General features: G+C 56.1%; 54 protein-coding genes and 1 tRNA gene (1 of these 55 only partly in view). 23 read left to right on the top strand and 32 right to left on the bottom strand.

The annotated features are described in order from the left end of the window. Positions 1 to 265: hypothetical protein (locus ABWO67_RS01405; protein ID WP_353146543.1), on the top strand; the 265-nt coding region annotated here is incomplete at its 5' end. A 60-nt stretch (positions 266 to 325) separates the two neighbouring features. Here ABWO67_RS01405 and ABWO67_RS01410 read toward each other — a convergent pair. The 5 genes from ABWO67_RS01410 to ABWO67_RS01430 all read right to left on the bottom strand — a co-directional run bounded on the left by ABWO67_RS01410 (position 326) and on the right by ABWO67_RS01430 (position 5,316). Beyond that, complete coding sequence (locus ABWO67_RS01410; RefSeq protein WP_353146545.1) at positions 326 to 1,081, bottom strand: IclR family transcriptional regulator; 756 nt, start codon at positions 1,079 to 1,081, stop codon at positions 326 to 328. A gap of 110 nt (positions 1,082 to 1,191) precedes the next feature. Further along, positions 1,192 to 2,172: a Bug family tripartite tricarboxylate transporter substrate binding protein gene (locus ABWO67_RS01415; protein ID WP_353146547.1), complete on the bottom strand. Its 981-nt coding sequence runs from the start codon at positions 2,170 to 2,172 to the stop codon at positions 1,192 to 1,194. A gap of 99 nt (positions 2,173 to 2,271) precedes the next feature. Beyond that, on the bottom strand, positions 2,272 to 3,063 hold the full coding sequence (locus tag ABWO67_RS01420) for an enoyl-CoA hydratase/isomerase family protein (RefSeq protein WP_353146549.1): 792 nt from the start codon (positions 3,061 to 3,063) through the stop codon (positions 2,272 to 2,274). A gap of 16 nt (positions 3,064 to 3,079) precedes the next feature. Then, positions 3,080 to 4,162: an acyl-CoA dehydrogenase family protein gene (locus ABWO67_RS01425; RefSeq protein ID WP_353146551.1), complete on the bottom strand. Its 1,083-nt coding sequence runs from the start codon at positions 4,160 to 4,162 to the stop codon at positions 3,080 to 3,082. Beyond that, the gene (locus ABWO67_RS01430; protein ID WP_353146553.1) at positions 4,159 to 5,316 is read right to left on the bottom strand and encodes an acyl-CoA dehydrogenase family protein; all 1,158 of its coding nucleotides are present in this window, start codon (positions 5,314 to 5,316) and stop codon (positions 4,159 to 4,161) included. The genes ABWO67_RS01425 and ABWO67_RS01430 overlap by 4 nt, the downstream gene beginning before the upstream one ends. Positions 5,317 to 5,610: 294 nt before the next feature. On the opposite strand from ABWO67_RS01430, the gene ABWO67_RS01435 reads away from it, so the two are divergent. Together ABWO67_RS01435 and ABWO67_RS01440 are read left to right on the top strand one after the other, a co-directional pair. Beyond that, positions 5,611 to 6,786 carry a CaiB/BaiF CoA transferase family protein gene (locus tag ABWO67_RS01435; protein ID WP_353146648.1) on the top strand — a complete coding sequence of 392 codons (1,176 nt, stop codon included), beginning with the start codon at positions 5,611 to 5,613 and terminating at the stop codon, positions 6,784 to 6,786. Continuing rightward, positions 6,783 to 7,550, top strand: a complete 768-nt coding sequence (locus ABWO67_RS01440) for an IclR family transcriptional regulator (RefSeq protein WP_353146555.1) — start codon at positions 6,783 to 6,785, stop codon at positions 7,548 to 7,550. The genes ABWO67_RS01435 and ABWO67_RS01440 overlap by 4 nt, the downstream gene beginning before the upstream one ends. A 22-nt stretch (positions 7,551 to 7,572) precedes the next feature. Here ABWO67_RS01440 and ABWO67_RS01445 read toward each other — a convergent pair whose 3' ends face one another. The 9 genes from ABWO67_RS01445 to ABWO67_RS01485 form a co-directional block, all read right to left on the bottom strand. Further along, entirely contained in the window at positions 7,573 to 9,123 is a 1,551-nt protein-coding gene (locus ABWO67_RS01445) for an AMP-binding protein (protein ID WP_353146557.1), read from the bottom strand. After that, the gene (sauS, locus tag ABWO67_RS01450) at positions 9,120 to 10,577 is read right to left on the bottom strand and encodes an acylating sulfoacetaldehyde dehydrogenase (protein WP_353146559.1); all 1,458 of its coding nucleotides are present in this window, start codon (positions 10,575 to 10,577) and stop codon (positions 9,120 to 9,122) included. Before sauS ends, ABWO67_RS01445 begins: the two co-directional genes overlap by 4 nt. 36 nt (positions 10,578 to 10,613) lie before the next feature. Then, the gene (locus ABWO67_RS01455; protein ID WP_353146561.1) at positions 10,614 to 11,651 is read right to left on the bottom strand and encodes a tripartite tricarboxylate transporter substrate binding protein; all 1,038 of its coding nucleotides are present in this window, start codon (positions 11,649 to 11,651) and stop codon (positions 10,614 to 10,616) included. A gap of 58 nt (positions 11,652 to 11,709) precedes the next feature. Continuing rightward, the gene (locus ABWO67_RS01460) at positions 11,710 to 12,525 is read right to left on the bottom strand and encodes an IclR family transcriptional regulator (RefSeq protein ID WP_353146563.1); all 816 of its coding nucleotides are present in this window, start codon (positions 12,523 to 12,525) and stop codon (positions 11,710 to 11,712) included. A gap of 141 nt (positions 12,526 to 12,666) precedes the next feature. Next, positions 12,667 to 13,248: a toxin-antitoxin system YwqK family antitoxin gene (locus tag ABWO67_RS01465; protein WP_353146565.1), complete on the bottom strand. Its 582-nt coding sequence runs from the start codon at positions 13,246 to 13,248 to the stop codon at positions 12,667 to 12,669. An 84-nt stretch (positions 13,249 to 13,332) separates the two neighbouring features. Next, positions 13,333 to 14,211, bottom strand: a complete 879-nt coding sequence (locus tag ABWO67_RS01470; RefSeq protein ID WP_353146567.1) for an ABC transporter permease — start codon at positions 14,209 to 14,211, stop codon at positions 13,333 to 13,335. A 22-nt stretch (positions 14,212 to 14,233) separates the two neighbouring features. After that, positions 14,234 to 15,184 carry an ABC transporter permease gene (locus tag ABWO67_RS01475; RefSeq protein WP_353146569.1) on the bottom strand — a complete coding sequence of 317 codons (951 nt, stop codon included), beginning with the start codon at positions 15,182 to 15,184 and terminating at the stop codon, positions 14,234 to 14,236. Positions 15,185 to 15,253: 69 nt separating this feature from the next. Next, positions 15,254 to 16,918 (bottom strand): peptide ABC transporter substrate-binding protein, encoded by a 1,665-nt coding sequence (locus tag ABWO67_RS01480; RefSeq protein ID WP_353146570.1) that lies wholly within the window; start codon positions 16,916 to 16,918, stop codon positions 15,254 to 15,256. A gap of 46 nt (positions 16,919 to 16,964) precedes the next feature. Continuing rightward, on the bottom strand, positions 16,965 to 18,590 hold the full coding sequence (locus tag ABWO67_RS01485; RefSeq protein WP_353146572.1) for an ABC transporter ATP-binding protein: 1,626 nt from the start codon (positions 18,588 to 18,590) through the stop codon (positions 16,965 to 16,967). A gap of 226 nt (positions 18,591 to 18,816) precedes the next feature. Here ABWO67_RS01485 and ABWO67_RS01490 point away from each other — a divergent pair, with 226 nt between their 5' ends. Genes ABWO67_RS01490 through ABWO67_RS01500 form a run of 3 tightly spaced genes read left to right on the top strand, consistent with a single transcriptional unit; the run spans position 18,817 to position 21,818 of the window. After that, positions 18,817 to 19,524, top strand: a complete 708-nt coding sequence (locus ABWO67_RS01490; RefSeq protein ID WP_353146574.1) for a cupin domain-containing protein — start codon at positions 18,817 to 18,819, stop codon at positions 19,522 to 19,524. Between the two features lie 29 nt (positions 19,525 to 19,553). Further along, complete coding sequence (locus ABWO67_RS01495) at positions 19,554 to 20,861, top strand: NAD(P)/FAD-dependent oxidoreductase (protein ID WP_353146575.1); 1,308 nt, start codon at positions 19,554 to 19,556, stop codon at positions 20,859 to 20,861. Between the two features lie 30 nt (positions 20,862 to 20,891). After that, entirely contained in the window at positions 20,892 to 21,818 is a 927-nt protein-coding gene (locus ABWO67_RS01500) for a 2-hydroxyacid dehydrogenase (protein ID WP_353146577.1), read from the top strand. 152 nt (positions 21,819 to 21,970) lie between these two features. Here ABWO67_RS01500 and ABWO67_RS01505 read toward each other — a convergent pair. From ABWO67_RS01505 to cysS, 6 genes are all read right to left on the bottom strand, one after another. Beyond that, positions 21,971 to 22,063, bottom strand: a tRNA-Ser gene (locus tag ABWO67_RS01505). A 158-nt stretch (positions 22,064 to 22,221) separates the two neighbouring features. Continuing rightward, entirely contained in the window at positions 22,222 to 23,493 is a 1,272-nt protein-coding gene (locus tag ABWO67_RS01510; RefSeq protein WP_353146579.1) for an aspartate kinase, read from the bottom strand. A 130-nt stretch (positions 23,494 to 23,623) separates the two neighbouring features. After that, positions 23,624 to 24,658 (bottom strand): tRNA lysidine(34) synthetase TilS, encoded by a 1,035-nt coding sequence (gene tilS, locus ABWO67_RS01515; protein WP_353146581.1) that lies wholly within the window; start codon positions 24,656 to 24,658, stop codon positions 23,624 to 23,626. Between the two features lie 8 nt (positions 24,659 to 24,666). Beyond that, positions 24,667 to 25,632, bottom strand: a complete 966-nt coding sequence (locus tag ABWO67_RS01520) for an acetyl-CoA carboxylase carboxyltransferase subunit alpha (protein WP_353146583.1) — start codon at positions 25,630 to 25,632, stop codon at positions 24,667 to 24,669. 36 nt (positions 25,633 to 25,668) lie between these two features. After that, positions 25,669 to 26,316, bottom strand: a complete 648-nt coding sequence (locus ABWO67_RS01525; protein ID WP_353146585.1) for a DNA-3-methyladenine glycosylase family protein — start codon at positions 26,314 to 26,316, stop codon at positions 25,669 to 25,671. A gap of 10 nt (positions 26,317 to 26,326) precedes the next feature. After that, a complete protein-coding gene (gene cysS / locus ABWO67_RS01530) occupies positions 26,327 to 27,775 on the bottom strand; it encodes a cysteine--tRNA ligase (RefSeq protein WP_353146587.1) in 1,449 nt (482 codons plus the stop codon). Between the two features lie 212 nt (positions 27,776 to 27,987). Between cysS and ABWO67_RS01535 the strand changes: the two genes are divergently transcribed. From ABWO67_RS01535 to ABWO67_RS01545, 3 genes are all read left to right on the top strand, one after another. Continuing rightward, positions 27,988 to 28,758, top strand: a complete 771-nt coding sequence (locus ABWO67_RS01535) for a tetratricopeptide repeat protein (protein WP_353146589.1) — start codon at positions 27,988 to 27,990, stop codon at positions 28,756 to 28,758. Between the two features lie 162 nt (positions 28,759 to 28,920). Then, positions 28,921 to 29,430, top strand: a complete 510-nt coding sequence (locus ABWO67_RS01540) for a peptidylprolyl isomerase (RefSeq protein ID WP_353146591.1) — start codon at positions 28,921 to 28,923, stop codon at positions 29,428 to 29,430. Next, positions 29,423 to 30,190: a UDP-2,3-diacylglucosamine diphosphatase gene (locus ABWO67_RS01545; RefSeq protein ID WP_353146593.1), complete on the top strand. Its 768-nt coding sequence runs from the start codon at positions 29,423 to 29,425 to the stop codon at positions 30,188 to 30,190. The genes ABWO67_RS01540 and ABWO67_RS01545 overlap by 8 nt, the downstream gene beginning before the upstream one ends. A gap of 3 nt (positions 30,191 to 30,193) precedes the next feature. Here ABWO67_RS01545 and ABWO67_RS01550 read toward each other — a convergent pair whose 3' ends face one another. From ABWO67_RS01550 to ABWO67_RS01570, 5 genes are all read right to left on the bottom strand, one after another. Continuing rightward, positions 30,194 to 31,915 (bottom strand): solute carrier family 23 protein, encoded by a 1,722-nt coding sequence (locus ABWO67_RS01550; protein ID WP_353146594.1) that lies wholly within the window; start codon positions 31,913 to 31,915, stop codon positions 30,194 to 30,196. A 16-nt stretch (positions 31,916 to 31,931) separates the two neighbouring features. After that, positions 31,932 to 32,621 carry a carbonic anhydrase gene (locus tag ABWO67_RS01555; protein WP_353146596.1) on the bottom strand — a complete coding sequence of 230 codons (690 nt, stop codon included), beginning with the start codon at positions 32,619 to 32,621 and terminating at the stop codon, positions 31,932 to 31,934. Between the two features lie 78 nt (positions 32,622 to 32,699). Next, positions 32,700 to 33,575 (bottom strand): undecaprenyl-diphosphate phosphatase, encoded by an 876-nt coding sequence (locus ABWO67_RS01560; RefSeq protein ID WP_353146598.1) that lies wholly within the window; start codon positions 33,573 to 33,575, stop codon positions 32,700 to 32,702. Continuing rightward, a complete protein-coding gene (locus ABWO67_RS01565) occupies positions 33,568 to 35,148 on the bottom strand; it encodes a TerC family protein (protein ID WP_353146600.1) in 1,581 nt (526 codons plus the stop codon). Before ABWO67_RS01565 ends, ABWO67_RS01560 begins: the two co-directional genes overlap by 8 nt. A 77-nt stretch (positions 35,149 to 35,225) precedes the next feature. Further along, positions 35,226 to 36,017, bottom strand: coding sequence for an inositol monophosphatase family protein (locus tag ABWO67_RS01570; RefSeq protein ID WP_353146602.1), 792 nt, complete (start codon positions 36,015 to 36,017; stop codon positions 35,226 to 35,228). 131 nt (positions 36,018 to 36,148) lie between these two features. Here ABWO67_RS01570 and ABWO67_RS01575 point away from each other — a divergent pair, with 131 nt between their 5' ends. Next, the gene (locus ABWO67_RS01575) at positions 36,149 to 36,919 is read left to right on the top strand and encodes an RNA methyltransferase (RefSeq protein ID WP_353146650.1); all 771 of its coding nucleotides are present in this window, start codon (positions 36,149 to 36,151) and stop codon (positions 36,917 to 36,919) included. A gap of 55 nt (positions 36,920 to 36,974) precedes the next feature. Here ABWO67_RS01575 and ABWO67_RS01580 read toward each other — a convergent pair whose 3' ends face one another. The 3 genes from ABWO67_RS01580 to ABWO67_RS01590 all read right to left on the bottom strand — a co-directional run bounded on the left by ABWO67_RS01580 (position 36,975) and on the right by ABWO67_RS01590 (position 39,395). Continuing rightward, entirely contained in the window at positions 36,975 to 37,613 is a 639-nt protein-coding gene (locus tag ABWO67_RS01580) for a 3-oxoacid CoA-transferase subunit B (protein WP_353146604.1), read from the bottom strand. Beyond that, entirely contained in the window at positions 37,610 to 38,281 is a 672-nt protein-coding gene (locus tag ABWO67_RS01585) for a 3-oxoacid CoA-transferase subunit A (RefSeq protein ID WP_353146606.1), read from the bottom strand. Before ABWO67_RS01585 ends, ABWO67_RS01580 begins: the two co-directional genes overlap by 4 nt. Before the next feature lie 121 nt (positions 38,282 to 38,402). Beyond that, positions 38,403 to 39,395 carry a Bug family tripartite tricarboxylate transporter substrate binding protein gene (locus ABWO67_RS01590; RefSeq protein WP_502929944.1) on the bottom strand — a complete coding sequence of 331 codons (993 nt, stop codon included), beginning with the start codon at positions 39,393 to 39,395 and terminating at the stop codon, positions 38,403 to 38,405. Positions 39,396 to 39,497: 102 nt separating this feature from the next. Here ABWO67_RS01590 and ABWO67_RS01595 point away from each other — a divergent pair, with 102 nt between their 5' ends. Next, entirely contained in the window at positions 39,498 to 40,265 is a 768-nt protein-coding gene (locus ABWO67_RS01595; RefSeq protein ID WP_353146608.1) for an IclR family transcriptional regulator, read from the top strand. On the opposite strand, the gene ABWO67_RS01600 is transcribed toward ABWO67_RS01595, so the two are convergent. Then, positions 40,262 to 41,779 carry a M81 family metallopeptidase gene (locus tag ABWO67_RS01600; RefSeq protein WP_353146610.1) on the bottom strand — a complete coding sequence of 506 codons (1,518 nt, stop codon included), beginning with the start codon at positions 41,777 to 41,779 and terminating at the stop codon, positions 40,262 to 40,264. The two genes, ABWO67_RS01595 and ABWO67_RS01600, sit on opposite strands and share 4 nt — an antisense overlap. 23 nt (positions 41,780 to 41,802) lie before the next feature. Next, the gene (locus ABWO67_RS01605) at positions 41,803 to 42,783 is read right to left on the bottom strand and encodes a Bug family tripartite tricarboxylate transporter substrate binding protein (RefSeq protein WP_353146612.1); all 981 of its coding nucleotides are present in this window, start codon (positions 42,781 to 42,783) and stop codon (positions 41,803 to 41,805) included. A 212-nt stretch (positions 42,784 to 42,995) separates the two neighbouring features. Here ABWO67_RS01605 and ABWO67_RS01610 point away from each other — a divergent pair, with 212 nt between their 5' ends. Continuing rightward, positions 42,996 to 43,889 (top strand): LysR family transcriptional regulator, encoded by an 894-nt coding sequence (locus ABWO67_RS01610; RefSeq protein WP_353146613.1) that lies wholly within the window; start codon positions 42,996 to 42,998, stop codon positions 43,887 to 43,889. Here the strand turns inward: ABWO67_RS01610 and ABWO67_RS01615 are convergent. Both ABWO67_RS01615 and ABWO67_RS01620 read right to left on the bottom strand, forming a co-directional pair. Continuing rightward, entirely contained in the window at positions 43,876 to 44,700 is an 825-nt protein-coding gene (locus ABWO67_RS01615; RefSeq protein ID WP_353146615.1) for a mechanosensitive ion channel family protein, read from the bottom strand. The two genes, ABWO67_RS01610 and ABWO67_RS01615, sit on opposite strands and share 14 nt — an antisense overlap. Before the next feature lie 385 nt (positions 44,701 to 45,085). Then, complete coding sequence (locus ABWO67_RS01620) at positions 45,086 to 45,232, bottom strand: lmo0937 family membrane protein (RefSeq protein ID WP_353146617.1); 147 nt, start codon at positions 45,230 to 45,232, stop codon at positions 45,086 to 45,088. A gap of 173 nt (positions 45,233 to 45,405) precedes the next feature. Here ABWO67_RS01620 and ABWO67_RS01625 point away from each other — a divergent pair, with 173 nt between their 5' ends. The 11 genes from ABWO67_RS01625 to ABWO67_RS01675 form a co-directional block, all read left to right on the top strand. Continuing rightward, on the top strand, positions 45,406 to 45,879 hold the full coding sequence (locus ABWO67_RS01625; RefSeq protein WP_353146619.1) for a PRC-barrel domain-containing protein: 474 nt from the start codon (positions 45,406 to 45,408) through the stop codon (positions 45,877 to 45,879). Positions 45,880 to 45,889: 10 nt separating this feature from the next. After that, complete coding sequence (locus tag ABWO67_RS01630) at positions 45,890 to 47,017, top strand: DUF3182 family protein (protein ID WP_353146621.1); 1,128 nt, start codon at positions 45,890 to 45,892, stop codon at positions 47,015 to 47,017. Continuing rightward, positions 47,007 to 47,765 (top strand): alpha/beta hydrolase family protein, encoded by a 759-nt coding sequence (locus ABWO67_RS01635; RefSeq protein WP_353146622.1) that lies wholly within the window; start codon positions 47,007 to 47,009, stop codon positions 47,763 to 47,765. Before ABWO67_RS01630 ends, ABWO67_RS01635 begins: the two co-directional genes overlap by 11 nt. Positions 47,766 to 47,829: 64 nt before the next feature. After that, entirely contained in the window at positions 47,830 to 48,825 is a 996-nt protein-coding gene (locus ABWO67_RS01640; protein ID WP_353146624.1) for an LLM class flavin-dependent oxidoreductase, read from the top strand. Between the two features lie 94 nt (positions 48,826 to 48,919). Next, on the top strand, positions 48,920 to 49,675 hold the full coding sequence (locus tag ABWO67_RS01645) for a YggS family pyridoxal phosphate-dependent enzyme (RefSeq protein WP_353146653.1): 756 nt from the start codon (positions 48,920 to 48,922) through the stop codon (positions 49,673 to 49,675). A 59-nt stretch (positions 49,676 to 49,734) separates the two neighbouring features. Then, the gene (locus tag ABWO67_RS01650) at positions 49,735 to 50,685 is read left to right on the top strand and encodes a helix-turn-helix domain-containing protein (protein ID WP_353146625.1); all 951 of its coding nucleotides are present in this window, start codon (positions 49,735 to 49,737) and stop codon (positions 50,683 to 50,685) included. A gap of 133 nt (positions 50,686 to 50,818) precedes the next feature. Further along, positions 50,819 to 51,541: a fumarylacetoacetate hydrolase family protein gene (locus tag ABWO67_RS01655; RefSeq protein ID WP_353146627.1), complete on the top strand. Its 723-nt coding sequence runs from the start codon at positions 50,819 to 50,821 to the stop codon at positions 51,539 to 51,541. A gap of 31 nt (positions 51,542 to 51,572) precedes the next feature. Beyond that, the gene (locus ABWO67_RS01660; RefSeq protein ID WP_353146629.1) at positions 51,573 to 52,553 is read left to right on the top strand and encodes a Bug family tripartite tricarboxylate transporter substrate binding protein; all 981 of its coding nucleotides are present in this window, start codon (positions 51,573 to 51,575) and stop codon (positions 52,551 to 52,553) included. Between the two features lie 149 nt (positions 52,554 to 52,702). Next, a complete protein-coding gene (mutS, locus tag ABWO67_RS01665) occupies positions 52,703 to 55,345 on the top strand; it encodes a DNA mismatch repair protein MutS (RefSeq protein WP_353146630.1) in 2,643 nt (880 codons plus the stop codon). Beyond that, the gene (locus ABWO67_RS01670) at positions 55,342 to 56,526 is read left to right on the top strand and encodes a JmjC domain-containing protein (protein ID WP_353146632.1); all 1,185 of its coding nucleotides are present in this window, start codon (positions 55,342 to 55,344) and stop codon (positions 56,524 to 56,526) included. Before mutS ends, ABWO67_RS01670 begins: the two co-directional genes overlap by 4 nt. Positions 56,527 to 56,715: 189 nt before the next feature. After that, positions 56,716 to 57,399 carry the 5' portion of an assimilatory sulfite reductase (NADPH) flavoprotein subunit gene (locus tag ABWO67_RS01675; RefSeq protein ID WP_353146634.1) on the top strand. 1,110 nt of this gene lie beyond the right edge of the window, so only the first 684 of its 1,794 coding nucleotides appear in the window; its start codon is at positions 56,716 to 56,718; the stop codon falls past the right edge of the window.

Below are 57,399 nucleotides of genomic sequence, written 5' to 3' on the forward strand. Positions count from 1 at the left end.
ATCGAACGGACGGTGGGAAACCTGGAAAAGGCGCTGGATGGCATGGCATAGACAGTGCCATCCAATCTCACGACTACCGCGCTCGAAGGTGCTGGAGCGAACTGGGAATTTGATCGACGATGACATCGATCTGCTAACCGAGCAGATCATTCAGCGCAGGCGCGGAACCGGTGTAAGGAACGACGGTGAAGTTGATACCCAGCGCTTTCTGCAAAAGAAAAGTATGGCAATGTGGTTGGTAATGCCGTTGCCCGGCGTCGCTTGACCACTTCCTATTGCGCAGTCAGCCACAACATAAAGTCATGCCTAATCGGACTCGATACCTTTACTTAAGACAAATTCCGGATAGTTGCCGGATAATGTTGACCACTTTCTCTTTTTTGCGCTTGAGTCGAAAAATAGGACCTGCGACTCCGATGGCGCATGGAATGTGGCCACCAAGCGCAAGGGGCATGCCAATAGCGCAGATTCCTTCGGTTAACTGATCGGTAAACGCATAACCTAGCTCGCGAGCTATGCGGATATCGGCGAGCAGATCATCGAGATTGACCAAGTTCCGTTCAAGCGTGCTACACCGATTCACTTGTTGAACGAATTGCGCAATATCTTGATCGTGGTATTGCATGAGCAGCGCTTTGCCGATGGCGCTCTTGGTCATTGGCCGCAGCAAACCCGGCTTAAGATAAAAGCGCAGTAGTCTCTGGGACTGAACCGTATGTATATATTGGGCATGCAGCCCGTTAGGTGCGCCCAGAATGACGGTTTCACCGGTGTCTTTCTGGATTTGGTCCATCAATGCAATGACGGTGCCATTGCTGAAAAGTTCACCCATGATCCAGCTTCCCAACATGGCAACACGTAAGGAAGGTGAGTACGTCTTGCTTTCTGGGTCGAACGTAATGTAATTGCTGGCGCTCAAGCTTCTGAGTAGCGCAAGTACGCTGGACATCGGGTAGCCGAGCTCTGATGCTATCTCGGTCAGATTCAACGGTTTTTGACGTAGCGCGAAGAGCTCGAGTATGGCAACAACTCTGTCTGCCGATTTTACGGTTGCTACTTTTGTCGGACTGGGCGAAGGCATTGAGGCTGGTTTCCGCGTGACAATTCAAGGCTGCAGGCATCATACACGCCTCCTGGCTCTCGCGAGAAAGCCAGGATTTCATCATGACAGGGCCAGCGATGGCTGAAATACTACATCTTTTGCAGGTTAGAGCTTTTGGCAACCCGCTTCCACATATCCATTTCTTTCACAGCCCTGTTTTTGGTTTCCGGACCGCTGCGCCAATCCACGATATCGCCTTGGTGCTCGACCTTGGAAATCATGGAGGGATCGGACATAACAGCCTTAACGGCTGCCTGTATCTTTTTCTCGATATCTAACGGCAAACCGGCGGGTGCGACCAACGCGGTCCAAACCATAGCGTTCTCGGAAAATTCCTTCAGGGCCGGATTTAGCTCAGACACAAGAGGCAAGTCGGGAAGCTGTTTAATTCGCGTCACACCAGTGGCCGCAAGGGGTTTGAACTTTCCCGCTTCGATGAGCGGCACCGAGAACGAAGGCGCGAATGTGCCTAGATTCAACCGGCCGGCGAATAAGTCGCTGACCGTATCCGAATTGCCTTTGTAGCGTACCGGCAGCATATCTATTTTCAATGAGTCGGTAAACAATGCGCCAGCCACGAGCGAAACGTTACCTACGACGGCATAAGACACGCTCCCCGCTTCCTTGCGACTATCCTTAATAAAATCGTCCAGGGTCTCGCGTTTTTCATTTTTTCCTGTGACGAAAACATACGGATACGCGCTCATGGAGGCGATATAAGAGAACTCCTTTAGCGTGTCAATCGGATACTGCGCGTCAATTGCCGGTGCAATGCTCAATAGCCCATTGGTGGTAAAGAACAATGTATAGCCGTCTGGCTTGCTTGCAACCACTTCGCGCGCAGCGATGAGGTTATCGCCACCCGCCTTGTTCAGAACAGTCACGACCTGTCCAAGCGTGCTTCCCAGCCGCTCAGCCAGCAATCGTGCCATCGCGTCTGTCGGTCCGCCTGCCGAAAACGGCACAATCATTTTGATTGGCCTGTCAGGGTAATTGCTGGCCAAAGCAGGATGAATGAATGCCACTAGCGTAGCAGTGGAAAAGAATGCGTTTCTAATCAAACGTTTCATGCGTGTCTCCTCGCTTTTCTTTCTGATAGATGTAAATACGTTAACGAAACCAAGTCCGCCACCTGTGTGCCAGAGCACTATGAGGCGGCCTATGGGATATCAGATGCCCTTGAAAACCGGCTGGCGTTTCTCCTTGAATGCGCTCATCGCTTCTTGATGATCTTCGGTCGAGAACAGCACTGCCATGTGAGACGAAACCTGCTCCAGGTGGGTGGCAATGTCCATATTCAAACCCTGGAGCACCGCCTTTTTCATCATCCTGATAGCCAACGGCGGCCCCGCCGCAATTTGCCTGGCCATTCGATAGGTTTCATCCATTAGTTGATCATCTGGCACCACCTTGTTGACAAGCCCGATACGTTCGGCTTCGTTTGCGTCGACAAACCGCGCTGTCCATAGCAGCTCAAGCGCCCGGGGCAGGCCAATAAGGCGCGGAAGATACCAGGCTCCGCCATCACCGGCCATGATGCCGATACGCACGTAGGTTTCCGCAAACCGTGCGCTTTGGGCGGCAATCCTGATATCGCCCATCAACGCCATATCCATCCCTGCACCAGTAGCCACGCCATTCACAGCTATTAATACTGGCTTATCCAGCGTCGACATAATCAGCGGTATCCGATGCACGCGGTCGGCAAGTGAATGCTTACGCATGATCGGCGTTTCAGCCTTTTTACGTTCGCTCATGCCGTTCACATCACCTCCGGAGCAGAAGGCGCGACCCGCGCCTGTCACAACAATGACCTTGACGTCACTATTTCGTTGAGACTCCATAAGGGCATCGGCCCAATCCTCCAGCATTTCCGTCGTAAATGCGTTGAGCTTATCCGGACGATTCAGGGTGATGGTGGCAATGCCCTCATCAATAGAAAAAAGTAATTCTTCACTCATTGATTTGTTCCTTGACTTAAGAGAACGTATGCGCGGAAGGCGCCGTGACAAAGCTCCATAGTTCATTTTCCGACAGCGCCTCAAGCTGGGCGCCGAGCCAGGCGGCCCAATAACTCTCGGATCCGAACTCTTCTCGCCAGGACAACAACCGGCGGGTAGTCAGGTGCAGACTATGTTCGTGTGTAAAGCCCATCGCCCCATGCACTTGATGCGCGATAGCGCACGCCAAGGATGCGGCCTCGCTGCACCTGATCTTGGCCATGGCGACCTCTGCAAATGCAACGTTGGAAGCACTTGCGTGAGAAGCCGCATCGGCGGCGGCGGTGGCGCTAGCCACCTGGGCAGCCATTTCTGCAATCTGATGCTGAATCACCTGAAACTTGGCAATGGGCCGCCCGAACTGTTCTCGTTCTTTTGCATAGCCAATCGTCATTTCGAGCGCCCTTTGTAAAGCGCCGGTCATTTGCATGCATCTGAAGAGAGCGCCCTCGAAAAGAAGGCGGCCCTGTTCCTGAATGGCGGGACGCACACATTCCTCAGCAATATGGACTTTTTCATACTCCAAGGTGTCACGGGGTTCCCCGGCAAGATTGGATTGTTGACGGTTTACTTTGCCCTTAGGAAGCAGCACGAGAACAGGTCCGTCTTGAGTGCTGGCTGATACGACAACCCCCTCACAATGCCTGCCCCAGGCCACTCGGGCGACCGAACCATTCACGATGTAGCCGCCGGCAGCCGAGCGGTCCAATTTAATTGCAGGGTCTGTCGCAAGAATGCTTACGCCCAGCGGCACGTTCTCATCGAACGGTATGCCGTGACGCATAAGCGCACGTTGTGCCAAATAGGTTTCGACCAGTGGCAGCGGTACATTGAAGCGGCCCGCCTGGCGTGCCAGCATGCTTAAAGAGGACAACGGCAGGCCTTGCTCTCCGGGTTCGGTTTCCATGACAGCAGCCGAAACCAGGCCGATATCCCCCATACTTGCCCAAGCTTCAGACAGCCAATGCCCCTCTTCCACACAATCAAGCGTTTCCCTCGTGCACAGGTCAAGAAAATACCGCTCCGCGCTATCGTTTAGCATTTGATCTATGTCGTTCATCGCAACTCCAGCCCTTTTGCAATAATCCCCCGCAGGATTTCCTTGGTGCCGCCTCGTATCGAATACGCCGGGGCATATAAGGTCGAGTATCTGAGCGCCTCATTGAAAGGATCATTCTCGGGAAATGTTGAGCGCAACTCTTCGGGGAATAATGTGCGGGCTGCCTCGGGTATGTCTTGCTCAAAACAAGTACCCAGATCCTTGACCAGTGCCGCTTCGGTGTGTGGCGTAATTCCGTTTTCCAACATTCCTGCGATCGAGCAGGACATCTGATGCATCGTCCACAGACGCGCTACTAGGCGGGCAACGGTATCCCGCCTCGTTTCAGAGGGAAATTTTTTGAGTTTTCCAGTCATGCCGGACAGCACATGGTATGTGCTCATCCATCGATCAGGGCCGCTGCGCTCATATACGAGTTCATTCGTGACTTGCTGCCAACCGTTGCCGATGGTGCCTATCACCATGTCATCAGGAACAAACACATCCTCGAAAATGACTTCATTGAAATCGTGCTCGCCTGCCAGGTTGATTATCGGACGCACTGTAATTCCGGACCAAGAAAGATCGACCAAGAACTGGCTCACGCCCTCCCGCCGAGACTCTCCGCGCGGACCAGTGCGGGCGAAGAGAATCATCATGTGCACGCGGTGCGCATTACTTGTCCATAATTTGCTGCCGGTAACACGCCAGCCCCCGTCCACCTTGGTCGCTTTCATGCGGATGGATGCGAGATCGGAGCCGGAGTCTGCTTCACTCATGCCGATACAGAAATAGCACTCCCCTTTTGCAATTTCAGGTAAGAACTTTTCGCGTTGTGCCTTGGTGCCAAACTTCAGCAACAAGGGGCCGCTTTGTCGATCGGCCACCCAGTGCGCGCGAACTGGCGCACCGGCTGCCAACAATTCTTCGGTAACGACGAATCGCTCTATGGCGCTACGTTCGTGACCACCGTACTCACGGGGCCACGTCATTCCTATCCAGCCTTTGCGGCCAAGCGCACGACTGAAATCGGAACTGGGTTCTGCCCAGCCGTATGGCCCCGGCTTGATGCGCCCAGCGCTTTTCTCTTCTTCTATGAATGCCCTGACTTGTCGCCTGAGATCCAGTAGCTCTGGGGCTTCGTCATATATTAAGAATTTTATTAGTTCGGTCATGCGCCCTCACTCCTTTGAGATGGGGCGAATGGTAGCGTAAACGCTGCATATGAATAAACTATTTATTCATATAGGTGAATAAAAATATCGTGCAAAGCATGTATATGAAACTTATTTGTCCTATATATCTATTGAGGTCAGATACTTTTAATCCGCGGCTTTTGTTTTTCAATGGGTTTGCGCAGTAACATTTTCAACATTACCCGAGTAAATAATACATATATACTATTTAAAACCATGTACATATTAATTTCGGAGAAGACAGTGCAAGCCAATGCGAACAATGATGAAAGCCTGGAAGCCGCCAAGCGCCAACCAACATGCAAAGGTCCCCTGGATGGCATCCGCGTAGTGGATTTGACTTCGGTGGTGCTGGGCCCTATCGCAACCCAGCTATTCGCGGACTTCGGCGCCGACGTAATAAAGGTCGAGGGGCCCGCTGGTGACATCATTCGTTCCAATGGAGCATCACGTACTAAGGGTATGGGGTCAATCTACCTATCGCTGAATCGGAACAAACGTTCAATCGTGCTTGATCTCAAAAACGAAAAAGATAAAGCGATTTTGCGTGAGCTGATCGGCAAAGCCGATGTACTCGTGCACAATATGCGCGTCAAGGCCATTGAGAAACTGGGCTTTGGATACGAGACTGCCAAACAACTGAACCCCGCCCTTGTTTATTGCGTAGCAACAGGATTCGGTCAGGATGGCCCCGATAAAGACAAACCAGCATTCGACGACATCATCCAGGCCTCATGCGGCTTTGTCGGCATCAGTTCCCTGGGTAAGGAAGCGCCGGAATACTCTCCGAACCTGATCGCCGACAAAACTGTCGGCCTGTATATGGCAAACGCGGTCATGGCCGCACTGGTTCACCGTGGACGTAGTGGCAAAGGCCAATACGTAGAAGTGCCCATGCTTGAGACCATGGCGTCCTTCGTGCTGGCTGAACATATGGCAGGACTCTCATTCCCAGACAGCAATGAACCTGCCGGTTATAAACGAATCATTAACGGCGGCCGCCGGCCATACAAGACTAAAGATGGCTGGATTGGTGTTCTGCCCTATACGGAAAAGCATTGGCGCGCATTTTTCAGCGCGGTGGACAAGGCTGAACTGATTGAAACGTTCGACATTGCAGACAGAGCGAAGCGCAATGCACGCATCCAGGAAATTTATGCAGCGCTGGCTTCCATCACCCCCTTGAAAACCACAGCCGAATGGGTCGGTGTCTGCACGGATTTAGACATCCCTGTAACCCGTATCTATAGCCTGGACGACCTGCCGGATCATCCGCATTTGAAAGCAGTGGGGTTCTTCGAAGAAAGCGACCACCCCTCTGTGGGGCAAATTCGACAAGTCAGACCCGTTACGCGTTTCAGTGAAACGCCACTTTCCATATACAGGCACGCACCTGAGCTGGGTGAAAATACACAAGAGATTCTAGAGGAGCTTGGGCGCTGTATATGAGCGACTCAGTAATCAAAACAGCTGCCAGGGTCTTTGAGGTCTTGGAATACATGCGGAGCATGCGACGCAGTACCACCGTTCGCGAGATCTCGGAGGAACTCGGCTATCCGTTATCTAGTGCGCAAATGCTGCTCAAAAGCATCGCACAGCTCGGGTATTTGCGATACGACGCACGCAGGCGCGCCTATCTGGCAACGCCAAGGCTGGCACTGCTCGGTGATTGGGTACTAGAAGGGATGGCAATGATGGGGGTCAATTCGCAAACGCTTGAAGAGATCGTCAAGGAAACAGGCTTGACCGCCATACTGGGAGTAGAAAATGATATCTATGTTCAGTACACCCATGTTGCCATAGCCGGACGCGGCCCCGCCCAATACAGGGTTCAACCCGGAACGCGCCGCCTGCTATGTATGTCCAGCCTCGGCTGGGCTTTGCTGTCAAAAGAAAGCCGAGATCATGTAAGCCGGATTGTGAGCCGCACCAACAGCCGCTTGAGCGGCACCGGGCAAGACGTTTCGCTTCTCGAAGTCGAGACCCATATACATCAGGCCGCCACGCACGGCTATGCCTATTCACAAGGAGTCACGAACCCCGACAGGGCGATGATCAGTGTCGTGACGAAAGCGGACGAGGCAGGCATGCGCTACGCAGTCGGGATCAGCGGGGCTCTGGAAGAAATCAGCTCGCGACAGGATGAAATTGTCAGCCTCCTCAAAGCACGCATCGTCGCCCCCGAAGACGAGGGCCGCGGACTTAAAGCGTAGGAGAGCCGGCTTCGCATGCGTGCTACGTCTTTTCCGTCTCGGCTGTTTTCCAAAGGTCCACCAGCTTCAATCTTTGCACCTTCCCTGACGGCCCCTTGGGCAGCTCGTCTACGATGCGGATCTCCCGAGGCGCCTTGTAGCGGCCCAAGGCTTCACGACAATGGGCCAGCAGAGCTTGCGCATCGACTTGAAAGCCGGGCTTGAGCGTAACGGCGGCATAGATTTCCTGGCCGTAGTCGGCATCCGGCAGCCCCACTGCAGCGGCCTCCAGGACAGCAGCATGGGCGAGCAAGACTTCATCAATCTCACGCGGTGCGATGTTCTCGCCGCCCTTGATGATCAATTCCTTGATACGGCCGGTGATGATGAAATAGCCCTCGCCGTCGCGATAGCCCAAATCGCCGGTGCGTAACCAGCCCTCGGCATCGAAAGCTTTAGCTGTTTCTGCCGGATTATCGAAATAGGCCTGCATAACGTTGGGACCGCGTAGCGTCACCTCACCAATTTCCCCGTCTGCCGCCTGCCCGCCATCCTGCCCGATGATACGGGCTTCGACGCCGCAAGGCAGTCCTGGCGAACCATAGCGTCGGCCGTCCAGGTCTTGCGGGTTGCAGAAGATGACTGAGGCAGTTTCGGTCATGCCCATGGCTTCGATAATAGGAATTCCGAAGCGGCGCTCGAAAGCCTGATGGTGCTCGACAGGCAGCGGTGCGGAAGCCGATCGGCCAAACTTCACGCTGGAATGCAAACCATCGGAAGCATCGGGTTCGGCGTTGAGCAAATAGGCAATGATGGTGGGAACCATGTTCAGCCAGGTGCACTGATAGCGGTCAACCATTTCCCACCAGCGGCTGGCGCTGAAACGACGCGGCATGACGATGCTGCCGCCCGAGACGAAGGGAGTCAGGGTGGCAATGACCTGGCCGTTAATATGATAGAGCGGCAAAGCAGACAAAACCCTGTCGCCCGGCCCCAGGCCATGCCAGCCAGCCACCGAGCGCGCGCCATGCAACAAATTCGCATGGCTCAGCGGCACGCCCTTTGGTGTGCCGGTCGTTCCCGAGGTATACATCAGCAAGGCCATGTCATCCGGACCCGGCACTTTAGGAGTAGCAAGAGGTGGACCGTCCAAGGCAAACTGGTCCGCATCCGGATCGACCTCGATCACTCCAAGAAGGCCGCGGTCACTTGCTATTTCAGGCAGCACCTTGTGCACTGAGGCGGACAGTTCCGCACAAGTCACCACGACACGCGCGCCGCTATGGCGCAGGCAGTGCAGCAACTGTGATGGTGTGGCCAGCAGATTCAGAGGCACGATGACATGACCGCTGGCCATAGCGGCAAGGAAAATCAGGCCGGCCTGCATACCATTGGGCAAAAGCATGGCAATGCGGTCACCCGCTTGCAAGCCGTGGCCCGCTGCCCATCGCGCGAAGCGTTCGGTTTGCAGTGCCAGCTCGCCGTAGCTCAGCCGGACATCGGTTTCCGGAGCAATCAGCAGCAGTGCTTGCGCCTGTCCTTCCACGTGTGCATGCAACAGCTCATGCAACGTCTGAGCAGTGTTTTGCGTCATCGTCCAAACCTCGCGAAGAAAGCGCCGAATATTTGCGTTTCGGTGGGCACATTGACAGGTATCGGATACACCACTCGGGTGGTGTTCAGATACTGCCGGTAATCCATGTTGGCCGAAAAATTATTGCCGCCCCAGGTGCCGCAACCCATAGATAGCGAGAATGGCAGGCCATTTTCAAAACTCCCGCCAGTCGCCACGGTATGGGGCTGATTGACGATAACGCGGGCAACCGGCAAGGCCTGCGCCAGGTGCCTGGCCTGCTCATCAGCCTGATCCGGATCAATATGCAGACTAACGGAATGCCCAGCCCCCTGATAGGCATAAATGGCATCCACGATTTGCACCGCATGGTCGCGGTCACGGCTGCGATACAGCGTCAGGACGGGGGACAGTTTCTCTCCCGAAAAAGGATGGTCCGGCCCAAAGCCATCTTCTTCCACCACTAGCGCCTTGGCGCTGGCAAGCTCGGGCCGCTGCAACCCTACGGCGGTAGCGATGACATCTGCCGACTTGCCGGTGAGTGTCCCCGACAACCTGCCTTCAGGCCACATCGCAGCTTGCAGCACCGTTTTTTCATCCGGCTCCAGCAGTATTCCGCCCTGCCTGGCAAACTCCTGGATAAAGCGGTCAGCCACGGACTCGTCGACGACGACGCTATTTTCGGATGAGCAACTGGTGGCGTTATCGAAAGTCTTGGACAGCATGATGCGTTCGGCCGCGGCCTTCAGGTCGGCGCTGGCGTCGACGATGCTGGCCACATTGCCCGCCCCTACCCCGAAGGCTGGCGTTCCGCTAAGGTAGGCGGCACGCACGTTGGCTTGGCTGCCGGTGGCCACCACCAGGTCAGCCTGCATCATCAGCGCATGCGTCAAAGCCTTGGACACAGGCGTCGGCAACATCTGCACCAAGCCCTCGGCCAGGCTGCGATCCAGACCGATACGCTCCAGCTCGTCGTGAATGTAGCCCAGCAGCATCTCACACGTCCCCACCCCTTTCGGGGAAGGAGCCACGATCACGGCATTACGGCATTTCAGGGCGTTAATGATTTTGTTGGCGGGCGTCGCCCCCGGATTGGTGGATGGCGTAATGGCAGCCACCACCCCGACCGGCCGGGCAAACTCGACCAGGCCAAGCTCCGGATTCTCGGACACGACCCCCACCGTGCGGGCGCGCTGCAAATCCCGCAATAGACCCAGCGTCTTGCGATGATTCTTGGTGATCTTGTCGGCCACATTACCCAAGCCGGTGTCGCGCACCGCCCTCTCGGCAAGCTTGCGGTTGTGCTCCGGCTCCATAATGGCCCAGCCGCATGCCACCGCCAGATCATCTGCCTGGGACTGGGTGTAGTCGTTGATGGCTTGCTGGGCGCGACGGGCACGCTGTATTAAGGCGGCTACCTGCGCCATGGCCTCGTCGTCAGTACGTAGGGGTAGATTGCCCGTTGATGTCTGCATAATAAAAATACTCCTATCCTTGTGTCTCGATTGCCCTCAATCGAGTTTGATGTTGGCGTCCTTGGCCAATGACGACCATTTGCTCAGCTCTGTTTTAACGATACTATCCAACTGCGCCGGTGTACTGCCTACTGCCTGCGCACCTTGTCCAAGCAGTTTCTCTTTGATCTCCGGCTTCTTCACCGCAATCGAAATCGCCTTGGAAAGGCGGTCTATGATGGGTTGCGGCGTCTTGCCGGGCACGAACATGGCATACCAGGAGTCGACTTCAAAATCGGCGACCCCGGACTCTTGTACCGTGGGAACGTCTGGAAACATCGGGCTGCGGGTTACTGTCGACACTGCCAGCGCTTTCAAACGCCCCGTCTTGACGAAGCCGGCAGCGGCGGGAATAGATACCCATAACAGAGGAATCTGATTACCCAGCACGTCGTTAACGGCCGGCCCCCCGCCGCGATAGGGGATATGCTGCATTTTTGTATTCGTGCGCAAGCCCAGAAGCTCACCCGCTATATGACTGGGCGACCCATTACCCACCGACCCGTAAGAAAGCTCGCCCGGCCTGGCTTTGGCTTCCCGGAGTAATTCGGCGATATTGTTAGCGGCAAAGGCGGGATTGGCGACCAGTATCTGCGGCAATGACGCCACTAACGAAACCGGCGCAAAATCGTTGGCGGTGTCGTAGTTCAGCTTTTTATAGACAGCAGGGTTGATAGTATGGGATGACAACGTGAACAACACGGTATATCCGTCAGGTGCGGCCCGCGCCACAGTTTCCGTACCTATCATCCCTGCGGCGCCGCCTCGATTCTCGATAACGACGGTCTGACCCAGTTGCTTGCTGAGATCTTCCTGGATGATGCGAGCAATAATATCGGTACCCCCACCCGGCGGATACGGCACCACCATGCGTATTGGGCGATTGGGCCAATCATCGGCAGCCTTCGCCACTGGCGCCACAGCCGTTAACCCTACTGCCACAGCTAATGGCCAGACCATTCGGAACCATGCTGCCGGTTTGCTTAAGGTACTGCCCCTGCCTGATACTCGACTGTGCAACATTGAAATTGACATCGTTGTCTCCTTGCGGGTGGCGCCGCCTTCCTGACGGCTGATCGTTAACTTATTGTTGTCATGCCTTGCTCATACTCTTGGTGTTGAAAACAGGCACTGGCGCGATGGCGCCAGGCCGATATCCTAATAATGCCGATGTCGACGCGGCAGCCTCGTTCAAGGGTGCAATCAGCTCAGGCAGACGTTCCGCGCTCGCCCGAATACTGGGCAGGCTGATGCCCAGCGCACCTACTACCTGACCGCGGCCATCGAACACGGGCGCGCCCAGCCCCGAGACATCTTCGCGCCATTCGCCGCGATTCAAGGCGTAGCCTTGCTCGCGCACCTGCAGAAGGTCGTCCAGCAATGCGCCGTGCTTGAGATGACTAAAGGCCGTATACGACTGCAACGCAGGCACGGTGCTGCGCAACCAGGCCAAGGCCTGCGCCTTGTCATCCGGCAATGCATAGGCAAGCAATACCTTGCCGCTGGCTACGCACTGTGCGGGTGCCCGGCCGCCAATATGCGAGTAGGCCGCCACAGGCTGAGGGCTATCAATTTTGTCGAGATAGACCACCTGATCGCCGTCCCGCACGACTAAATGAATGGTTTCCAGCGTAGCCGTGGCTAGCGCCGCCATAGGCTGATGGGCAACATGGCGGATATCCAATGTGCCTACAACCTTGGACCCCAGCTCGAACAGCCGCAAACTGGCCTGATAACGCGCATCGGTAGACTGCCGCGCATAGCCCAAAGCCACCAGTGTTTTCAAAGTCCGGTGTGCGTTACTGGGCACCAGCGAGAAAGCCTGCGCCACATCCGATACGCTGCATGGCGTAACGGAGTTGACCAGGAACTCCAGCACCGACAATCCTTTGACTAATGTTTTATCCATATTCCAAATAATAGAATGTGATTCTATATTTAGTATAGACGTGTTTTAGGAAGAGGTAAAGAAAGATCGTTTATTGGATAGCGGGCGGGTGCCCACGCGGGGCGGACTCATGGTCTATCACTGCAGTGCGATTTTCACTGCTCAACGCAGCCGTCGAGAGCCGTCGGGGTAGAACTCCTGGGCCGCACCCGCTGCGCCCGCTGCATCGAATTTTTTCTCGGAAACAAGGTTGCCATTGGCATCGTAAATTACCTCTGCTTTCAGCTTGCCCTGTTCGTTATAGAAGCGATGCAGACCCACGCGCCTGAACTGCCCCTGCATGACACCCGAGGCCACCGGCAGACCCAAATCGGAAAAATGCTCTACATAGTTTCCGGGTGGCCCTTTGGGGTCGCGCACAGTTTGATTCACATGTTTTTCTCGTACTTGCCCGTTCATATACCAGAAGGTAGCCCGCATCTGCGTGCCGCCCAGAAAGACCTGTTCACGCAAGGGTGTTCCCTCTAGCGACCATTCGCGCTCGGTGGCTTCCAGCCCTGCACTGCTACGTTTTTCCAGAACCTCGTATATCAGTTGCCCATTCGGCGCGTATTCTTTGCGCTGTTCGCCGCCAGAGATTTTTTGAATCACCGTCTGCCCTGCAAGAGCGGTATTGACTTCGGCACTGACCATGCCAGGCAGGAGGATGAGGGCCACGGCCAGGATTAAGGTTTTGACATGCATGCGGATGAAGTCCATTGGCTATGCTGTTGAAGCAGTCAATATACTCAAAGATGCTTTATTTGCGCGAAAAAAGACGAATACTTGTCATAGATGATCATTACGCACATCCAGCGCGTCACGCAAGCCATCGCCGATGAAATTGAAGCTGGTCACTGCAATGGTGATCGTGATGCCCGGTACGATGGCCAGCCATGGCGCGGTCGCCAGATATTGCTGTGCGCCGTTCAACATATTGCCCCAGCTTGGCAGTGGCGGCTGGATTCCGTAGCCGAGGAAGCTGACATAGGCTTCGAGCAGGATAGCGCGTGCCACAGTGAGGGTAGCGGCCACAATGATCGGGCCCATGACGTTGGGCAGAATCTCGCGAAACATAATGTGGCGGCTGCTTAGCCCCAGCATCAGTCCTGCCTGTACGAACTCCCGCTCGCGTAGGGAGCTCACTTCGGCCTCGACGATACGGGCGACCTCCATCCAACTTGTGACTGCAATGATCACCGTGATCATTGTCGGGCTGGGCTTGAGCAGTGCGGCAAGCGCCAGCACGAGGAAAATCGAGGGAAAAGCCAGAAAGGCATCGACCATCCGCATCAGCGTGGCCCTCAGCCAACCGCCGCGATAGCCCGCAATCACGCCTACTGCGGTACCGATGATGGTCGAGAGGATCATGGCCGAGAAACCGACCAGAAGCGAGATATTCCCGGCCTCTAGCAATCGCACAGCCTGGTCGCGGCCCAGAGGGTCGGTGCCCAGGTAATGTTGCCCAGTAAGGGGCGGAGCGAAGCGCGCGCGCAGATCGATGTAAAGCGAGTCGTAAGGCAGAAGCCAAGGACCCACGATACAAGCCAGCGTCAGTGCTGTAATCATGAAGATACCGACCAGGGCCAGACGATGGCGGGCGAACCGGCGCACGGCCCGGCTCTGCCACCAGCGACTGTGGTCCGACGATGCTGCAATAGTGGTCATAACAGTCTCCTGATTAAGGGGGTCAGGCAAGGCGGATGCGTGGATCAACCGTCGCCACGATGACGTCGGCGATGAGGTTTCCAAGCAAGGTCAAAATGGCGGAGAGCATCAGGAGCCCCATCACCACCGGATAGTCGCTGTAACCAAGGCTGTCGAGAAACAGCCGCCCCATTCCGGGCCAGGTGAAAACAGTCTCGGTTACCAGCGCGCCGCCGAGAATGGTGGGCAGTTGCATTCCCGCCAGCGTGATCATAGGAAGCAGCGCATTGCCCACCACATGCTTCATCACGACTCGGCGCTCTCGCAACCCCTTGGCCCGCGCAGTCTTGATGAAATCCTGGTTGATCACGTCAAGCGTGGCCGAGCGCATGTAGCGGCTCCAGGTAGCGATATTCACCAGAGACAGTACGAGGCTCGGCAGGACAAGGTGATGCAGGTAGTTCAGCACCGACTGATCGCCGATCGTGTACATGTTGCCCGCAGGCACCCAGCCGAGCTTTAGCGAAAATACATAGATACCGACAAGGCCAAACCAGAAGGTCGGGATCGAAAGCGCAATCATGGCGCCGATGGTAGCGGCGTAGTCGAAGCCCGAGTAACGGTGCGTCGCGCCACGAATACCTATCCACGTACCGATGGCGATGGAAATAGCGGTCGATGATCCCATCAGCAACAGCGTGGCGAACAGATGTCGACCGATCACTTGTATGACAGGGACGCCGTCGCGAAAAGAAGTGCCCCAGTCTCCTCGCAACATTTGCCAGGCCCAGTCAAAATATCGCAGCAGCAGCGGTCGATCGAGGCCAAGCTGACGGGTCAGGCGTTCGATGTCAGCCTGCGTCATGCTGGCATCCAGCGCGAATTGCGATAACGGACCGCCAGGGATCATGTTTAGCACTGTGAAGCCGATGATCGACACGATCACCAGCAGGATAATGCTCTGCCACAGGCGATTAAACAGAAATCCGGCCATTCAGCCCCCCATCGGGATTACAGAACTTTGAAAACCCGGGCGCTGCGATTACCCGGGGTGCGTACACGATCAGGCCTTACGGGACCAGCCCGCCGCATTCCAGGATTCGGTGCGGGTGTTGCTGTTGCTGACCACTCCCTTGACGTCCGACTTCCAGCCTTGGACGGAATTCTCCGAAAAGAGGGGCAGAAAGGGTAGATCGGCGCGAACTGTCGCCTGAATTTCCTTGTAGATCTCGATCCGGCGTGCTTGATCGAAGGTGCGCGCACCTTCTTCCAGCAGCTTGTCCACACGCGGATTACTGTATTGCGCGGTGTTCGAGCCCCGTCCGCCTTTGACGCGAATCGCACCGGTATGGAAGCGGTTGAATACGTCGGGATCCGCCCCAACCAGATAATTGATGCCCACCACAACCGAGTCGAATTGCGACAATGTCCAGAAATCACCCCAAATCACCGCTGCGGGCAGGTTCGAGATGGTCATCTCGACGCCGATGCCCTTCAGCGTCTGCTGGATGAATTGCTGCAGTTGTTCGCGCAGATGGTTGCCCGTCGTGGTCGAATTGGTGAACGCAAGCCGCACGCCATCCTTGGCACGGATTCCGTCACGCCCTTTCACCCAACCTGCGCCATCAAGCAGCTTCTCTGCCTTCTCGAGGTTGAACTCGTGCTTGGGCAGGTCCTTGTTGTAGTAGATCGAGCCGCGCGGCATGTAGGATTCGACCGGTTCGGGTAGACCGTAGTAGAGCGCATCGATGATCGCCTGCTTATCAATGGCCGCATAGATTGCCTGGCGCACTGCCAGATCCTTGAAAACAGGGCGTTCCAGATTGAGGTAAATCTGTTCGACGGCCGGCGCCGGTTGCAACTGAACCACCCGGTTTTTCAGCGTCTTCGCCTCAGCATAATTGTCGGGAGTAATGTATTGGCGTCCCACAAGATCGATGTCGCCGCTCTTGAACTGGGTATAAAGTACCGTCAGGTCGGGGATATATTTGAAGACCAGTTGCTCGATATACGGGCCTTCGCCATGGTAGTCGCGATTGGCGACCAAATTAATATGGTCGCCCGCAACGCGGCTACCCCATTTGAATGCGCCAGTACCGATAGGCGCTTGATTGAAGGCGGCGGCGTTCTTGTCTGCCTCGGACTCGAGCACGTGCTTGGGAACGATGAAAGTTTCCGTCAGGAAGGAAAGATAAGGCGCGAAAGGCTCTTTCATTCGCCAGGTCAGCTCAGTCGGCGAAACCACCTTAATGTCGTGTACGAGGTTGTGTCCCGTTGTGCGCCAGCTACGGAAGTTGGGATCGACGATCAGCTCAAGCGTGAACTTCACATCTTCGGCTGTCAGCGGCTTGCCGTCATGCCATTTCACATCATCACGCAACTTCACGCGCCATTCCAGACCATCGGCGGAAAGCCCGCCATTTTTTTGGTTCGGTACTTCCGTGGCCAGATTTGGCACGATGGAACCGTCCGGCATGGTTCGGAACAATGCGTCGAAAATCGAGAAATGGAGGCCATCATCGACTTCGATCTTCAGCATCAAAGGGTTGAATACGGTCGGCTCTTGCGATAAACCGACGATGACCCGGCCAGAAGGTGCTGCTGGTGGGGTTTGGGCAAACGCGGGCTTGCCCAGCAAATACGGAGCAAACAGACTCGCTGCACCGGCAACACCCATAATCTTCAGGGCTGAACGGCGGGTTGTCTTCGAAATAATTTTGTCAGTCATGAGACGATCTCCTTTATACAGCCTTGTTGATACCGCAATTACTCAGTCACGCTGCTCTTCTGGCCTGTTCTTTGCCCGGTATGGCAGCGACCAACTCCCGGGTATAGGCGGACTTCGGGGCGAGAAATATCTGCGAAGGCGGCCCTACCTCGACGAACTTACCCTTTTGCATCACCGCAATCTCGTCACAGATCTGGCTGGCCACACGCAGGTCATGGGTAATGAAGACCATCGACACACCCGTCTCGCGCTGCACTTGATCGAGCAGCTTCAGAATCTGTGCCTGAATCGAGACATCGAGCGCCGAGACGCACTCATCGGCTACAAGCAACTTCGGCTTGAACATCAGCGCGCGGGCTATGCCAATGCGTTGGCGCTGTCCACCCGAGAATTCGTGCGGATAGCGCCGAAAGGCGCCGGCATCGAGACCGACATGCGACAGCAGCGCCATCGCTTCTTCGCGGGCCTGAGCGTATGCCATGCCATGCGCCACCGGACCGACGGTCAGGATATGGCCAACGGTCGAGCGCGGATTGAGCGAGGCAAAGGGGTCCTGGAAGATCATCTGGATTTTCGGACGCAGAGCGCGGAAAGCACCCTCCGCCATCTGGGCAATATCGGTGCCCTCGAAGAGGATGCTGCCGCTATCGCTTTTCATCAACTTGATCAGCAGTCGCCCAAGTGAAGTTTTGCCCGAACCGCTCTCACCCACCACGCCAAGCGTTCGGCCGGGTTTCAATTCAAAGGAGACGCCGTCGACCGCCTTGCTTAACCGTTCGCTGCGTAGAAGACGGCTGCCGCTGCTATAGGTCTTGACCAGATGCTCGACCTTGAGAATCGGTGTCGTTGAGGTTTGCGGCAACACCCGGTCGATGCCGGTCAACTCCGGCACCGATGCGATCAAGCGCTTGGTATAAGGATGCTCTGGGTCTTTCAGCACCTTGTCGGCAGAACCTTGCTCGACGATTTTGCCCTTTTCCATCACGACGACGCTGTCTGCGATCTCCGCGACCACGCCGAAGTCGTGAGTGATGAACATGACGCTCATTCCCTTGCGACGCTGGATATCGCGGATCAGGTCCAGGATCTGTGCCTGCGTGGTCACGTCGAGAGCAGTGGTGGGCTCGTCTGCGATCAAGACCGCAGGCTCCATTGCCAGCGCTATCGCAATCATTACCCGCTGTCGTTGCCCGCCTGACAGACGGAATGGATACTGGTGATACATCAATGAGGGCTCCGGCAAACCGACCTCGGCCAGAAGCTCGAGGCTGCGGTCCTTGCGGCTCTCTGCTGTACCTTCACCGTGGGCCGCCATTGCCTCGGCAATTTGCGCTCCCACTGTCATCAAGGGGTTCAATGCCGAAAGCGGGTCCTGAAAAATCATGGAGACAACTCGTCCACGCAGACCTCGCAGGTATTCAGGGTCGGCATCGATGATCTCGGTATCGATCAGTCTGATCGATCCTTCAGTCACGCGGATCACCTTGGGCAGCAGACCCATGATCGCATTGGCCGTCACCGATTTTCCCGATCCCGATTCTCCGATGATGCAGAGTATTTGCCCTTTCAGAAGATCGAAAGAAATTCCGCTGACAGCATGGGCACGCTCCATACCGGGCGGCAGACTGACGGATAGATCGCGCACCGAGAGCATCGCTGCGGAGGCTGCCATGATACTTGCCGGTATAGAACCCACAGTCCCCTCCTGTCGTGTCATGATCGCTATAAAAAATTCAATATATATTAAAAATCGTAGCTAGGTCTATTTAAATCGGTTTTCCAGAAAAATATGACAAAACCGGCTCATTTCTGCATTAATATGCTTTTTATTATGGATTTTTCGACGAAATGAATATTCGTCAGACGAGATAGATACTACTTCTTGCGAGAGACCCAACATGTTTATGTTGAAAATTTCTCAAGAATATTTCATTATATTGTTTGATCGTTATTTTCTGTCAATAGGGAATTTCAGCACCAACATGCGAAGAGACATAGAACCGCGTTTCACCGCCACGCCATCCTCGGGGGCTCCCGAATTTCAGCTTGGCGCCAACCTTCGGAAGCTGCGCAAACAGAGGGGCCTATCGCTCCAGAGCCTCGCGCAGGCCTCGGGAGTCTCGGTGGGGATGATCAGCCAGGTCGAGCGCGGCATCGCCAATCCATCGATGCGGCTTCTGACCTCTCTGCGGCGAGCACTGAACCTCACTATGCAAGAGCTGTTCGGCGAGACCGGGAATGAAACACCCTTGACCGATGACCCGCAATTCGTGCGCCGCCGTGCACAGCGCCCGGTGATCGATTTGGGCATGCTGCACAAGGAGCTTCTGACACCACCAGACCGCCAGAACCTGCAAATCATGATTCTGCGGCTGGAGCCAGGTGGTGAATCCGGAGGGAAGGCCCTCAGCTATCCGGCGGAAAAAGGCGGGCTCGTCCTGTCAGGCAAGGTAGTCCTGAGCGTCGATGATGTGGCCGCCGAACTGGAGGCGGGCGACAGCTTCGTCTTCGACAGCACCCGACCGCATTCTCTGCGCAACACCAGCGACACATCGACAGAAGTTCTGTGGATCATCGGGGCGGTACAGTTCGACCGCCACCTCTAGCCCCTTCACCGCAACAAGGAAAATCCGTCATGCAATCGTCCCGAATTGCCGAAAAGAGTACCCCCTACTGGTGGGAAGCCGCGCCGGTTCAGCCTCTGCCCGAACAGCCACTGGCGAAACAGGTGGATGTGGTCATCGTCGGTGCGGGTTATGCCGGGCTGACTGCGGGGTTAATGCTCGCACGGGCGGGCCGTTCGGTCGCCGTACTGGACAAGATGAACCCTGGCGAAGGCGCCTCGTCGCGGAATGGCGGCATTACCAGCGGCAACATTAGGCTGAGCTATGCCGAGCTGGTACGGAAATACGGCGAAGAGCACGCCAACGCCATCGAGGCCGAAGGCAAAGCCGCGCGCGAATTCATCTATGAGTTCATCCGCACCGAGGGCCTGGATTGCGATTTCAACCTGACTGGTCGCTTCTACGGCGCCATCGGCAAGGAGCAATACGAGACGATGGCCCGCAGCGCAGAGAAGCTGCAAAAGACCCTTGGCGTCGAATCCTATGCGGTCCCTCATGCTGAACAGCGCCAATATCTAGGCACTGATTACTATCGCGGCGGCACCGTACGCATGGACATCGGCGGGCTGCATCCGGCGAAATACCATGCCGAAATCCTGCGCATCACGCTGGCGGCAGGCGTCACCGTGCACTCCGATACAGCGGTGAAATCCATCACCAAAGACGCGACAGGCTTTCGCGTCGAAACAGCGGCGGGCACGATTACCGGCCGACAGGTGCTGATCTGCACCAATGGCTATACCGATGACTCCGATCCCTGGCTACGCCGTCGTCTGGTGCCGGTGCGCAGCCGCATCATCGCTACCGAGGAACTGCCGGCCGAGCTGATGGCGAAGCTAATGCCGCGCAGGATGATGTGTGGTGAGAGCAAGGTTCTTGGCTATTACTACCGCCCTTCTCCGGATGGGAAACGCATCCTGCTGGGTGGCCGCGATGGTTCACAAAGCGGCGACCCGGCGGCACCGACCGTCATGCTGCGGAATGGACTGATCAATCTTTTCCCCGAGCTCGCCGATGTGAAGATCAGCCACAGCTGGTTCGGCAATGTTGCCATGCACCGCGACATGCTGCCACGGATCTTCGAACACAACGGCCTTACCTATGCGACCGGCTTTTGTGGCTCTGGCGTCGTCTGGGCGCCCTGGATCGGCAGCCGCGCGGCACACAAGCTCTTGGGCGACGATGAGCAGAAATCCGCTTTCGATTTCCGGCCCATGTCTTTCATCCCGCTCTATGCCGGCCGGCCCTATTTCATGCCCGCCTTCATCCAGGTGTACCGGATGCAGGACCGTATCGCGCTGGCACGCGCCACTCGCTGAACCCCTTTTTTGATTCAGTAAGGATGTCCGATGACCCTCCTCATGCTTTCCTACCCCGAGCGCGTCGAGGTTTTTCGCCGCGCCTTCGCCCGTGACCTGCCACAAGTGCCCTTCGTCAGCGATGCGGCGCAGGTCGACCCGCTCGAGGTGCGCTATCTGATAACCTGGAATTACCCCGAGAATCTGGCCGAGCGCTACCCCAACCTCGACGTGATTTTTTCGGTTGGGGCGGGAGTCGATCATATGACCCAGGCGTCGATCCCGCCAGGGGTGAAGCTGGTCCGCATGATCGAAAGCGGCCTGACCAGCCTGATGCGGGATTATGTCGTGATGAGCGTGTTGGCTCTGCATCGCCGTCTGCCTGCCTACATCGAGCAGCAACGGCGCCGCGAATGGATCAATCTCGAATTCACGTGGGCTGACCAACGCCGCGTCTCGGTTCTGGGCCTTGGAGAGCTCGGACAGGCCTCGCTTCAGGCGCTCAAGCCTTTCGGTTTCCGTCTGGCAGGATGGAGCCGCAGCCCGAAAGAGATCGAAGGTATCCACTCGTATCATGGTCCCGAAGGGCTGACGGCGATGCTGGCTGAAACCGACATCCTGATCTGCTTGCTGCCGCTGACCGCAGAGACCCGGCATATCCTGAATGCCGACCTCTTTGCGCAGCTGCCACAAGGGGCCTCACTGGTTCAGGTGGGCCGGGGCGGACATCTTGATCAAGAAGCGCTACTGGCAACGCTCGATGCCGGACATCTGGAAGCGGCATTCATCGATGTGACAGATCCCGAGCCGCTACCCTCCGACCACCCGCTCTGGTCGCACCCGAAGGTGGTGCTAACGCCGCATGTGGCCGCACATACCCGCGCCGAAAGTTCAGCCGAAGCCACCATTGCCAATCTGCGCCTCATCCTTGCAGGTGAAGCACCGAACGGACTCATCGACTTCCAACGCGGATACTGAGCCGCATCGCGCAACAGCGTTTGCCATCCCCCGTTAACAGGCAAGAACCTAATTTAGCTTCAGTAAATGAGGCCATGTCGGCCAACCCCGCAGCAATCAAGCAGGCAAAGAAAAAGCCCTGTCAAAAAACAGGGCTTATCTTTAAAAACTACTGGCGGAGACGGAGGGATTCGAACCCTCGATGCGGGTATAAGCCGCATGCTCCCTTAGCAGGGGAGTACCTTCAACCACTCGGCCACGTCTCCGAAACAGGCCGCCATTCTAGCACGATAAATCATCATATTTTCTGGAACCCCATGCTAGAAGTCCAGAATCAGAAAATTTTGGCATAAAACAGCGGTTTAAAACAATACTACGGAAAAAATTACAGCAATTTATCGTACAGCCTGGTCAAAATCACCGATCAAATTTTGTCTTCGTCGGGGCTTTCCTTGTCAAGGCCAAAAGCCTTGTGAAGCGCGCGCACGGCCAATTCCATGTACTTGTCGTTGATGATGACCGACGTCTTGATTTCGCTGGTGCTGATCATTTGGATGTTGATGCCCTCTTCCGACAAGGTGCGGAACATCAGGCTGGCAACGCCCACGTGGCTGCGCATGCCGATACCGACAATGGACACCTTGCATACATTGTCGTCGGATACGATTTGACCGGCGCCAACGGCAGGCCCGATCTGATTGGTTAACAGATCGAGCGTACGCGCAAAGTCGTTGCGGTTAACGGTAAACGAAAAGTCGGTCGTGCCTTGCACTGACTGATTTTGCAAAATCATGTCGACATCGATATTGGCCGCGGCGACAGGACCAAGAATCGAATAGGCCACGCCCGGGGTGTCAGGGACGGCTAGCAGGGTAACTTTAGCCTCGTCACGGCTGAAGGCGATGCCCGATACAACGGCGGCTTCCATTTTTTGATCTTCCTCGAAAGTAATAAGGGTGCCCGAAGCCATTTCTTCTTCGAGCGGAATCAGCGGATCTGTCAGCGAGGACAATACCCTGACTGGCACGCGGTATTTGCCAGCGAACTCAACCGAGCGGATTTGCAGGACTTTGGACCCCAGCGAGGCCATTTCCAGCATTTCTTCAAACGAGACCACCGTCATGCGCTGGGCCTGAGGCACCACGCGGGGATCGGTGGTGTACACGCCATCGACATCAGTAAAAATAAGGCACTCGTGGGCCTTGAGCGACGCGGCCACGGCGACAGCCGAGGTATCCGAGCCACCCCGCCCAAGCGTCGTTATATTGCCGTCTTCGTCGACACCCTGAAAGCCGGTCACAATGACTACACGGCCTGCATCGAGATCGGTGCGGATACGCACGTCGTCGATCGACTTGATACGGGCTTTAGTAAACGATGAGTCGGTACGCACAGGAACCTGCCAGCCTGTATAGCTGCGAGCGGCCACGCCTTGAGACATCAACGCCATGGCCAATAGCGAACTGCTGGCCTGTTCGCCGGTGGAAGCCAGCATATCAAGCTCGCGCGGATCGGGCTGCGGCGAAATTTCTTTTGCCAATCCCAATAGCCGGTTCGTTTCACCCGACATGGCTGAAGGAACGACAACGACCTGGTGGCCGGCCGCATGCCATTTAGCCACACGCCGGGCGACGTTCTGGATGCGCTCAACCGAGCCCATGGACGTGCCGCCGTACTTATGAACAATCAGGGACATCTTATACTCTGCATTAAAGGGACACTGCCTTGCGCTCTGAACGGACCGGCGCTGAAACCAGGCACACAAAGTCCAATATTTTAACGGTTTTCGGAACTGTTGTTTTCCGGCCAGCGTAACGCGCTTGGGATCACGCCCCCTGCCCTGTATCCAGCCAGACACGACCCCTGGTGCAACGCACCCATACCGAGCCATGTTTGACCTGCATTTGTCTGTCGTGGCCCATCGCATGCAGGCCGCGCAATTGCTTCATGATGTCGAGCAAACGCGCTTCGGTGGGCATGCGTACGCCGTGCAGCGAAAGCCAGTAGCGCAACACCAGGGCCTGCCGGGCGACGGACAACAAACGCCAGGCGGCAAGCGAAAAGCTGATACCGTCAGGATCGGGCGCCAGCCCTGCAAAGTCCTGCGCTGCAACTTCATCCAGCACTTCCTGAACTTGAGCGCTTTGGCGAGCGTGGCGGGTGACAGTCCCCTGCCAGCCCGGCCAACGCTCGTTCAATGCCGGAACCAAGCGCTCGCGCACTGCGGCGCGGGTATATTTGTCGTCAGCATTAGTTGGGTCTTGCACGGGTCCCCAACCGCTGATCAGAAAAAACTGACTTGCCTGCGCCAGGATGTCCGCGCGATCAACCGCCAGCCATGGCCGCAAATACGTTACGCCCTGGCGATGCGTTACATCCGACATGGCCGCCAGGCCGCCAGGCCCGGAGCCGCGCAGTAAGCGAAGAATAACGGTTTCTGCTTGGTCATTGCGATGATGAGCCAGCAATATATGCTGCAACGCCATGCGTTCGGCCAGTTGTCCAAGGGCGTCATAGCGTGCATCGCGTGCTGCCGACTCAATACCTGCACTCGACGCTGTATCCACTCGCACGACCAGGCTGTGACACGGCACGCCCAGCCACTGGGCCAGATCATGCACATGTGCCTGCCACCGCTCTGCCGGCGCTTGCAAGCCATGGTGAACATGAAAGCAATGCAATTCCAGATTGCGGCGACGGGCAAAGATAGCCGCATGCACCGCCAGCATGGCGGAATCGGCGCCCCCGCTTAATGCGACCGCAATGCGGCGAGGCGGTTGCGGCAAGCCCGCAAGGCTGCGGCCTATGGCCTGCAGCAGGTCGGGCGAACCGAACCCGCTCCAGAACGCATCCAGGGACATGGCGGGCGCTAGTTAAGCGTTTCCTGAAAACGACCGTAAGACATCAGGCGCTGCACACGATGCGCAACCAATTGCTGGGCATTCATACCCGACAACTGACGCAAGGAATCCGACAGTGCGCGGCTAAGCTGGCGCGCCATCATGACCGGATCGCGGTGGGCCCCGCCTACTGGCTCGTTGACCACACGATCGATCAGACCCAGGTCTTTAAGGCGAGGCGCAGTAATCGCCAGGGCTTCAGCCGCGGTGGATGCCTTGTCGGCGCTGCGCCACAAAATAGAGGCGCAACCTTCAGGAGAAATCACCGCATAGGTGGCGTATTGCAACATCATCACAACGTCGCCAATAGCAATGGCCAGCGCCCCGCCCGAACCGCCTTCGCCAATGATAGTGGCGATAATAGGCACTTTAAGTTCGGCCATGGCATAGAGGTTGTGCCCGATCGCCTCGGATTGGCCACGCTCTTCAGCCCCGATACCGGGATAAGCCCCCGGTGTATCGACGAAGGTAAAAATAGGCAGCTGGAATTTTTCGGCAAGACGCATCAGGCGCAACGCCTTGCGATAGCCCTCAGGCCTTGGCATGCCGAAGTTACGCATGGCGCGTTCCTTCGTGTCACGCCCTTTTTGGTGACCAATAATCATGCATGGCGTGCCATTGAACCGTGCCAGGCCGCCAATAATGGCCTGGTCATCGGCATACATGCGGTCGCCGTGCAGCTCGTGGAAATCAGTGAAGATTTCCCGGACATAGTCCAGGGTATACGGACGTTGTGGGTGCCGTGCGACCAGCGCGGTCTGCCATGGCGTAAGCTTGGAATAAATATTCTTGGCGAGCGTCTGGTTCTTTTGTTGCAAACGTCCGACCTCTTCCGAAATATCTACGGCAGAATCGGTCTGAACAAAACGCAGTTGCTCGATCTTGTTTTCGAGCTCGGCAAGAGGTTGTTCAAATTCCAGGAAGGTATTACGCATAAGTGCTTGGTATCCAGATTAGAGCATTCACTTTGTTTAGTACTGAACAGCCGCCGGATCAAGGCTACGCCATAAGTACCAAGTGGCCACCGTGCGCCATGGGGCCCAGGCCTGAGCGACTTCCCGTGCTTCGAAGCGCGAAACGGGCTCACCACTAAAGTAGTGTAACGAAATTGCCTTGAGTAGGCTCGAATCATCCAAAGGAAGGATGTCGGGCCGCTGCAGGTTGAAGATAAGAAACATCTCGGCGGTCCACCTGCCTATGCCCCGAATAGCGCATAGATCGGCGATGACCGCTTCATCGTCCATGTTTTTCCATAAGGCGGGCTTGACCTTTTTTTCGGAAAAATGGGTAGCGAGGTCAAGAATGTATTCTGACTTGCGCTTGGACAAACCCGACAATCCACTGTCGGTTTCAGCCAGCTTAAGCACTGATCGCGGCGAAGGATATCGCCCGCAAGCTTCAGTGAACCGGTGCCACATGGCATCGGCTGCTTTAACCGAAATTTGGTGCCCCACAATCGCCCGGGCAAGCGTAATGAATGGCGTTGCAGAAGGCGCCAGCCATTCGGACTTATGCCGCGGAATCAGTTTTTTAAGGATGCGATCGCGCCCCATAAGCTGCGCGGAAGCCTCGTCCCAAAATACGGGTTTTTCTTGATCAAGGATGGGATTTTCTGACATTGATAGCCTCCTAGGCGCGACGCCATTGCGTCACACCGCCGGCCTTGTCTTCAAGTTCGATCCCGTTCTCCTGCAGTTCGGTGCGAAGGCGATCAGCCTCGGCGAAGGCTCGATCTTTCTTCGCCGCAGCACGGGCGGCGATCAAGGCCTCGATTTGGTCGTTCGATAACGTTATAACTGCTGTGTGGCCGCGCTGATAGCGGCTGGCCGACTGCAGGTATATGGCTGGGTCGGCTTGCAACAAGCCAAGCAATCCGCCTAGTGCCCGCATCAGGCCCGACGCCTGACCGGAGTGGCTGCGATTGGCTTCGGACGACAGCTCGAACAATGCAGCAACGGCACCCGAAGTATTGAAGTCATCGTCCATGGCGGCGCGAAAAGCTGCCGCGCTGGGGTGATCCCAATCGATCTCGGCGTGAACGGCCGGCACGTTATGCAGCGTCTGGTACAAGCGATCCAAGGCGTTCTGGGCATCCAGCAGATTGTCGGGTGCGTAGTTCTGTGGACTGCGGTAATGATTGCGTACGATGAAAAACCGCAACATTTCGGCTTCGCGTGGATTGGCCTGATAACTGGCCTGATCGTCGGACAAACCGGAATCGGCAGCGATAGTGGCCCGTATCGTGCTGAAATTGCCCAGGGATTTCGACATTTTGTCGGCATCGACCATCAGGGGCCCGCAATGCATCCACACCGACGCCAGCGTTCCACCGAAAGCGCCTTCCGTTTGGGCGATCTCGTTCTCGTGATGCGGGAACTTCAGGTCCGGGCCGCCGCCGTGAATATCCAAAGGCAACCCAAGCAAGGCTTTGCTCATGGCCGAGCATTCAATGTGCCAGCCAGGACGTCCCATGCCATAAGGCGACTCCCATTTGGATTCCGGCGGCTCGTCGGCCTTGGCTGTTTTCCATAAAACAAAGTCCAGCGGGTCGCGCTTACTGCTTGCTACAGCGACGCGCTCTCCGGCGCGCAAGTCATCGAGCGATTTACCCGAAAGCTTCCCGTACCCGGCAAAACCGCGCACCGAAAAATTCACATCGCCGTCGTCCGACTGATATGCGAGTCCGTTGTCTTCAAGGCGCTTGATGATGCCTAGCATTTCGCCCACATGATCCGTGGCCAGGGGCTCGGCGTCGGGGGCTGCAACACCCAGCGCGCGCTCGTCGGCGTGCATGGCATCGATATAAAACGAAGTCACTTCGTTCAAGCGGCGGCCGCTTTGCACAGCCCTGCGTATGATTTTGTCGTCGATATCGGTGATATTGCGCACGTAATTGACTTTATAGCCACTAGCCCGCAGCCAGCGCTGCACGATGTCGAAGCTCACCAACATGCGCGCATGTCCAAGATGACAAAAATCGTAAACCGTCATGCCGCATACATACATGCGCACCTGACCAGGTTCTACGGTTTTCAGTGGCTCTTTGGTGCGGGAAAGGGTGTTATAAATGTGCAGCATGTGCGGTAAATATCTATAAATGAGTACGATTGCGGGCCGGATCAATACAGATCCGGTTGCAGTAAACTGGGTGCTATGTTCAAAGCATGGCTAAAATGGCGGTCGATAAGTATAGCAAGCGGGCAAAACAGGCGCTGCGCCGATCGGGCTGATTTCTGATTTAACCTTGATGCTATCCACCAACGCAACCCTTACATATAGGTGCATAACCTGTGTTTCGAATTACTTGCCGTGTAGCAGCGATCGCCCTTATTGCAGGCGGGCTGTCAATACAAAAAGCCGGCGCCCAAACTCCGGCGCCCGGCCTTGAGCCAAACGCCGATCTTACCGCCACACTGGACGCCGGTCCAGATGCGAAAGCATTTAGCAATGAATCCGGTGGTGTTTTCGTGCAGTTCGACCAGCAGGTATTCGCTGACGACAGCAAACTGTTCAACGATCCTCCTCCCACAGAAGGCGGCTGGAAGGGCTTGGCCAATTTGCTCGAAGCGCTGACCCCCAGCGTCGACACGGAAATCCCCCTTACCGCATCCGAGATCACAAGCAGAATCTCGACCATGCTGGACAACGGCGAATATCAGGAAGCGCTTAATGTCATCGAAAAGCGGACCCAGCAATATGAAGCCACAACCAACCTGGGCACCGATGTACAGTTGATGTTCCTGCACGGCCGGGCACTTGCCGCGCTAGGCCGGCAGGACGAAGCAATAGACATTTACATCAACATGACCACGAAATATCCGGAGCTGCCCGAGCCCTGGAATAACCTGGCGTCGGAATATGTTAAACAAGGCAAGCTGGAAATGGCGCAAGATGCCTTGACGATGGCGCTGGCAGCCAATCCCAACTACGGCACGGCCAAGGCCAATCTGGGCGAAGTTCAGCTTATGCTGGCCCAACGATCCTTTCAGGACGCCGCCCGAATGGGTGTCGGCGGCTCGCAAAGTAAAGCCGATGCTACTGCCGATGTCCTGAAAAAATAATTCACCGGGAATATTATCTACACCATGTCCTCACTTTCACTTCTTACTCGCACGTTTAGCCCAAGGCTGCGTGTTTTCAGCCTTGCTTGCGCAACATCTCTGGCACTCTGCCTTGGCGGTGCCGCACAAGCCGCGTCTTCAACCCCTACTCAAGGTAAACCTATGAGCACAACACCCAACGTAAAACTGCAAACCAACCATGGCGATCTGGTAATCGAGCTGAATGCCGAAAAAGCGCCTAAAACCGTCGAAAGCTTCCTTACCTACGTCAAAGAAGGCTTCTATGACGGCACGGTTTTCCACCGCGTCATCAATAATTTCATGGTTCAGGGCGGCGGTTTCGATGCCACCATGAAACAAAAGCAAACCCACGCTCCTGTCGAAAACGAAGCCAACAACGGCCTCAAGAACGACCGTTACACGCTTGCTATGGCACGTACGTCCGACCCGCACTCCGCTACAGCTCAGTTCTTCATCAACGTAGCCGACAACGACTTCCTGAATTTCACCGCTCCAACGCCTAATGGCTGGGGCTACACCGTTTTCGGCAAGGTCATCGAAGGCACTGAAATCGTAGACAAGATCAAGGCTGTGAAAACCGGCAACAAGGGCTTCCACCAAGACGTTCCCGTCGAAGATGTCATTATCGAGAAAGCCACGATTGTTGAATAAGATACCGCTGGCAGGTACTGTATGGATTGCCTCGGATATTCATCTGGGGCCGAATACACCTGCCACTGCCAGCGCGTTTCATCTATTCCTGGACAAGGCATGCGCGCAGGCGGATGCCTTGATTTTATGTGGCGACATCTTCGATGCCTGGATAGGCGATGACTTCGCGTTTTCCGAACCGCCCGACTGGCTGTCGCAAACATTAAGCAAGCTTTCCACGGTATCCGGAACCATCCCCTTATGGCTGGGGCGCGGCAACAGGGATTTCCTGATCGGCCCTATGCTTACCCAACACGTCGGTGCGCAGCTTCTGCCCGATACGGTATGCCTGAATACCGATTACGGCCGGGTTCTGCTTTCGCATGGTGACGAGTACTGTACTGCCGATCCAGGATACCAACGCTTTCGGCGTATTGTCCGCAATCCGCTAGTGCAAAAATTGTTTATGGGCCTGAGCTTGAAGCTGCGGCGCGGTATCGCCGACTGGGCAAGGCAGCGCAGCACAGCTGCGAATCGCTATAAATCACTCAGCATCATGGATGTCAGCCAGCCTGCCATTGAACAAGCTTTCCGGGATTCCGGTGTTGCCACGCTGGTGCATGGACACACACACCGCCCTGCCGTTCACCAACTGAATGTAGACGGACAGTCACGTCAACGCATTGTCCTGCCCGACTGGGACTACGACCATGAAGCTGCCCCACGCGGCGGCTGGCTGGCAATAGACCGCAGCGGCGCAGCTTTGCATCAGCTTCCCTAGGCGTCAGGCCTCGAAATCCAACTGCAGTTGCGCAATGTGATCGCGCTGACGCACTTGCACCCGCTTCGCAAGACGACTCAGCAGGTATGCCGTCAGGTGGGCGGTCGCCTCGGGATCGTCGAGCAAGGCGTCGGGACTAGGCGCGGTAGTCTTGGCGACGGGCAATGCGACCCCCGAATAAACAAACGTGACCCGCAAGGCGTATTCATCAAAACGGGTTTTGACTTCCAGCCATGGTTCGTCCGGTGAAATTCGACGGCTATGGGCCAGGAGATCGAAAGCCTGCCATACAGCTTGCTCGGCGCGCTGTACGGCGTCGCGACGGGCGCCCCACAAGCGCCCCTGATTCTCCATGAAAAGATTCAGGTCGTCGGCGGTGGTCGCATCAAGCGAAAACCGCTGTGTCGTGCGGCGTGAGGCCCCAAGGCGAAACAATATGGTCAGTACCAGGGCGATCAGGGTACCGTTGGTGACGCCCGCCAGCGCCATGAACCCGGCCAGGGGCGGATGTTCAATGCCCGCGACAATATACTGATGCGACACGCCCACGATCAGCCCCACACCCAGCGCCAAAGAACGGCGGTCGTCCAGCATGCGCGAAGCCACAAGCTTCAACCCCGCCATTAGCAGGAAAGCGGAAAGAAACAGCAGCAAGGCCGCAATAACCGGAGCCGGTACCGCCAGCCACAGTACGATCAGCTTGGAGCACAGTGCCGTAATGAGCAGGAACGCCGCTACCCAATAACCCAGGTAACGGCTGGCGCTACCCGATGTCGCCGCCAACCCTACCGCTCCGCCGCTGGCGGTTTGCGGCATGGCGTTGATGAAAGAGGCGAACACATGTGTCAGCCCTTCGGCGCGCAGCCCCCTGCCATAGGCCTTCAAGTCAGGCTTGTGCCAATCCGCATCCGCGGTTCGTTGAGCGACGGTTTGCGTGCCTATCGACATTAGCGACATCGCCAACCCCATCAACATATAAGGCCACACCATATTCCAGTCAAACGACCAGCCAAATGCGGGCAAGTTGGGAATACGTACCCACGGCGCCGCCTGGATATAGCGCACACTGTCGGACGACAGCATGCCCAGCCCTGCGGCCAACGCACTGCCTGCCAATAAGCCCAGCAGAGTCGCAAACAGCCGCACACGGGATTTCAGCCAGATATTGCAAAACACCATGACGAACAAGGTAAAAGCCGCGACCATCAGTTCCATGTTGGTGGCCCCCGCAGCGCCTTGGACATCGAACAACAGCTTAAGCCCCACCTGTCCCGTGGCAACTCCGGTAAGCATCACTGCCAGACCGGCGATTTCGACCGTAAAAATACTGCGCAGGCGTGTAATACAGGTGCTAAGCAGCAATTGGGTCAGACCGGTCACGCAGACCATGCCATAGGCCAGCGGCATGCCTCCAGAGCTGCTGCTGGCCAGGAACATAACGGCAAAGACTGTGGGCGTCGCCTGCAAGGGGTAGTAATAGCCCGAGCCGATTCCCCAGCGGTTAAGCGTTTGCAAGAGTATGGACAAGGCGCAGGCAATCAACGACGCGCTGGCAATGTCCAGATAACCGCCGCCCCCGAGATGCGTGGCGCTGTCGTGCACGAAAAGATTGGGAACGACAAGAAGCGCGCCCAAAAATGCGATTTGCTGCAAGGCCAGGCCCAGTGCGGCAGAAATCGGAAGCTTATCGTTGACCCAGAAAAGAATGGATTCCGGTTTGCGCATAGGTCGCAGCCAGCGCTTAAATAACCGGCATCAAATGCAAATCGTTCCCGGCGGTCTTCCACAAATCGCCGGTTTCAATATCGAACCACCAACCGTGCAAGGCCAGCTTACCGGCATCGACACGTTCCTTGACCCAAGGATATGTCAACAGGTTATGCAAAGAGCCCGTCACCGCCGCCCGCTCTACCAGGCCGGGATTTTCTTTGAGCAGGTCCAGAGACACCTTCTGGCGAATGCCGGATTTGTCGGGATTCAAATACAGCTCGGTAGCGTTCATGGCCATCGACACCCAATCGCCCACAAACTCTCTATCGATAGGATGGCCATCCGCCGCGGCCAGCACGGCCTTGATGCCGCCACAGCTGGCATGCCCCAGCACGATGACGTGATCTACGTCCAGGTCGCGGACCGCATATTCAATGGCCGCTCCGGTACCATGCAGGCCGGCACCCTGTTGATAGGGTGGGACCAGATTAGCGATGTTGCGTACGGTGAATAGCTCGCCCGGACTGGCCTGCAGCAATACACCGGTATCAACGCGAGAGTCGCAGCACGAGATGATAAGGGTGGCGGGCGCCTGGCCCTCAGTAGCCAGCTTATGCATCATTTCCGGATCGCGTTCGTAGAACTCGGTGCGAAAACGGCGCACGGCGGCTTCGAAATGCGAAATATCCCGAAGGGCGGGCTGGCAACACGCTGCAGTCATAATCTGGTCTCTTGAATGAGGGGTCAGGAAATCAAGTGAGGGATTATAACTGCATGCTTCAAAATTTAACGCATTAAATTAACGCATTACAAGCCAGACAAGGACCACACATCCAAGAGCAATGCGATACCAGGCAAAAGGCCGGTACGTGCGCTTGGACACAAAACTGAGCACTGCCCGTACAACCAGAAGCGCGCTGAAAAAAGCGGCCGCGAAACCGATGACTATGGCTTCGGTCTGGGCGCCGGATAACGCGCCGCTATTACGATACAGGTCGTATACAGTCGCTGCCAACATAGTCGGCATAGCCAGAAAAAACGAAAATTCCGTAGCGGTTTTTCGTTGAATTCCCGCCACCATCCCGCTGATAATGGTAGCCCCGGAACGCGAGGTGCCTGGCACCATCGCCAGACATTGCGCAAACCCGACCACCAGCGCCTGCTTCCAGGTAATCTGTTCGAGCGTCAAGGCAGTCGCGTTTTGCGACGCCATGCTGTCGTCGCCTTGCGCCGCCGCCAAGTTAGCCGCACCGTGCTTGGCATATTGCGGCTTTCGCTCTACCCATAGCATGATCAAGCCCCCCACAATCAGGGTAACGACGAAAACGCCAGGATTATGAAAAAGCATCTTGATGTATTTGATCGCCAAGGCGCCAATAACGGCGGCCGGCAAAAAGGCAATGATCAGGTTGCGTGTAAACAAGACCTCGCTGCGTTGGCCGGTCAGAGTGCCATGTATCAGTTGCCACAAGCGTGCACGAAAGATCCAGATGACGGCCATGATGGAACCGAACTGGATAACGACTTCAAACACTTTGTCGTCGCCGGAAGAAAAGTTCATCCAGTCGCCTATCAGCAACAAATGGGCTGTACTGGATACAGGGATGAATTCGGTGAAACCTTCTATCAGGCCCAGAAACAGGGCTTTAAGCAAAAACCAGGTACTTTCAGTCATACTCACTCGCGTCGTTGATATCTTCGTTCGGATGGTAGGTGCGCTCGATTTGTACCGACGCTATGCGGCGGCCATCCAAGCGCAACACCGTGAATGTAAAAGTGGCGTGCGCCTGCTTGAGTTCGCAACTGTCGCCTGCCTTCGGCAGATGTCCGAACCGCTCAAGCAAGTAGCCAGCCAGTGTCGAATAACCTTCCTCGTCGTCCACCAAATCGTCTGTATTCAGAAGCAGTTCAAGATGGTGCAAATCGGCCGCGCCGTCGACCCGCCAGCGATTGTCATTTTCAATAACAATATCGGGCGTTTCGTCTTCATCGGGGAACTCACCGGCAATCGCTTCGAATACGTCGATAGGCGTGACCACGCCCTGAATGGCGCCAAACTCGTCTGTCACCAACACCAATTGCCCGCGTGAACGCTTGAGCGTGTCCATCAGGCGCAGCACCCCTATGGACTCATGCACGATGATGGGATCGCGCAGTCGCGACAGCCTGATGCTGCCTTGAGTAATCAGATCGGCAATCATTTCCTTGGCGCGGCCGATACCGATGACTTCATCCAGCGAACCGCGGCAAACGGGGAAGAAACTGTGCGGCGCCTTGGCGATCTGCTCGCGCAACTCGCTGGGGTCGTCGTCCAGATCCAGCCAGGACACATCAGTGCGCGGTGTCATGATGGAATTGATGGATCGGTCGGCCAGGGTAAGCACGCCGCTGACCATATAGCGCTCTTCATCCCCGAACACTTGGGCAGGGGCCTCGCTATCCTGCTGCGGATGCTCGGGGCCCATTAGTGGACGCTTGCCCAGCATGCGCAGCACACCTTCGGCAGTCCGCTCGCGCAGTGGCCGCCTGGTGTCCACCTTCCGCATGTTGCGCCTGGCCACCTGGTTAAGCATTTCGATTGCGACGGAAAAGGCAATCGCGGCATAAAGATAGCCCTTGGGAATGGGGAATCCAAAGCCTTCCGCCAACAGCGAAAAACCAATGGTCAACAAAAAGCCCAGACATAGGATAACCACGGTCGGATGGGCATTCACAAAGCGCGTCAATGGCTTGGAAGCCACCAGCATAATGCCGATGGCGATAGTCACGGCCAACATCATGATGGCCAAGTGGTCGACCATACCGACTGCCGTAATTACCGCGTCAATCGAAAACACAGCGTCAAGAATAACGATTTGCGTAACGATGACCCAGAAACTGGCATGCATGCGCGAACCGGAAGCATGAGCAATCCGCCCTTCTACACGCTCGTGCAGCTCGAGCGTTCCCTTGAAGAGCAGGAAGAAGCCGCCCACGATAAGAATCAGGTCCCGTCCGGAAAAGCTCAGGGGGCCAAGGAAAAACAGCGGATCGGTGAGCTTGATCAGCCATGACATGACTGACAGCAGCGCCAGCCGCATCAGCAATGCCAATGACAGCCCTATCACGCGCGCCCGGTCGCGTAAGGCCGGCGGCAGTTTCTCTACCAGAATGGCAATGAAAATCAGATTGTCTATACCCAGCACAATCTCGAGAATGACCAAGGTCAGCAGGCCGACCCAAGCGGATGGGTCCAGCATCCATTCCATCAAGAAACTCCGAAAGACAAGCAGCTACGCTAAAAACTAAGCCGGGTGCGTGTGGCGCATCCGGCCTAGCGTGGCGATCAGTCCTGCAGATGGCCCAGCATTTGGGTAAAGATCTTGGGGGTGGCTGCCAGAACACTACCGCTTTGCATCCAGCCCTGTTCGCCGTCGAAATCGGCAATCAGGCCGCCCGCTTCGAGTATAAGCAATCCGCCCGCGGCCAGATCCCATGGCTTGAGATTGACGCCGCAGTAGCCATCGATACGTCCCGATGCCACGTACGCCAGGTCAAGGACGGTTGAACCAAGCCGGCGCGCTGCAGCGCACTCGGATAGCATGCTGGAAAAGCGCGTGTTTGCCGCCACCGCGCTTGCCGAACCGGGAACGTGCGCCCCCAGCAAGGCATCGTGATAGCGCGTCTGGCCCGACACGCGAACGCGCCGGTCATTCATGAACGCGCCGCCGCCGCGCGTAGCGGTAAACAGTTCATTGCGGGACGGATCATAGATAACGGCCTGGGTGACCTGACCACGCTGCGCCAGCGCAATTGACACAGCGTAGATAGGCAAGCCGTGTATAAAATTGGTAGTGCCGTCCAGAGGGTCGATAATCCATTGAAAATCGGCCTGGGCATCCAGCTTTTGCCCCGCCGCCAGGTGCGTGCCGGACTCTTCACCCAGGAAACCATGGTCCGGGTAAGCAGTGCGTAAAATATCGATTATGGCTTCTTCAGCGGCATGATCCACTTCCGTGACATAATCCTTGGGCCCTTTGCGTGCCACTTGCAGGCGTTCCAAGTCGAGACTGGCTCGGTTGATAATGGCGCCAGCACGGCGTGCCGCCTTGATGGCGGTATTGAGCATCGGGTGCATAAAATTCCGTAGTAAACAAAAAAACTGTCAGTGCCTGGCAAAGCCAAATTCGACCGCCTTCATAGGCAAAAAATCAGGCAATAAACATAAGATTCCCGCTATTTTAAATGACTCAGACATTTTCCTCAGAAATGATCAATGCTTTCCCCCGCGTTCGGTTCATTATGGTGCGCCCCAGCCATCCCGGAAATGTAGGTGCGGCCGCCCGCGCCATCAAAACCATGGGGTTTCAAGACCTGTGTCTGGTCGCCCCCCGATTCCCTGATGTGCAGGACCTGCCGGAGGCGCAATCACTGGCCAGCGGTGCGACCGATGTCCTGGCTGCGGTAAGTATCGTACCAACATTGGAAGAGGCCCTGGCTTCTGTCACGATGGCATTCGCCCTGACAGCCCGTGCCCGTATGATAGGCCCTCCGCCCTGCGATATTCGCGAAGCAGCCAATATCAGTTGCAACCATCTTCAACAAACGCGTAATAAAGTTGCTATTGTGCTGGGGACAGAACGCTCGGGGTTGACCAACGACGACATCGCATTGTGCCAACGCATTTGCCATATTCCGGCGAATCCGGAATATAGTTCGTTGAATGTCGCGCAAGCACTGCAACTGGCGGCGTGGGAACTGCGTTACGCGCTTGCCAGTGCCGCATCGCTGCCATTGCTGCCAAGCACCGAGGGCCAACCGGAAACCGGCGACGAACCCGCCCCAAGCGAGAAAGTGCAGGCGCTGATGGTCCACTGGGAACAAGCCTTGATAGAAGTCGGCTTCCTGGATCCGGAACACCCCAAAAAATTGATGCCGCGCATGCGCCACCTATTTGGCCGCAATGCGCTCACCCGGGATGAGGTGGATATGTTGCGCGGCTTGTGCACCGCCATGATCAAGACAGCCAAGAACCGTTAACCGCAACGGGCCAGGCCTTGCACGCAAGCGCGCCAAGGCCTGGCCCGGTACCAATTTAGCCAGCCACCAGCTCCAGCCCTGTCAGGCGAGACAGCTCTTCAATACCGGCGCCGGACATATCGTCAATCAGCACCACCTGCCCGTCCTTAATGTCGAAGACCGCCAGATCGGTATACACGCGCGACACGCAGCCAATACCCGTCAGCGGATATGTGCAGCGCTCCACTAACTTGCTTTGCCCATCGCGAGTCAGCAGTTCCATCAATACGTACACCGACTTGGCGCCCGTAGCCAAGTCCATCGCGCCACCGACTGCTGGAATGTCATCGGGGCCGCCCGTGTGCCAATTGGCCAGATCGCCGGTGCGCGACACCTGAAATGCCCCCAGCACGCAGATATCCAGGTGGCCGCCACGCATCATGGCAAAGGAATCGGCATGATGAAAGTAAGCGCCCCCTGCAAGCAAGGTAACAGGTTGTTTGCCGGCATTGATCAGGTCTGGATCTTCCTTGCCTGGTTCGGGAGCCGGCCCCATGCCGATAACGCCATTTTCGCTATGCAACATGATCTCGCGATCGGCAGGCAGATAATTGCCAACTTTCGTCGGCAAGCCAATGCCGAGATTGACGACGCTGCCCTCGGGGATATCCCGGGCCACGCGGGCAGCCATTTGGTCTCGATTCAAACGATTCATTTTTCCGCTCCCACGGCCACTACACGTTGTACGAAAAGGCCAGGCGTCACAATGCATTCTGGATCCAGCGCGCCTAGTTCAACGATCTGCTCAACTTGCGCGATGGCGACGCGCGAAGCCGTCGCCATGATGGGGCCGAAATTTCGCGCTGTCTTGCGATAAACCAGATTGCCCCAGCGATCGGCGCTCAGGGCTTTGATCAAGGCATAGTCCGCCTCTATGGGATATTCAAGAACATAGTCGCGGCCGTTGATGTTGCGCTGCTCTTTGCCCTCGGCCAGAAGCGTACCCGCCCCGGTCGGCGTGAAGAACCCGCCGATACCCGCGCCACCGGCACGTATGCGCTCAGCCAGATTGCCTTGAGGAACCAGTTCCAGCTCGACCTTGCCTGCGCGATACAACGCATCGAACACATGGGAGTCGGCTTGCCGGGGAAACGAGCAAATAATCTTTCGCACCTGCCCGGCGGCTAATAGTGCAGCCAAACCGGTATCGCCGTTCCCGGCGTTGTTGTTGATGATGACCAGGTCTTTCGCCCCTTGGTCAAGCAGCGCATCGATTAATTCTTTGGGTTGACCGGCCAGCCCGAAACCACCCACCATAATGGAAGCACCGTCGGGCACATCAGACAATGCTTCACGCAAACTATTAAAAATCTTGGAAATCATGCAGTGTCCATTTCCTTAAACATTACAAAACGCGCCATTGAAAAGGCCGGCCAAGAGGCCGGCCCAGGCTGTGAGCAGCTACTTACTACGGCTGCAATGCCGAACTATGCAAGCCCGCGCCTTAATCTACTGTCGCGCCGGAAGCCTTAACGACTTTGGCCCAGCCATCGACTTCAGCCTTGATGAAGTCACCGAATTCGGCTGGCGTTGTCTTGGCCGGCACTGCGCCCAGATCAGCCAGGCGTGCCTGGACATCAGGCTTGGCCAACGCGGTCTGGATGATACCGTTCAGTTTGTTCACGATATCGTCAGGCGTACCTTTAGGGGCAATGATGCCGAACCATGACGATACGTCATACGTCGGGAAGCCTGATTCCTGCATGGTGGGCAGATCAGGAGCCGTGCTGGAACGATCGGCTGTCGTGACTGCCAAGGCGCGTAACTTGCCGGCTTCCACATGAGGCCAAGCCGATGGCATGTTGTCGAACATGTAGTCGACTTGGCCGCCGATCAGGTCGGTAATGGCAGGCGAGCTGCCTTTGTAAGGAATATGCGCTGCATCGATATCCGCCAATTGCTTGAACAATTCCCCAGCCATGTGGATGGAGGTGCCGCTACCGGACGAAGCAAAGTTCAGCTTGCCTGGGTTGGCCTTGGCGTACTCGACCAATTCCTTCACTGACTTGACAGGTACCTTGGGATTGACCACCAGCACATTGGGCACTTTCACGCCCAATGAAATGGGTGCGAAATCCTCGACCAGATCAAAGCGCAAGTTCTTGTAAAGGGTTTGGTTAATGGCGCTGGTAACAGCTACCATGTATAGCGTATAGCCATCCGGCTTGGCGCGCGACACCATTTCCGTCGCGATATTGCTGCCTGCACCAGGACGATTTTCGACTACAACCGGTTGCCCAAGCGCGTCGCCAATTTCTTTGCCTAATATACGGGCTATGACGTCGGTCGTGCCGCCAGCGGAGAAACCAACGATCAGACGGACCGCGTGGTCAGGGTAGGCGGCCGAGGCGCTGCTTGCGAAGCCAAGCGAGCCGGCAACCAGCAAGCTAGCGGCAATAGCCTTGGCGCTAAAGGTAAATTTGGAACGAATTGACACTATGTCCTCCAGGATTTTAAGTGTCCAACACATGGACACCCCTATAATAACCAAAGCATTTTCCGATACAACGCGACTTTCGCCAACACAAGCGTACATACCGTGGACACTTTAGAAACTGACAACGCAGGTTCAGGCCCCAGAACCCTAAGGCGCGGCCTGCAGGTTTTGCGCACATTACAAGACAATCCCGATACTGGCTTAAGCGTTACCGACTTGGCACGAATGACGGGTTTGCAGCGCCCCACCATTTATCGGCTGCTGGCGGCCCTGGTCGAGGGCGGCTTCGCCAAGACAGTAAGCGGGACCAAACGCTTCATGGCCAATGAAAGCGCCATACTGCCCAATATCGAGCAAGACCCGCGCATAGAGCTCGCTTTTCCGGTTCTGCAAAGGCTCGCAACCCTTACCGGGGACGCCGTCTTCCTGGTAGTGCGCGATGGGCATGAATCGGTCAGTTTATGGCGCGAAATCGGTGCATACCCTGTGCAAATATTGGCCACCTTCGCTGGAAAACGCCAGCCCCTGGGCGTGGGATCGGGCGGTATGGCCTTGCTGGCCAAGCTCAGCGATGAAACAGTAGAAGAAATCATCGCCAGCAACAGCAATCGAATCGAACAGTATGGCGGCATGACCACACGAGAAATGCGGCAACTGGTGCTCAACACGCGTACACGCGGTTATTCGGTCGTTGGAAATTATGCGGTACGCGGCGCGCTAGGAGTCGGCTGCGCCTTATGCGATGCCAAAAAAAATCCCTATCTTGCGATTAGCGTTACCGCCATTACCGACCGCATGCCCGCCAGCCGGCAACGAGAAATAGCCCTTCTTATACAAGATGGGCTAAAAACCATTGCCGATAGAATCTAGACTATCGCTTCACTGTCGGATAGCTGCGCTTCACCATCCAGCGGATAAATAGGACGACTCAAATTCCTGAACGGGAATAAGGCGTAGTCGGAGCTGCATACGCCAGGTCCACCAACCAGCACCACATGCCTGGCCAATGGACCGAACCCCGCCCGGAAATGTTGACGAGACTTGATCAAGACATATTTCTTGGCGGCCGGATCAACGCCTGCATGCGTGAAAACGCCAGTATCGTAAGGTTCTTGCGGCTTTTCAGAAACAAAGATCAGCACTCCTTCGGACTCAAGCACGGCGGTACGGCCCAGGCTCAGCAACATGCCGGTAAACATAGGCCCGGTTACCCGATAGTTGCCATCGGTAATATTCACCACCTTGCCCGTCACCCTCAAGGGCTCGCCGGCAAGGTCAAGCGCCGGCATATCTGTTTTTCCGCCCAGATCAAGCGTGACGTCAGCACCGATTCCCGCTTGTATCATTTGCTCGACCGCAGCCGGATCCCATATCGGACCAGCCACGACATCCTCGAGCCCTTGTTCTATTACCTCACGCAATACCGCCATGACGTCAGTCGTACCGCCAGCACCGCAATTGTCCCCGTGATCCACCAGCACTATTGGCCCTTCGGCAAGTTGCTTAGCCGCAGCAATTGAGTCTGCCAAAGGCTCTGTCGGAAAAATAAAATCGTCTCGGCGCGCCCAAGCCAGTTCGCTGAGTTCATCAAGCAAAAGCAAACCTTGCTCGCGCTTGCTTTTGTCTACGACAAGAACAATGGACAATCCCACATGAGGAATATCGGCTAATGGAAACCCGCCGAATACGGATGCGTTCAACACTTCGCCATTGGCCTCGGCCGCCATCGCCCTGTCCATGATGTCTTTCATAGGCTGCAGCGCTGGTGTCTGCCTGAGCATATGCGTAAGCATGGGCAAGCGGCGCCACAAGATGGTCGGCTCAACCTCTTTCTTTAATATGGCTTGCAATGTTCTGCCTGCGCGCTCTCCGGTCTGATAGACGTCAATATGCGGATAAGTGCAATAACCGGTGATCACCGTGGCGTTATCGATCAAATCAGGGCTGAAATTGGCGTGGAAGTCCAACGCGACGATGACCGGAACTGATTCGGGCAAGATAGCCCGGATACGCTTGAGCAGCTCACCTTCGGCGTCCGGGTAGCCTTGCGCCACCATAGCGCCATGCAGATCCAGCAACACCGCATCACAGCCTTTTTTTACACAGGCCAGGATAGACTCAACAATCGATTCAAACGCTTCGCGAGTCACCGTGCCGCTAGGCACGGCATTGGCGACAATGGCGAAATCCACCTCGGCGCCCAGCTTGTCAGCAAGATCCAGATAAGCAGCCGCCGCGCTATTGGTATTTGCGCATGAATTGCGAGCTTCATCGCCATAGGCCGGGCCATTTTTGCCTGTGCCGCGACAAAACGATGCCAGTTCGGTGGGCAATGGAGAGAACGTATTGGTTTCATGGCGGACCAGCGCAACAACCACTTTCATAGAAATTCCTGATTATCCTGAGATTATTGTTTTTCCAGCCCGGAAGCCTCGACCAGCTTGCCGTAGCGGACTGTTTCTTCCAACAAGAACTTCTTGCTGTCTTCGGGGGACGTCATGACCGGTGCGTAGGCCAGCAAGTCCAGCGCCGTGATGAAATCCTGTTCCTGCATGCCTTCCTTGATAGCGGCGTACAGCTTATTGATGACGTCTTGAGGCGTACCTGATCTGACCACTACCGATAGATTCGAGCGCACTGTCAAGTCTTTGGTGTTGTCATAGTCTTGAGTGACGGCAGCGGGAAACTCTTTCAGAGCCTGCGACTGCAAAACGACGACAGGTTTGACTTTGCCGGCCCGTGCCTGCGAAATCGACGAACCCACGACGTCCAGGTGGGCATCTGTCTGGCCACCGATAAGATCGGTGACGGCAGGAGGCGAGCCGCGGTAGGGAATAATTTCAAAGTCGAAATTATTTTTCTGGCGCCATTGAGACAATGCCAGGTATGCCGCGCCGCCTATCGTGTTCACGCTGATGGACGCCTGGCCGGGATGGGTCTTGATGTATTGCTTGAGTGAATCGAAGTCCTTGTGCTTGCCATCTTGCTTGACGATCAGCCAATGGGGATACGTATTGACGACGGTGACAGGCGTAAAGTCTTTATCGCCGTCATAAGGAATTTTCTTCATCAGAAAACCATTGATATTCAGCGTGTTGTCGCTTGCCATGAAAAGCGTATAGCCTTCTGGCGGATCTTTCAGAACAGAAAGCACGCCTGGTATGGTCGCGCCGCCCGACACATTTTCGACTACAGCCGGTTGGCCCAGCTTGTCGCTGATTTTCTTGGCAACCAGACGCCCCATGATGTCTGCCGACCCGCCCGCAGGGTAAGGAACGACCACTTTAAATGGCTTATTGGGCCAATCCTGTGCTTGTGCCGAAAGAGGCAGCGCCATGGCGACCCCCAGCCATACCGCCGCACGCAACAATTTACTTATTTGCTTCACTGACTGACTCCTGTCCACTTTCCTCGTTGATATTGTCTCGCCCTGCCGGCGCAGATACCGCGCCAAAACCACTTATGTGTCCTTGCATGTACCCAACAGCGAGAGGCTTGAAGTCAGTATATAAACGCGACTATGCAATGTCTAATATATAATTAATCTAATAACGATACACAAAATATATAGATAAATATGCACGAAACAGGGATGCAACAATGGATACCCATCGCCTTCATTGCTTTGTGACTGTTGTGGAAGTCGGCAATCTTTCCAAAGCGGCCGCCAAGTTGCACATGACGCAGCCTCCCCTCAGCATTCTGATACGCAAACTGGAAACTGAGCTCAAGGTCACGCTCTTTGATCGCATCAGCAATCGTCTGGTGCTGACCGCAACTGGGCAGCTTTTCTACCGGCGCGCCAAAGAACTGCTTGCATCTATGCAGGCGCTCACCAGGGAGCTGCAGGAAAGCGACAACGGATTGCGCGGCACGGTCGCGGTGGGTTGCTCCACCGCCGCCAGTCTGTTCATTATTCCAAAGGTCATAGAGCAGATACAGGCCCAAGGGCTGGATATAAGTGTCCAGGTGCACGAAGGCGCAACCCCGCATCTGGTTGAGCAGCTGCGCAATCAACGTCTGGATGTCGGTATCTGCCGTACGGAGTACAAGGCCGAAGATCTGCAGACCATGACGCTTTATACCGAGCCCTTGCTTCTGGCTCTGCCTGCCAGTCATCCGCTTCTGGCGAAGCAACAGATTCTTCTGCAGGATCTGAAAGACGAGCGCTTCCTCATGCATGTGTCGCCTTTAGGGCGAGGCATTTCGGATCTGCTTATTGAGTCATGCCAACTCAGCGGCTTTTCGCCGCAGGTGATCTATTGGGGAATAGAAACCTTGCCTATGCTGCTTATGGCGGGAAAGGGGCTGGGCATCACCTTCGCTCCAAAAAGCTTTGCACAGCTTCCCTTCCGGAATCCCCTGAAATTCGTGGAGATCAAGCAACCAAAACTCGAAACACGGCTCAGCCTTATCACGCAAAAAAATCGGGTTCAATCGGCTGTTGCCCGGCGGTTCCTCGAGATCACGACGCAGGTCATCAATCAGTTGTAGCCGCCTGCACCACGCGCAAAGGAATCGGTGGATTCAAGCCCGCGCGACCAAGCATCGCCACGGCATTGCGATACAAATCAAAACGCAGATCCCAATAGCGGGCGGAATCGACCCAGACCCGCATATTGATGATGATGGTGCTTTCGCGGTATTCCGTCACCATGACTTCGGGCGCCGGATCTTTCAAGACGAACTCATGGCCCTCGATAAGATTTCGCAATTCCCCCAAGGCCAATTCGATATCGTCGCCGTAGCGCACACCGACTTCCACATCCAGACGACGTGTGGCGTTGCGGCTGTAATTGATAATGGGGTTGCCCCAGACCAGGCTATTGGGCAAGGAAAGATGCACACCATCAAACTGAATAAGGCGCGTCAGGAAAAGCCCGACTTCGGCCACCGTGCCATCGCCCTTGCCCACCACCGAAATATATTCGCCCGCACGCAAGGGACGCAAGGCCAGCAGCATGATGCCCGCCGCTATGTTCTGCAGCGTGCCTTGCAAAGCCAGGCCGACAGCCAAGCCAGCCGCGCCAAGCACGGCAATAATACTGGCCGTCTGCACCCCAAAACGGGCGAGCACTGCCACAATTACAAAAATACGTATCGCCCACACCGTAACGGTGTAGACCATGGGCACAATTGTGGGATCTATTTTCGTGGAACGCGCCGCCAGCTTTCGCACCGAGCGGCCCACAAACGAGGATACTGCCCAGCCAATTATCAGGATCAGGATTGTGAAGAGCACATTCAGCGCAAAGTATTCGATGCCCGGCATCGTTGCAGCAAAATCCTTGACTTGATCGAACATATTCTTCCTATAAAAGCGTTGAAAATAACACCCGCACACCATACACCAGTTATCCACGGCAATTGTGGATAAGCTGGAGGACAACTTGGGCACTACTGAAACAAGACCTTTTATATCAAGCCACTATACAAGCTGGATGAAAATGGTCCAAAGCGCGGGACTTGTAATAATTGTATGGGTTTTACGCAAAAATAGCCGGTCGATATACCCACAAATCCAAGTTATTCACACGATAAAGCCAGCGGCAGCGGCCAGGGCAAAGTTATCCACGCCTAATGTGGATAAGCGCAGGGAAAACTCTTTGATTACATGAAATAACTATGTAATAACAAAGACTTGCGATCCTTGCTCGATAACTGGCCATCTGCTTTCACATACTTGACCCCTACGGCGTCCGCCCACTAATCAGGCGTACCAGAACCATGATGATCGCCACCACTATCAATATGTGAATAAAGCCTCCCACGGTATAGGAGGTCACGATTCCCAATAGCCACAAGACAATAAGAACGACTGCAATCGTATAAAGCATAGGCTTACCCTTCTTGAAGTTTTTAATTTACGCTTCCGCAGCGAATTGCTGTTCGCCGAAGATAGGCGATGCTTTTTTCAGCAAACAACGTGCCACAAGACAGGCTGCTTGCTGTCGGCACGCCGCTTGCTACATCCCAAGAGACCCCTTTTGGTCGTTTTCAAGGAGATCATATGAAAAAGCTATTCGCAATCGCAGCCTGCTCCGTCCCCCTTCTCATAGCGCCTTCCGTCTTCGCGCAAACGACGCCCGCGCCCGGTGCCGACCCCACAACTCCCAAGAGTGATGGAGGTACTGCTCCAGCTACCCCACCAATGGGCACGCCCCCAGCCGCGCCGGCTCCTAGCACGTCCGACAGCGCGGCAATGACGGAAGCCGTCACCGGCGTGAGTGTGAAAAGCGCCATCATGGGCAAAACCGTGTACAACGAGAAGGACGAGAAGGTCGGCGAAGTTACCGATGTGGTACTCGCTTCGGATGGCAAGGCAGCCTTTTTCATTATTGGAGCGGGCGGCTTTCTTGGCTTGGGCTCGCACGATGTAGCGATTCCGTTCGATAAGGTCACACAATCGAACGACAAACTGCTGCTGCAAGGCTATACCAAAGACCAGCTGAAAGCGCTGCCCCAGGTAAAGGTCGAAAAATAGCGGCGGCGCGATGAACGCCCTGCCGAGCTCGCCTGGCAAAGGCCAAGGCACTGTAGTGGTGTATCCGGCTCGCGAAAATGAACCTGAGCACGAAAAACAGGTGCATTTCGGACTGGGCAGACGTATTGCCCAACTACTCGGCCTGCAATTCGGTGGCCAGTACGAGCCGGAGCGCCGCTACCCCGGCCGCCTGTATTTCATTCCTAGCGACACTCTTATCGGCATGGAATTTGCGCGCGGCCTGGGCATAGCATCGGAGGATGACCTCTTTGGCGGGGTCGCCTCTCATCCATTCATTCCGACCAAGGCCATAAGCCACGCTTTGTTGAGTCCCGATGCCGTTGCGCCGGCCGGATGGTCATCCGAATTCGGCCGCTTGGTCCAGGAAGCCGTTCTGCAAGGTTTTACCAGCTTCAGCCTGGACGATGCTCATGAAGCGGGCAAGCGCCTGCTTCAATACGGACCTTTGCGAATCAAGCCTGTCCATGCCACCGCTGGCCGCGGTCAGGTTCTTGTGTCCGACCTGGACGAACTTGCCCTCGCATTGAAAGCGCTGCCGACGGATCGCCTTGCCGACTGCGGCGTAGTATTGGAAGAGCATCTTGAAGAGGTGAAAACCTATAGCGTCGGACAGGTGCGCCTGGCAAAGCTCGTCGCGAGCTATGTAGGCACCCAACACCTTACCCCCGATAATCATGGGGAAATGGTGTATGGCGGATCCGATCTTATCGTGGCGCGGGGAGGTTTCGACGCATTGCTCGAAGCGAACCTGCCGCTGGACTTCCAGACCGCTATCGCAAAGGCGCGGCTTTACGACCAGGCAGCATCGCAGTGCTTCACGGGATTCTTTGCCTCACGACGCAACTACGATGTGGCAAGCGGACTGGACAGCCAAGGTAAGCAGCACTATGGCGTACTTGAACAATCCTGGCGAACCGGCGGGGCCAGCAGTGCGGAGATCGCCGCTCTTGAAACCTTTCACGCCCAAAACCAGACTCAGTTTGTGCGCGCCCGAACTTTGGAGATTTTCGGCCAGCAATCACAACCCCCTTCGCATGCCGTAGAAACATTCCACGGGGAGGACAAGGATCTTGGCCTGATCCGCAAATATGTAATGGTGGAACCCTATGGGAACTAGCAGTACTGCTGTGGAAATCGTTGTAGAAGATGAACACATTGCCGGCACCTTCCTGGCGCCGCGATCCCGGGTGCCCGGCGTACTCTTCGTCCACGGATGGGGCGGCAGCCAGGAACGCGACCTGGACCGCGCCCGTGGCATTGCAGGGCTGGGATGCGTGTGCCTTACCTTTGACTTGCGCGGCCACGAAAAAGGTTCGGCCCGCCAACAAACCGTCACGCGGGACGAGAACCTGCGCGACATCATCGCTGCTTATGACCGCCTGGTACAACACCCCGCGATCGACACGTCGTGCATTGCCGTGGTCAGCACCAGTTATGGCGGCTACCTGTCGACCATACTGACAACACTACGGCCCGTAAAGTGGCTATCGCTACGTGTTCCATCGCTGTATCGGGACGCAGAATGGACAGTACCCAAGCGCCAACTGAATCGTGAAGATCTAGCCGTTTACCGCGGCGCGCCCATCACACCTGAAGAAAATCGGGCACTGGCGGCGTGCGCCGCCTTCACTGGCGATGTGCTGATCGTCGAGTCGGAGCATGACCATCTCGTCCCCCATGCCACCATCATGAGCTACCGTGCGGCATTTCGTAACTCGCACTCCCTGACACACCGGGTCGTGGATGGCGCCGACCACGCACTTAGCCAAAAGGCCAGCCAGCAGGCATACACATCCATCCTGGTCAGTTGGGTAACGGAGATGGTCATCGGTGCTCGCATGGGTACCAAGTCAGAAGTCGCTTAAGATTAAGATTAAGAGATTCATTTTTCACCATTGATTTCTTCCCGCCGGCCCCCATGTGCATTAAATGACTCCATTTTCCATACTCGACCTTTCCCCCATTACCGAAGGCAGCGACGCCGCCACGTCTTTCCGTCACACGCTGGATATTGCGCAGCATGGCGAACGCTGGGGCTATAACCGCTACTGGATGGCAGAACACCACGGTATGCCGGGCATTGCCAGCGCTGCCACCTCCATACTGATCGGGCATGTCGCCGCGGGCACGTCCACAATACGGGTGGGCGCCGGCGGCATCATGTTGCCGAATCACTCTCCACTGGTCATTGCGGAACAGTTCGGGACACTGGAGTCGCTCTTTCCCGGCCGCATCGACCTGGGTCTGGGCCGCGCGCCCGGCTCCGACCAAACCACGGCGCGCGCCTTGCGCCGCAACCTGTCGTCGGATGCCGACGAGTTCCCCCGCGACGTCGTCGAGCTCATGGACTATTTCTCGGCCGAACCCCGGCAAGCCGTCCGTGCCATTCCGGGTACCGGCCTGAATGTGCCCATCTGGATACTCGGCTCCAGTCTGTTTGGCGCTCAACTGGCCGCCGCGCTTGGGCTGCCCTATGCTTTCGCATCCCATTTCGCGCCACAGCAAATGATGCAGGCTATCCAGCTATACCGAAGCACCTTTCAGCCCTCGGAACACTTGCAAAAACCTTACGTCATGCTCGGGTTCAATGTATTTGCCGCCGACACCGATGACGAGGCGCAATTCCTGGCTACATCATGGCAACAATCCTTCGTCAACCTTCGCAGCGGCCGCCCTTCGCGCCTGCCTCCTCCCGTGAAAGGCTACCTGGACCAACTAGGGCCCCAGGCGCAGCAACTGCTTGACCACGTGCTTTCATGCTCCGCCATCGGTGCGCCAGATTCCGTGTCTTCCCAGCTCAAAGCCTTCCTTGACAAGACAGGCGCCGATGAACTCATGATCACATCGAATATGTTCGATCATGCCGCACGGTTGCGCTCATACGAAATCACTGCCCAGGTACATCAGGCCCTGATGTCGCATTAATCGGCAGCAGCCTGGCGAGGCGTCTACAATAGTAGACGCCGTTTTTCGCCGCCCCGGCCTATAGAGCGGCGATTGCTTCGTGAGTACGCCAACTATGACAGAAGAAAGCTCCATCGCCTCCCGCCTTGCCCAAGTCCAGAGCAGGATAAGCGACGCCGCCGTGCGGGCCGGACGCATGCCCGACTCAGTCAACCTCCTGCCCGTCAGCAAGACATTCGGCGAAGAAGCTATACGGGAGGCCGTGCGACTTGGCGTACGCCGCTTTGGTGAAAACAAGGCGCAAGAAATCCGCAGCAAGTACGAACCCTTGGCCGACTGTGGCATTGATTGGGTAATGATAGGCCACCTCCAGACCAATAAAGCCAAGGATATTGCGCGCATGGCATCTGAAGTGCAGTCCCTGGACCGCATGGAACTGGCCATCGCCCTGGACCGACGGCTGCAACAGGAAGGGCGTGCCATAGACGTTCTGGTACAAGTAAAGACATCGACCGAGCCCAGCAAATACGGCTTGCCGCCAGAAGAGCTGAATACATTCCTGCGCCGCCTGTCGCAGGAAACACCCACCTTGCGTGTACAGGGTCTGATGACTCTTGCTATCAATGTGCCAAGCCAGGAGGCTGTGCGCGCGTGTTTCCGTAGCCTGCGCGAATTGCGTGACCAGGCGCAAAACGAGGCGATCGAAGGCATAGCCCTGAGCCGTTTATCCATGGGTATGAGCGGCGACTTTGAAATCGCCATTGAAGAAGGCTCTACGGAAGTGCGTATCGGCACGGCCATTTTCGGCGGCCGCATTTACGGCGACGATTACTACTGGCCTGAAGATAAGCAAGCCCAAACACCGGATTAAGACAATTTGAGCACGCTCCCCGAAACCATCTGCGTGTAGAGCGTGGCGCCCCTATGGTCATGAACCGCGCTCCATCTGCCCCCCCGATAACGGTTGCCCGAAAGCCCAATACGCCATTGAGCAACTACAAAATGTCGGACCGCTCCGAACATGACGACTTCGGCATCCGGGACGAACGCTCCGCGTTGCCCAACCTTGCTGCGCACCGACATGAATACTTCCAAATCCATGTGCAGCTGGAAGGCACAACCCAGCACGACATAGGCAATGTGCGCAGGATCGTGGAACCGGGCACCGTGTGCTTTATCCTTCCCTTCAAGGCTCACTTCATTCCCACTGTCGCCAACAGCCGCTATTACATCTTAAATGCGGGACTCAGCTATCTGCTGCCTTCGCTGGATGTCGACATATCGAATCTCGAAGACACACCCATTGAGCGCGCACCCGAACTGGCACCGTTTTGCTTTCAAGAGCAACTCGACTTCAAGCTTGACGGGCCCGCGTTCGCCCAGATTGAAGCGTTGTGCCGTGACATCGCTGCAGAAGATGCGCGCCGGGGCAATGGCTCGGCCATCCTGATACGCGCATATCTGCTGCAGCTAATAGGAATCGTCTGGCGTCAGCATGGCGAAGACCTCGCAGCGCTTGCGGCAATGCCGGTCTCGGGTCTGGGACGCAAGCAGGCGCTGACGCGGCTGCTCGCATTCCTGAAAGATCGGCTGCATGAGCCGATCTCATTGACGCAGGCTGCATCCGCCATTCACCTATCGCCGGCGTACCTCACACGTTTACTCAAACGCGAAACCGGACAGACGTTCGTCCAGTACCTTACCGCTCGCCGCATATCCCTAGCGCGAGAACTGCTCCTGCATACCAACCTTTCGATCAAGGAAATTGCTTCGCGTTGCGGGTTCATGGATGAGGCCTATTTTGGCAGGCGGTTCCGTTTATACGAGAAGACCAGCCCTACCGCTTTTCGCCGCGGACTGCAGAAAGCCGAACTCAAATAATCAACAACTGGCGTATGCGCAAATTTGTCCGGCTTTAGGGCAAGTTATCCTCTAACGGCCACCTCGTCCTTTCGTGCACCATGACGTATACCCTGCACCGCTTCCCAGTGCAGGCAAAATCGAAAGGATATTTATGAATCAGTCTGCCGTTGCGCAAGGCGATATCGCCGCGTTGCCGCTCCCTATCGTGTCGCCGGCAACCGTACAGGTCGTCGGACGTGAACAGCCGTTCACCGTACGCCGTGTGTACTGCGTCGGTCGCAACTATATCGAGCACATCCGCGAAATGAAGGAAGGCGATGAACGCGACCCTCCCTTCTTCTTCCAAAAACCCACAGATTCCGTCGTGATCGACGGACAGGTGCCTTACCCGTTACTAACCGAGGACTTCCAGTTCGAGTTGGAGCTTGTCGTGGCAATCGGGCGCACACCCGACGCCGACCTTCAAGATCCCCTTGCTTCGGTATTGGGCTACGCCGTGGGCCTGGACATGACGCGGCGCGACCGTCAACGTGAGGCGTTTCGTGAGGGACGGCCATGGGAGGTGGGTAAATCATTCGATTGGTCAGCACCTTGCGGGGTGATCATGCCAGTAGAAACAGGGGGGCATGTACTCGAAGGCCCCCTAACCCTGGACGTCAACGGCGAACCGGCCCAACAGTCAGTACTCGAAAAAATGATCTGGAATGTCCCCGAAATCATTGTGCAACTGTCGCGCCAATATCGATTGATGCCAGGGGATCTGATCTACACAGGAACACCTGCCGGTGTTGGCGCCGTACAGGTAGGGGATAAATTGCGAGGGCGCATTGCCGACCTTCCGGAACTGAACGTGACGATTATCGAAACACGTTAATCCATACACCATCACCCAAAGGAGAGACAAAATGAAAAAACGGACATTTCTTAACACGCTTGTATCTGCTTTACTGTTCAGTGGGCTCATCGGCAGCGCACAGGCAGCCACCGATTATCCTTCGCGCCCGGTCACGATCATCGTGCCCTTTGCCGCAGGCGGAGCCAGCGATCTATTAGCTCGGCAATTGGGCAAACAGCTCTCAATGAAATTAGGCCAGCCCTTTGTCATCGAGAACCGCGCCGGTGCCGGCGGTACTGTCGGAGCACGTTTGGCGAGCAGGGCCACCCCTGACGGCTATACGCTCGTGATGGGAACCAACGCATCGCACGCCATTGCCGCAACCACCCATCGCAACCTCAGCTACGACCCGCTAAAAGATTTCGACGCGATTTCTCTCGTGGCCAATGTGCCACAGGTCATGGTCGTTCATCCATCAGTACCAGTGTCTAACATCCCCGAACTGATCGAATATGCCAAGAGCAATCAAGGGCAATTGAATTTCAGTTCTGCAGGCATCGGCACGCCCGGGCACCTTGGCATGGAACTGTTCAAAATGCTGACTGGGGTCGAGATGGAACACGTGCCATTTCAAGGCGGAAATCCTGCACTGATCGCAGTGACGGGTGGTCAAGTCCAAGTGCTGGCTGACAATGTCAGTTCTGCATTGCCACAAGTGAAAGCTGGCAAAGTGAGGCCGATCGGCGTCACATCTGCCCACCGTTCAACGGCGCTACCGGATATACCAACCATTGCAGAGCAAGGGGTAACCGGCTTCGAATCAGGATCATGGTTTGCGCTGTTTGCCCCGGCCGGCACGCCTCCCGAAATTATCAGCAAACTCAATGCTGAGGTGGGATTGGCTCTTAAAGATCCTGTTTCACACGAGACATTGTCGGCACAAGGGGCTGAACCCGCACCCGGCACCTCCGATGAACTACGTGAACTCATTCGAGACGATATAAAAAAGTGGAGCGGCGTCGTCCAACGCATTGGCCTACAAGTGGACTGAGGAAGCCATAAAGTAAAAGCCCTGGCGGGCGCGCGCACTGCATGCCCGCCCAGGATCCGCCAAGTGTTCATTTCTGGAGTGCCGCCGACCGAATACTGGTAGTCCACTACAATAGGAGTCCTTGCAGACCGACAATATATTGATCGTTAATGGAAAGACCAGATATCAGCACACACACACCGATGATGCAGCAGTATCTTCGCCTAAAAGAAGAAGCAGGTTCGCACCTGCTGTTCTACCGCATGGGCGATTTTTACGAAATGTTCTACAGCGATGCCGAACGCGGCGCGCGCGTGCTCAACCTGACGCTGACCAAGCGCGGTACATCCAACGGTGCACCCATCCCCATGGCTGGCGTGCCTTTCCACGCGATGGAAGGCTATCTGGCTCGGTTGGTTGCACAAGGTATATCGGTCGCCATATGTGAACAGGTCGGCGATCCGGCAACCAGCAAGGGACCGGTAGAGCGCAAGATCATGCGCATCGTGACGCCGGGCACACTGACCGACGAAGCGTTGTTGCCCACCAAGGCGGATCGCATGATCGCCGCCATCTGGAACGGGAAGATCAACAGAACAGAGCGTACAGGCCTGGCATGGATGAACCTGGCCAATGGCGAATTCAAAGTCAGCGAATGTTCGCCCGACATGATGGAAACCGAGCTGCACCGCATCGGCCCGGCCGAGCTGGTATGCGCGGAAAGCAGCCGCATCGGCCATAACACGGGCATCGCCATAAGCGCCATCCCCGACTGGCATTTCGAAGCCGACGGCGCGCACGATGTACTGCAAAAGCATTTTGCGGTGGATTCCCTGGCGAGCTTTGGCTTGTCTGACTTGCCGGTGGCAAGTTGCGCGGCCGGCGCCCTGCTGCGATATGTCAGCCGCACGCAAACGCAATCTTTGTCGCACATCCAGACCATACGCGTCGACCACGCGGGCGGCTATGTCGTGCTGGATCCGGTTACCCGCAAAAACCTGGAACTGACCGAAACCATCAGCGGCGAAGATAGCCCTACGCTGTTTTCCACGCTGGATCATTGCGAAACCCCCATGGGTAGCCGGCTGCTGCGCCGGTGGCTGCACCATCCGCTGCGCGACAATGCGCCTGTCCTGGCACGCCAGCAAGTCATCTCTGTGTTGTTATCGCCGCCGCCCAGCGGACAAGCCTTTAATGCCGAAGCACCGCTGGATACCTTGCGTCAGATGCTGGACCGCTACCCCGACCTGGAACGCATCGCCACGCGTATTGCAATGCGTTCGGTTCGGCCGCGCGAACTGGCCAGCCTGCGTGAAGCTTTGGCGCTGTTGCCTGCGGTATCTGATCACTTAAAGCAATCCTTTCACGCTGAGTCGATTCTCGCTCCATTCATACAAGCCATCGATATCGACCCGAATATCGCGGGCCTGCTGCATCACGCTATCGATCCCGAACCTGCGTTAATGGTGCGCGAAGGCGGTGTGATTGCGCCTGGGTATGACGAAGAGCTGGACGAACTGCGGCGTCTTGCCAGCGACAGCGGTGAATTCCTGCTTGAGCTCGAAGCGCGCGAACGCCAGCGTACAGGCATTACCAACTTGCGTGTCGAGTTCAATCGAGTGCATGGGTTTTACATCGAAGTTTCACGCGGCCAGGCAGACAAAGTACCCGCCGATTACCGCCGGCGCCAAACACTGAAAAACGTCGAACGCTACATCACCCCTGAATTGAAAACCTGGGAAGACAAAGTATTGTCTGCCAAGGACCGCAGCCTGACACGTGAAAAATATCTGTTCGAAATTCTGCTTGATGAGTTCGCACTGTATGCGCCTGCACTTTCGCAATGTGCCTCTGCCCTGGCTGAAATCGATGCCCTCGCCGCGCTGGCCAAGCATGCCCAATTGAATAACTGGATTGCACCGCAACTATCCGACAACAATGAAATCATCATTGAAGCGGGTCGCCACCCCGTCGTCGAGCACAGCATCGAGCGGTTCACGCCCAACGACTGCGAACTGGGTCCGCAACGGCGCATGTTGCTGATCACCGGCCCCAATATGGGCGGCAAGTCCACCTACATGCGGCAGATAGCGCTGATTGCCTTGCTGGCCAGGACAGGCAGCTTTGTTCCCGCCAACACGGCCAGCGTTGGCCAGATCGACAGGATATTCACGCGTATCGGCGCTGCCGATGACTTGGCAGGCGGACGCTCCACCTTCATGATGGAAATGACAGAGGCCGCTGCGATCCTGTCTGCCAGCACGCCGCAAAGCCTGGTGCTGATGGATGAAATCGGCCGAGGCACATCCACCTATGATGGCTTGGCTTTAGCCTGGTCCATTGCTTATCGCCTGCTGACCCACAACCAGGCGCTTACTCTGTTTGCCACGCATTACTTTGAAATCACGCGCCTGCCCGCTGAAGCGCCGGCGGCGGCCAACGTCCATCTGGCCGCCGCTGAATCCCCCACCGGAATCGTGTTCCTGCACGAAGTCCAGGCAGGGCCGGCCAGCCGCAGCTATGGGATCCAAGTAGCGCAACGCGCCGGCATACCCGCTGCAGTAATCCGCCACGCCAGCAAGGAGCTATCGCGGCTAGAGGCCCAAGGTGCGCCTACTCCCCAATTGGATTTATTTTCGGCAGGCGCCGAGACAGAATCCGACACGATCGGCGATCTGTACCCGGATGCTGTCGATACCGACCAGGAAACCGAGTCGGCATTACAATCAGCGCTTGCCGCGATTGACCCCGACCAGCTCACGCCCCGTGAGGCTCTGGATGTGTTGTACCGTTTACGTAAAGAGCATTTATGAAGATCGATCAGCCCCTCACTTTGTTGGGCGGCATCTCGCCTCAGCACTTCATGCGCGAGTATTGGCAGCGCAAGCCTTTATTAATACGCCAGGCCATCCCGGGGTTCAAGCCATCGCTATCCATTGCCAACATCAAGCAACTGGTCAAGCGTGAAGAAGTCGAGTCGCGCCTAATATGGCAAGATGAAAACGGCTGGAACATGAAGACCGGCCCTTTCGATCGCCTCCCTGCCGCCAGCAAGCCAAACTGGTCGCTGTTGGCGCAAAGCGTAGACTTGCACGATGATGCGACCGCAGCGCTGATGCGGCAATTTCGCTTCATATCCGACGCGCGGCTGGACGATGCCATGATCAGCATTGCCACCGACGGTGGCGGCGTAGGCCCCCACTTCGACAGCTACGACGTTTTTTTGCTGCAAGCCCACGGCCAGCGACGCTGGCGCATCAGCCAGCAAGAAGACCTGACACTCGAACCCGGCCTGCCACTGAAAATTCTTCAAAACTTTCAAGCTGAAGAAGAGTTCGTGCTGGAACCCGGCGATATGCTGTACCTGCCTCCCCATGCCGCACACGACGGCGTGGCAATAGGCAATTGCATGACCATTTCCATCGGCTTTCGCGCACCCACCCTGGCTACACTGGCCTGTGGCATGCTGGAAACAGCCAACGACCAGATTCTCGCCAACCTCGGCGATCTTGGCGGCTTGTATGCCAATCCCGTCATTCCAGGCCCGTCGCTATCCGCGACATTCAAGGATCCGGACACAGACGCCACCACCACACCGGCTGCACTGCCTGATACCTTGCTCAAGGCAACGGTCGACGCCATCGCCAAAGTCAAATTCGACAAGCACTTGGCGACCCGCTTCCTGGGCCAATGGCTAACCGACCTGCCGGCCAATGCGTATTTCGAGCCCGGCAACGAAGACCTCGATTTAACGGTGGCAATGCCGACCACAGGCAAACTGGTACTGGATCGTTGCACCCGGCTGATGTATCGCGACAAGCAATTATTCATCAATGGCGAAGTCGCCCCTATCCCCGCATCATCCCGTTTGCGCCAATTGGCCGACGCACGCGAATTGCTGTGCGGAAGCGATAAGGCGACAAAACTGAAGCAAAAAGAGTTACGAATGTTGAATGAATGGCAGTTGGAAGGATGGCTGCACCATATCGACTAAAGCGCTAAAAAACCAAAAATCGAAATGAACGTAAGCACAAAATAAAAAAATATTGAGATAAAAGACTGAAATCCATATAACTCATTCACTGCATAAGCTTATAAGTAATTAAGAAATAAGAAGCTTATCGTTCGTCCCAGCCAGCAAGCTACTTAGAATGGTCCAATCCTGAACCATATTGAGTACGCAATGCTGGCACCTTCCTACTTGCCCGAATCCAAACACAAGCTGCTTACCGAGCTCACAGACGGCCTGGAATCCAATGCCTTAAGCTGGCTATCCGGATACTTCGCGGGCGTTGAACAAGGTAGACAAGGCCAGCGCAGCGCCCCGCCGGCCATCAGCGCGGTTGCGGCTCCCAGCACTGCCAAACAGCTGACCATCGTGTACGGCAGCCAAACCGGCAACGCCAAACGCATTGCCGAAACACTGGCGGAACGGATCACGACGCTAGGCCTGAACGCACGCCTGGTGCGCGCCGACCGATACACCACGCGCGAACTCAAAGACGAGCATCTGCTGTATATCGTCATGAGCACCCAGGGTGAGGGCGACCCGCCCGATGATTCCCTGGCCTTCGTCGAATTTCTGAACAGCCGCCGCGCACCCAAGCTTCCGCAGTTGAAATATGCCGTCCTTGGGTTGGGTGATTCAAGCTATCCATTGTTTTGCGGCATCGCCCAAACTATCGATACGCGGCTGGCAGAACTAGGCGCCCAACGGATCCATGATTTGGGTACGGCCGACCTGGACATTGAAACTGTTGCCCTGCCCTGGCAGGACGCCACAGTCGCGCTGGCTCAGAAAACACTGAAACAAGCCGATGTCCCTAGCGCCAGCGTCACGCCCCTGCATCCCAAAGCCGCCAAAGTT

The sequence above is a fragment of the Pollutimonas bauzanensis genome, from assembly GCF_040393045.1.
GTDB lineage: Bacteria > Pseudomonadota > Gammaproteobacteria > Burkholderiales > Burkholderiaceae_B > Pollutimonas > Pollutimonas bauzanensis_A.

Bases quoted from the DNA above. Each gene is read 5' to 3' on its own strand.
- ABWO67_RS01415 (WP_353146547.1), bottom strand. From the start codon at position 2,172: ATGAAACGTTTGATTAGAAACGCATTCTTTTCCACTGCTACGCTAGTG.
- ABWO67_RS01630 (WP_353146621.1), top strand. From the start codon at position 45,890: ATGAACGCCCTGCCGAGCTCGCCTGGCAAAGGCCAAGGCACTGTAGTG.
- ABWO67_RS01640 (WP_353146624.1), top strand. From the start codon at position 47,830: ATGACTCCATTTTCCATACTCGACCTTTCCCCCATTACCGAAGGCAGC.
- ABWO67_RS01485 (WP_353146572.1), bottom strand. From the start codon at position 18,590: ATGGCAGCCTCCGCAGCGATGCTCTCGGTGCGCGATCTATCCGTCAGT.
- ABWO67_RS01600 (WP_353146610.1), bottom strand. From the start codon at position 41,779: ATGAAAGTGGTTGTTGCGCTGGTCCGCCATGAAACCAATACGTTCTCT.
- ABWO67_RS01525 (WP_353146585.1), bottom strand. From the start codon at position 26,316: ATGTCAGAAAATCCCATCCTTGATCAAGAAAAACCCGTATTTTGGGAC.
- ABWO67_RS01635 (WP_353146622.1), top strand. From the start codon at position 47,007: ATGGGAACTAGCAGTACTGCTGTGGAAATCGTTGTAGAAGATGAACAC.
- ABWO67_RS01670 (WP_353146632.1), top strand. From the start codon at position 55,342: ATGAAGATCGATCAGCCCCTCACTTTGTTGGGCGGCATCTCGCCTCAG.
- ABWO67_RS01555 (WP_353146596.1), bottom strand. From the start codon at position 32,621: ATGACTGCAGCGTGTTGCCAGCCCGCCCTTCGGGATATTTCGCATTTC.
- ABWO67_RS01620 (WP_353146617.1), bottom strand. From the start codon at position 45,232: ATGCTTTATACGATTGCAGTCGTTCTTATTGTCTTGTGGCTATTGGGA.
- ABWO67_RS01430 (WP_353146553.1), bottom strand. From the start codon at position 5,316: ATGACCGAACTAATAAAATTCTTAATATATGACGAAGCCCCAGAGCTA.
- ABWO67_RS01495 (WP_353146575.1), top strand. From the start codon at position 19,554: ATGCAATCGTCCCGAATTGCCGAAAAGAGTACCCCCTACTGGTGGGAA.
- sauS (WP_353146559.1), bottom strand. From the start codon at position 10,577: ATGCAGACATCAACGGGCAATCTACCCCTACGTACTGACGACGAGGCC.
- ABWO67_RS01660 (WP_353146629.1), top strand. From the start codon at position 51,573: ATGAAAAAACGGACATTTCTTAACACGCTTGTATCTGCTTTACTGTTC.
- ABWO67_RS01585 (WP_353146606.1), bottom strand. From the start codon at position 38,281: ATGATTTCCAAGATTTTTAATAGTTTGCGTGAAGCATTGTCTGATGTG.
- ABWO67_RS01560 (WP_353146598.1), bottom strand. From the start codon at position 33,575: ATGACTGAAAGTACCTGGTTTTTGCTTAAAGCCCTGTTTCTGGGCCTG.
- mutS (WP_353146630.1), top strand. From the start codon at position 52,703: ATGGAAAGACCAGATATCAGCACACACACACCGATGATGCAGCAGTAT.
- ABWO67_RS01500 (WP_353146577.1), top strand. From the start codon at position 20,892: ATGACCCTCCTCATGCTTTCCTACCCCGAGCGCGTCGAGGTTTTTCGC.
- ABWO67_RS01550 (WP_353146594.1), bottom strand. From the start codon at position 31,915: ATGCGCAAACCGGAATCCATTCTTTTCTGGGTCAACGATAAGCTTCCG.
- ABWO67_RS01475 (WP_353146569.1), bottom strand. From the start codon at position 15,184: ATGGCCGGATTTCTGTTTAATCGCCTGTGGCAGAGCATTATCCTGCTG.
- ABWO67_RS01425 (WP_353146551.1), bottom strand. From the start codon at position 4,162: ATGAACGACATAGATCAAATGCTAAACGATAGCGCGGAGCGGTATTTT.
- ABWO67_RS01490 (WP_353146574.1), top strand. From the start codon at position 18,817: ATGTTTATGTTGAAAATTTCTCAAGAATATTTCATTATATTGTTTGAT.
- ABWO67_RS01615 (WP_353146615.1), bottom strand. From the start codon at position 44,700: ATGTTCGATCAAGTCAAGGATTTTGCTGCAACGATGCCGGGCATCGAA.
- ABWO67_RS01480 (WP_353146570.1), bottom strand. From the start codon at position 16,918: ATGACTGACAAAATTATTTCGAAGACAACCCGCCGTTCAGCCCTGAAG.
- ABWO67_RS01645 (WP_353146653.1), top strand. From the start codon at position 48,920: ATGACAGAAGAAAGCTCCATCGCCTCCCGCCTTGCCCAAGTCCAGAGC.
- cysS (WP_353146587.1), bottom strand. From the start codon at position 27,775: ATGCTGCACATTTATAACACCCTTTCCCGCACCAAAGAGCCACTGAAA.
- ABWO67_RS01455 (WP_353146561.1), bottom strand. From the start codon at position 11,651: ATGTCAATTTCAATGTTGCACAGTCGAGTATCAGGCAGGGGCAGTACC.
- ABWO67_RS01540 (WP_353146591.1), top strand. From the start codon at position 28,921: ATGAGCACAACACCCAACGTAAAACTGCAAACCAACCATGGCGATCTG.
- tilS (WP_353146581.1), bottom strand. From the start codon at position 24,658: ATGTCCCTGGATGCGTTCTGGAGCGGGTTCGGTTCGCCCGACCTGCTG.
- ABWO67_RS01570 (WP_353146602.1), bottom strand. From the start codon at position 36,017: ATGCACCCGATGCTCAATACCGCCATCAAGGCGGCACGCCGTGCTGGC.
- ABWO67_RS01420 (WP_353146549.1), bottom strand. From the start codon at position 3,063: ATGAGTGAAGAATTACTTTTTTCTATTGATGAGGGCATTGCCACCATC.
- ABWO67_RS01445 (WP_353146557.1), bottom strand. From the start codon at position 9,123: ATGACGCAAAACACTGCTCAGACGTTGCATGAGCTGTTGCATGCACAC.
- ABWO67_RS01655 (WP_353146627.1), top strand. From the start codon at position 50,819: ATGAATCAGTCTGCCGTTGCGCAAGGCGATATCGCCGCGTTGCCGCTC.
- ABWO67_RS01470 (WP_353146567.1), bottom strand. From the start codon at position 14,211: ATGACCACTATTGCAGCATCGTCGGACCACAGTCGCTGGTGGCAGAGC.
- ABWO67_RS01580 (WP_353146604.1), bottom strand. From the start codon at position 37,613: ATGAATCGTTTGAATCGAGACCAAATGGCTGCCCGCGTGGCCCGGGAT.
- ABWO67_RS01575 (WP_353146650.1), top strand. From the start codon at position 36,149: ATGATCAATGCTTTCCCCCGCGTTCGGTTCATTATGGTGCGCCCCAGC.
- ABWO67_RS01460 (WP_353146563.1), bottom strand. From the start codon at position 12,525: ATGGATAAAACATTAGTCAAAGGATTGTCGGTGCTGGAGTTCCTGGTC.
- ABWO67_RS01465 (WP_353146565.1), bottom strand. From the start codon at position 13,248: ATGCATGTCAAAACCTTAATCCTGGCCGTGGCCCTCATCCTCCTGCCT.
- ABWO67_RS01520 (WP_353146583.1), bottom strand. From the start codon at position 25,632: ATGCGTAATACCTTCCTGGAATTTGAACAACCTCTTGCCGAGCTCGAA.
- ABWO67_RS01565 (WP_353146600.1), bottom strand. From the start codon at position 35,148: ATGGAATGGATGCTGGACCCATCCGCTTGGGTCGGCCTGCTGACCTTG.
- ABWO67_RS01510 (WP_353146579.1), bottom strand. From the start codon at position 23,493: ATGTCCCTGATTGTTCATAAGTACGGCGGCACGTCCATGGGCTCGGTT.
- ABWO67_RS01440 (WP_353146555.1), top strand. From the start codon at position 6,783: ATGAGCGACTCAGTAATCAAAACAGCTGCCAGGGTCTTTGAGGTCTTG.
- ABWO67_RS01625 (WP_353146619.1), top strand. From the start codon at position 45,406: ATGAAAAAGCTATTCGCAATCGCAGCCTGCTCCGTCCCCCTTCTCATA.
- ABWO67_RS01650 (WP_353146625.1), top strand. From the start codon at position 49,735: ATGAACCGCGCTCCATCTGCCCCCCCGATAACGGTTGCCCGAAAGCCC.
- ABWO67_RS01610 (WP_353146613.1), top strand. From the start codon at position 42,996: ATGGATACCCATCGCCTTCATTGCTTTGTGACTGTTGTGGAAGTCGGC.
- ABWO67_RS01410 (WP_353146545.1), bottom strand. From the start codon at position 1,081: ATGCCTTCGCCCAGTCCGACAAAAGTAGCAACCGTAAAATCGGCAGAC.